General features: G+C 49.7%; 53 protein-coding genes (2 of these 53 cut by a window edge). 38 read left to right on the forward strand and 15 right to left on the reverse strand.

Annotated features, from left to right (window positions below; genetic code table 11):
• From mutL to AR333_RS11955, 6 genes are all read left to right on the forward strand, one after another.
• On the forward strand, window positions 1-1,096 hold the 3' portion of the coding sequence (gene mutL, locus AR333_RS11930) for a DNA mismatch repair endonuclease MutL (protein ID WP_068775584.1). Its footprint begins 1,337 nt before the window's first position; 1,096 of the gene's 2,433 nt are visible here — the last part of the coding sequence; its start codon lies beyond the left edge, outside the window; the stop codon is at window positions 1,094-1,096.
• A 191-nt stretch (window positions 1,097-1,287) separates the two neighbouring features.
• Window positions 1,288-2,061, forward strand: a complete 774-nt coding sequence (locus tag AR333_RS11935) for a class I SAM-dependent methyltransferase (protein WP_068775585.1) — start codon at window positions 1,288-1,290, stop codon at window positions 2,059-2,061.
• Complete coding sequence (miaA, locus tag AR333_RS11940; RefSeq protein ID WP_068775586.1) at window positions 2,055-3,029, forward strand: tRNA (adenosine(37)-N6)-dimethylallyltransferase MiaA; 975 nt, start codon at window positions 2,055-2,057, stop codon at window positions 3,027-3,029. Before AR333_RS11935 ends, miaA begins: the two co-directional genes overlap by 7 nt.
• A 58-nt stretch (window positions 3,030-3,087) precedes the next feature.
• Entirely contained in the window at window positions 3,088-3,336 is a 249-nt protein-coding gene (gene hfq / locus AR333_RS11945) for an RNA chaperone Hfq (RefSeq protein ID WP_068775587.1), read from the forward strand.
• A 155-nt stretch (window positions 3,337-3,491) separates the two neighbouring features.
• Complete coding sequence (locus tag AR333_RS11950; RefSeq protein ID WP_084783620.1) at window positions 3,492-6,140, forward strand: transglycosylase domain-containing protein; 2,649 nt, start codon at window positions 3,492-3,494, stop codon at window positions 6,138-6,140.
• 152 nt (window positions 6,141-6,292) lie between these two features.
• A complete protein-coding gene (locus tag AR333_RS11955; protein ID WP_253735814.1) occupies window positions 6,293-6,631 on the forward strand; it encodes a hypothetical protein in 339 nt (112 codons plus the stop codon).
• Between the two features lie 111 nt (window positions 6,632-6,742).
• Here AR333_RS11955 and AR333_RS11960 read toward each other — a convergent pair whose 3' ends face one another.
• The gene (locus tag AR333_RS11960) at window positions 6,743-6,958 is read right to left on the reverse strand and encodes a hypothetical protein (RefSeq protein WP_068775589.1); all 216 of its coding nucleotides are present in this window, start codon (window positions 6,956-6,958) and stop codon (window positions 6,743-6,745) included.
• A gap of 232 nt (window positions 6,959-7,190) precedes the next feature.
• Entirely contained in the window at window positions 7,191-8,060 is an 870-nt protein-coding gene (locus tag AR333_RS11965; RefSeq protein ID WP_068775590.1) for an SDR family oxidoreductase, read from the reverse strand.
• Window positions 8,061-8,472: 412 nt separating this feature from the next.
• Here AR333_RS11965 and AR333_RS11970 point away from each other — a divergent pair, with 412 nt between their 5' ends.
• The 7 genes from AR333_RS11970 to glnA all read left to right on the forward strand — a co-directional run bounded on the left by AR333_RS11970 (window position 8,473) and on the right by glnA (window position 16,525).
• Window positions 8,473-9,483, forward strand: a complete 1,011-nt coding sequence (locus AR333_RS11970; protein WP_068776083.1) for a lipoate--protein ligase — start codon at window positions 8,473-8,475, stop codon at window positions 9,481-9,483.
• Window positions 9,483-10,571 (forward strand): hypothetical protein, encoded by a 1,089-nt coding sequence (locus AR333_RS11975; protein WP_216638973.1) that lies wholly within the window; start codon window positions 9,483-9,485, stop codon window positions 10,569-10,571. The genes AR333_RS11970 and AR333_RS11975 overlap by 1 nt, the downstream gene beginning before the upstream one ends.
• A 258-nt stretch (window positions 10,572-10,829) precedes the next feature.
• Window positions 10,830-11,816 (forward strand): AAA family ATPase, encoded by a 987-nt coding sequence (locus tag AR333_RS11980; protein ID WP_068775591.1) that lies wholly within the window; start codon window positions 10,830-10,832, stop codon window positions 11,814-11,816.
• A 76-nt stretch (window positions 11,817-11,892) separates the two neighbouring features.
• A complete protein-coding gene (gene hflX / locus AR333_RS11985; RefSeq protein WP_068775592.1) occupies window positions 11,893-13,197 on the forward strand; it encodes a GTPase HflX in 1,305 nt (434 codons plus the stop codon).
• 19 nt (window positions 13,198-13,216) lie between these two features.
• A complete protein-coding gene (locus AR333_RS11990; protein ID WP_068775593.1) occupies window positions 13,217-14,467 on the forward strand; it encodes a methionine gamma-lyase family protein in 1,251 nt (416 codons plus the stop codon).
• A 276-nt stretch (window positions 14,468-14,743) separates the two neighbouring features.
• Window positions 14,744-15,157: a MerR family transcriptional regulator gene (locus tag AR333_RS11995; RefSeq protein WP_068775594.1), complete on the forward strand. Its 414-nt coding sequence runs from the start codon at window positions 14,744-14,746 to the stop codon at window positions 15,155-15,157.
• A gap of 33 nt (window positions 15,158-15,190) precedes the next feature.
• On the forward strand, window positions 15,191-16,525 hold the full coding sequence (glnA, locus tag AR333_RS12000; protein ID WP_068775595.1) for a type I glutamate--ammonia ligase: 1,335 nt from the start codon (window positions 15,191-15,193) through the stop codon (window positions 16,523-16,525).
• A 145-nt stretch (window positions 16,526-16,670) separates the two neighbouring features.
• Here the strand turns inward: glnA and lexA are convergent, their stop codons facing one another.
• Window positions 16,671-17,282 (reverse strand): transcriptional repressor LexA, encoded by a 612-nt coding sequence (gene lexA / locus AR333_RS12005; RefSeq protein WP_068775596.1) that lies wholly within the window; start codon window positions 17,280-17,282, stop codon window positions 16,671-16,673.
• A 143-nt stretch (window positions 17,283-17,425) separates the two neighbouring features.
• Between lexA and AR333_RS12010 the strand changes: the two genes are divergently transcribed.
• The 3 genes from AR333_RS12010 to AR333_RS12020 all read left to right on the forward strand — a co-directional run bounded on the left by AR333_RS12010 (window position 17,426) and on the right by AR333_RS12020 (window position 19,244).
• On the forward strand, window positions 17,426-18,004 hold the full coding sequence (locus AR333_RS12010; RefSeq protein WP_068775597.1) for a LysM peptidoglycan-binding domain-containing protein: 579 nt from the start codon (window positions 17,426-17,428) through the stop codon (window positions 18,002-18,004).
• A 223-nt stretch (window positions 18,005-18,227) separates the two neighbouring features.
• Window positions 18,228-18,410 (forward strand): DUF896 domain-containing protein, encoded by a 183-nt coding sequence (locus AR333_RS12015; RefSeq protein ID WP_068775598.1) that lies wholly within the window; start codon window positions 18,228-18,230, stop codon window positions 18,408-18,410.
• Between the two features lie 42 nt (window positions 18,411-18,452).
• A complete protein-coding gene (locus tag AR333_RS12020) occupies window positions 18,453-19,244 on the forward strand; it encodes an HAD family hydrolase (protein WP_068775599.1) in 792 nt (263 codons plus the stop codon).
• Between the two features lie 160 nt (window positions 19,245-19,404).
• Here AR333_RS12020 and AR333_RS12025 read toward each other — a convergent pair whose 3' ends face one another.
• The 6 genes from AR333_RS12025 to AR333_RS12050 all read right to left on the reverse strand — a co-directional run bounded on the left by AR333_RS12025 (window position 19,405) and on the right by AR333_RS12050 (window position 24,351).
• Window positions 19,405-19,947, reverse strand: a complete 543-nt coding sequence (locus tag AR333_RS12025) for an acireductone dioxygenase (protein ID WP_068775600.1) — start codon at window positions 19,945-19,947, stop codon at window positions 19,405-19,407.
• A 239-nt stretch (window positions 19,948-20,186) separates the two neighbouring features.
• Window positions 20,187-20,381, reverse strand: coding sequence for a twin-arginine translocase TatA/TatE family subunit (gene tatA, locus AR333_RS12030; RefSeq protein ID WP_068775601.1), 195 nt, complete (start codon window positions 20,379-20,381; stop codon window positions 20,187-20,189).
• A 45-nt stretch (window positions 20,382-20,426) separates the two neighbouring features.
• Complete coding sequence (tatC, locus tag AR333_RS12035; protein ID WP_068775602.1) at window positions 20,427-21,158, reverse strand: twin-arginine translocase subunit TatC; 732 nt, start codon at window positions 21,156-21,158, stop codon at window positions 20,427-20,429.
• Between the two features lie 61 nt (window positions 21,159-21,219).
• Window positions 21,220-22,941: a GMC family oxidoreductase gene (locus tag AR333_RS12040; protein ID WP_068775603.1), complete on the reverse strand. Its 1,722-nt coding sequence runs from the start codon at window positions 22,939-22,941 to the stop codon at window positions 21,220-21,222.
• A gap of 20 nt (window positions 22,942-22,961) precedes the next feature.
• Window positions 22,962-23,735, reverse strand: a complete 774-nt coding sequence (locus AR333_RS12045) for a gluconate 2-dehydrogenase subunit 3 family protein (protein ID WP_068775604.1) — start codon at window positions 23,733-23,735, stop codon at window positions 22,962-22,964.
• 211 nt (window positions 23,736-23,946) lie between these two features.
• Window positions 23,947-24,351, reverse strand: a complete 405-nt coding sequence (locus AR333_RS12050; RefSeq protein ID WP_068775605.1) for a cytochrome c — start codon at window positions 24,349-24,351, stop codon at window positions 23,947-23,949.
• 266 nt (window positions 24,352-24,617) lie between these two features.
• Here AR333_RS12050 and metH point away from each other — a divergent pair, with 266 nt between their 5' ends.
• Both metH and rnz read left to right on the forward strand, forming a co-directional pair.
• Complete coding sequence (metH, locus tag AR333_RS12055; RefSeq protein ID WP_068775606.1) at window positions 24,618-28,061, forward strand: methionine synthase; 3,444 nt, start codon at window positions 24,618-24,620, stop codon at window positions 28,059-28,061.
• A gap of 255 nt (window positions 28,062-28,316) precedes the next feature.
• Entirely contained in the window at window positions 28,317-29,243 is a 927-nt protein-coding gene (gene rnz, locus AR333_RS12060; RefSeq protein ID WP_068775607.1) for a ribonuclease Z, read from the forward strand.
• A 127-nt stretch (window positions 29,244-29,370) separates the two neighbouring features.
• Here rnz and AR333_RS12065 read toward each other — a convergent pair whose 3' ends face one another.
• Window positions 29,371-29,976, reverse strand: a complete 606-nt coding sequence (locus tag AR333_RS12065; RefSeq protein ID WP_068775608.1) for a nitroreductase family protein — start codon at window positions 29,974-29,976, stop codon at window positions 29,371-29,373.
• Window positions 29,977-30,247: 271 nt separating this feature from the next.
• On the opposite strand from AR333_RS12065, the gene AR333_RS12070 reads away from it, so the two are divergent.
• Entirely contained in the window at window positions 30,248-30,463 is a 216-nt protein-coding gene (locus tag AR333_RS12070; protein WP_068775609.1) for a hypothetical protein, read from the forward strand.
• Here the strand turns inward: AR333_RS12070 and AR333_RS12075 are convergent.
• From AR333_RS12075 to AR333_RS12090, 4 genes are read right to left on the reverse strand one after another with little or no spacing between them, the layout of a single operon-like run.
• Window positions 30,411-31,988, reverse strand: a complete 1,578-nt coding sequence (locus AR333_RS12075) for an NAD(P)/FAD-dependent oxidoreductase (protein WP_084783678.1) — start codon at window positions 31,986-31,988, stop codon at window positions 30,411-30,413. The two genes, AR333_RS12070 and AR333_RS12075, sit on opposite strands and share 53 nt — an antisense overlap.
• The gene (locus tag AR333_RS12080) at window positions 31,988-33,103 is read right to left on the reverse strand and encodes a glycosyltransferase family 2 protein (RefSeq protein WP_068775610.1); all 1,116 of its coding nucleotides are present in this window, start codon (window positions 33,101-33,103) and stop codon (window positions 31,988-31,990) included. The genes AR333_RS12075 and AR333_RS12080 overlap by 1 nt, the downstream gene beginning before the upstream one ends.
• An 18-nt stretch (window positions 33,104-33,121) precedes the next feature.
• Window positions 33,122-33,922, reverse strand: coding sequence for a carotenoid biosynthesis protein (locus AR333_RS12085; protein ID WP_068775611.1), 801 nt, complete (start codon window positions 33,920-33,922; stop codon window positions 33,122-33,124).
• The gene (locus AR333_RS12090; protein WP_068775612.1) at window positions 33,916-34,821 is read right to left on the reverse strand and encodes a phytoene/squalene synthase family protein; all 906 of its coding nucleotides are present in this window, start codon (window positions 34,819-34,821) and stop codon (window positions 33,916-33,918) included. Before AR333_RS12090 ends, AR333_RS12085 begins: the two co-directional genes overlap by 7 nt.
• 199 nt (window positions 34,822-35,020) lie before the next feature.
• Between AR333_RS12090 and AR333_RS12095 the strand changes: the two genes are divergently transcribed.
• The 9 genes from AR333_RS12095 (at window position 35,021) to AR333_RS12135 (ending at window position 46,391) form a co-directional block, all read left to right on the forward strand.
• Complete coding sequence (locus AR333_RS12095) at window positions 35,021-36,541, forward strand: NAD(P)/FAD-dependent oxidoreductase (protein WP_068775613.1); 1,521 nt, start codon at window positions 35,021-35,023, stop codon at window positions 36,539-36,541.
• The gene (locus tag AR333_RS12100) at window positions 36,542-38,086 is read left to right on the forward strand and encodes an NAD(P)/FAD-dependent oxidoreductase (protein ID WP_068775614.1); all 1,545 of its coding nucleotides are present in this window, start codon (window positions 36,542-36,544) and stop codon (window positions 38,084-38,086) included.
• Window positions 38,087-38,317: 231 nt separating this feature from the next.
• Window positions 38,318-40,564 carry a DEAD/DEAH box helicase gene (locus AR333_RS12105; protein WP_068775615.1) on the forward strand — a complete coding sequence of 749 codons (2,247 nt, stop codon included), beginning with the start codon at window positions 38,318-38,320 and terminating at the stop codon, window positions 40,562-40,564.
• Between the two features lie 40 nt (window positions 40,565-40,604).
• Window positions 40,605-42,203, forward strand: coding sequence for a ribonuclease H-like domain-containing protein (locus AR333_RS12110; RefSeq protein WP_084783622.1), 1,599 nt, complete (start codon window positions 40,605-40,607; stop codon window positions 42,201-42,203).
• A gap of 227 nt (window positions 42,204-42,430) precedes the next feature.
• Window positions 42,431-43,240, forward strand: a complete 810-nt coding sequence (locus AR333_RS12115; RefSeq protein ID WP_068775616.1) for an Fpg/Nei family DNA glycosylase — start codon at window positions 42,431-42,433, stop codon at window positions 43,238-43,240.
• Window positions 43,241-43,264: 24 nt separating this feature from the next.
• A complete protein-coding gene (locus tag AR333_RS12120) occupies window positions 43,265-44,137 on the forward strand; it encodes a deoxyribonuclease IV (RefSeq protein ID WP_253735815.1) in 873 nt (290 codons plus the stop codon).
• Window positions 44,134-44,466 carry a cyclic-phosphate processing receiver domain-containing protein gene (locus AR333_RS12125; RefSeq protein ID WP_068775618.1) on the forward strand — a complete coding sequence of 111 codons (333 nt, stop codon included), beginning with the start codon at window positions 44,134-44,136 and terminating at the stop codon, window positions 44,464-44,466. Before AR333_RS12120 ends, AR333_RS12125 begins: the two co-directional genes overlap by 4 nt.
• 109 nt (window positions 44,467-44,575) lie before the next feature.
• Window positions 44,576-45,340, forward strand: a complete 765-nt coding sequence (locus tag AR333_RS12130; RefSeq protein WP_068775619.1) for an ABC transporter ATP-binding protein — start codon at window positions 44,576-44,578, stop codon at window positions 45,338-45,340.
• Window positions 45,341-45,344: 4 nt separating this feature from the next.
• Window positions 45,345-46,391, forward strand: coding sequence for an SAM-dependent methyltransferase (locus AR333_RS12135; RefSeq protein ID WP_068775620.1), 1,047 nt, complete (start codon window positions 45,345-45,347; stop codon window positions 46,389-46,391).
• 40 nt (window positions 46,392-46,431) lie between these two features.
• Here AR333_RS12135 and AR333_RS12140 read toward each other — a convergent pair whose 3' ends face one another.
• Window positions 46,432-46,899 (reverse strand): TspO/MBR family protein, encoded by a 468-nt coding sequence (locus AR333_RS12140; protein ID WP_068775621.1) that lies wholly within the window; start codon window positions 46,897-46,899, stop codon window positions 46,432-46,434.
• A 336-nt stretch (window positions 46,900-47,235) separates the two neighbouring features.
• On the opposite strand from AR333_RS12140, the gene AR333_RS12145 reads away from it, so the two are divergent.
• The 10 genes in view from AR333_RS12145 to AR333_RS12190 are tightly spaced (at most 60 nt apart) and all read left to right on the forward strand, a layout consistent with a single transcriptional unit that may run on beyond the window.
• Window positions 47,236-48,333 carry an AAA family ATPase gene (locus AR333_RS12145; protein ID WP_068775622.1) on the forward strand — a complete coding sequence of 366 codons (1,098 nt, stop codon included), beginning with the start codon at window positions 47,236-47,238 and terminating at the stop codon, window positions 48,331-48,333.
• 1 nt (window position 48,334) lies between these two features.
• Window positions 48,335-49,591: a CpaF family protein gene (locus tag AR333_RS12150; protein WP_068775623.1), complete on the forward strand. Its 1,257-nt coding sequence runs from the start codon at window positions 48,335-48,337 to the stop codon at window positions 49,589-49,591.
• Entirely contained in the window at window positions 49,588-50,580 is a 993-nt protein-coding gene (locus AR333_RS12155) for a type II secretion system F family protein (RefSeq protein ID WP_068775624.1), read from the forward strand. The genes AR333_RS12150 and AR333_RS12155 overlap by 4 nt, the downstream gene beginning before the upstream one ends.
• Window positions 50,581-50,584: 4 nt before the next feature.
• On the forward strand, window positions 50,585-51,457 hold the full coding sequence (locus tag AR333_RS12160; RefSeq protein ID WP_068775625.1) for a type II secretion system F family protein: 873 nt from the start codon (window positions 50,585-50,587) through the stop codon (window positions 51,455-51,457).
• Between the two features lie 60 nt (window positions 51,458-51,517).
• A complete protein-coding gene (locus AR333_RS12165) occupies window positions 51,518-51,718 on the forward strand; it encodes a Flp1 family type IVb pilin (RefSeq protein WP_068775626.1) in 201 nt (66 codons plus the stop codon).
• Window positions 51,715-52,716, forward strand: coding sequence for a TadE/TadG family type IV pilus assembly protein (locus AR333_RS12170; protein ID WP_068775627.1), 1,002 nt, complete (start codon window positions 51,715-51,717; stop codon window positions 52,714-52,716). The genes AR333_RS12165 and AR333_RS12170 overlap by 4 nt, the downstream gene beginning before the upstream one ends.
• Before the next feature lie 50 nt (window positions 52,717-52,766).
• On the forward strand, window positions 52,767-55,037 hold the full coding sequence (locus AR333_RS12175) for a hypothetical protein (RefSeq protein WP_253735816.1): 2,271 nt from the start codon (window positions 52,767-52,769) through the stop codon (window positions 55,035-55,037).
• Between the two features lie 14 nt (window positions 55,038-55,051).
• A complete protein-coding gene (locus tag AR333_RS12180) occupies window positions 55,052-55,660 on the forward strand; it encodes a hypothetical protein (protein ID WP_253735817.1) in 609 nt (202 codons plus the stop codon).
• 15 nt (window positions 55,661-55,675) lie between these two features.
• The gene (locus AR333_RS12185) at window positions 55,676-56,191 is read left to right on the forward strand and encodes a prepilin peptidase (protein ID WP_068775628.1); all 516 of its coding nucleotides are present in this window, start codon (window positions 55,676-55,678) and stop codon (window positions 56,189-56,191) included.
• 36 nt (window positions 56,192-56,227) lie between these two features.
• Window positions 56,228-57,671, forward strand: the 5' portion of a protein-coding gene (locus AR333_RS12190) for a DUF6382 domain-containing protein (RefSeq protein WP_068775629.1). 494 nt of this gene lie beyond the right edge of the window; the window shows 1,444 of its 1,938 coding nt (coding positions 1-1,444); it begins with the start codon at window positions 56,228-56,230; the stop codon falls past the right edge of the window.

The following is a 57,671-nucleotide window of genomic DNA, read 5'->3' on the forward strand; positions in this document are numbered from 1 at the left end:
CGCGCTTGCGCGCAATGCCGGTCCGAGTGCTCCTGCAGCTGGTCATGAGTCCGCCGGCTCAGAAGCCGCCCAATCCGGAGCCGGGCAGGGGGCGCCCGCTGGAGCAGGGGGCGCCGTTGATGCCGCTGCAGGCAGTCCGCAGCAACGCCTTGGCGGCGATCCCGCACCATCGCGCGAGTATGCTCCGGGCGCGTCCGCAGACGGGCAGCCGATAACTGCGGCTGCGCAGCACGGCCTCGGCGCAGCTCCGGACGCACCAGCCGGGCAGAGCACGGATGCTTATACGGACGCGTCCGTACCATTGCCGGACGCTCCGCCACCCGAGCCGCCGGCAGAGCCCGCCGGAGCATCCGGCTATGAGCCGCAGGCTCCGCATCGCAGCGCCGAGCGCCGGACGCAGCCTCAAGAGCGCCGGACCGGACAGGAAGACCGGCCCTTCTCCCGTGAGGCTGCGGGGAACCTGATGTCCTCGCTGCATACCCGCAGCGACAAGGAAGCGCTCCGGCGGCCGGATTTTCCGTCTCTTGCGCCAATCGGACAGCTGCACGGCACGTATCTCCTTGCCCAGAATGAAGCCGGGCTGTATATGATTGACCAGCACGCAGCGCATGAGAGGATCAACTACGAGTACTATTACACGAAGTTCGGCGAACCCCAGGAAGCCAGCCAGGAACTACTCGTGCCGATTCCGCTGGAGTTTACATCTGTGGATTTTATTGCCCTCCAGGAGAAGCTTCCACTTCTCGAACAAGTGGGCGTTTATCTGGAAGCTTTTGGGGGTAATACGTACCTGGTAAGGGCGTATCCGCACTGGTTTCCGGCAGGGGATGAACAGAGCATTGTGGAAGAAATGTGCGAGTGGATTTTGACGGAACGCAAGGGCGTCGACCTCTCGAAGCTGCGGGAAAAATCTTCGACTCTTTGCTCGTGCAAAGCTTCCATTAAAGCGAATCAAAGCTTGAGTACAGCGGAGATGGAGGCATTATTGGACCGGTTGGGGAGCTGTGTGAACCCGTACACTTGTCCGCATGGAAGGCCGGTTGTGATTTCTTTTTCAACCTATGAGTTGGAAAAAATGTTTAAACGCGTCATGTGAACGTCCGCTGCATAACACCATTTTGACTCCGTTAATTGATCTTTCCAGAGATAGGATAGACGGTAACGATGTCTAGGCAGGGCATTTTGACGCGTTTTGAGCATTATGTTATGTTGTACATGTCTGTTGATCTGGCATCTTTACGTGTCGAAGATGCATATTTGGCTACTATATGAATGAGGGAATATTTCGTGCTTGTGACTACTTCTTATGATCCGTCAAATGAAGAATTGGAAGAAGCGGTGAACCTCGCTCGATCACTGGGTGCCCGTTTGGTGCGCAGGGGTCACAGCGGGCTTTCCAAACTCCGGTCCCGTTATTCCGATAACGAAATTATGCTGGTGACCCGTGACGGTCTGCGCTTTGATTACGGAGGCGATCATCCGCTTTTCTTCCATCCGAGCATGTCTCTGGTACGCTACAAAAGAATTCGCCAGAACATGCCCGATGCTCTGCTCGAGCTGTCCAAGGCTAAGCCCGGGGATGTTGTTGTTGATTGTACCGCGGGTCTGGCCTCGGACTCGATTATTTTCTCATATGCCGCCGGGCCGAAGGGTCAGGTTATTGCCTGGGAGAACAGCCCTGTACTCGCTTCTCTCTTAGAAGCGGGTCTTCGGACTTATGTGACCGGGCATGCTGATTTTGATGACGCTATGAGGCGTATCGAAGTCCGGCATGGCGATCATCTGTCGGGGCTGCGCGCGATGCCGGACCGAAGCTGTGATATCGTGTATTTCGATCCCATGTTCCGAAGTCCTATTGAGCAGTCGTCGGGGATTTCACCGCTGCGAAGTACTGCTGATGACCGTGCTCTTGAGGCTGCTGCAGTCATGGAGGCCAGGCGGGTAGCAAGACGCTGCGTCATTCTCAAGGAAAGCAGAGAGAGCAGTGAATTCACCCGGCTTGGCTTCAATGAAGTCACGAACTCCGGAGCTAAACTTGCCTACGGGGTGATTTCATGCTGAATACAATGAATGCGAAGCCGCGTCTGCTGGCGTTAATCGGACCTACTGCGGTAGGGAAAACGAAATTGAGCCTGGAAATCGCGGAGCAATTTGGCTGTGAGATTATTTCGGGTGACTCCATGCAGGTCTACCGAGGGATGGATATCGGAACCGCGAAGATTACACCCGAGGAAAGACAGCGTGCCGTGCATCACATGATCGATATTCATGAACCGGGTTATCCGTTCTCGGTTGCCGAGTTTCAGCAGCGTGTCCGCGAGCTTGTTACGGAGATAACAGCGCGCGGCAAGCTTCCTTTTCTAGTTGGAGGAACGGGGCTGTATGTAGAATCGGTCTGCTATGAGTATCAATTCCTTGAAGTGGGAGCGGATGAAGAGTTCCGTCAGAGTCAGCATTTGTTTGCGGAACAGCATGGGGATGAGGCCCTCCACAGGAAACTGCAGGAGGTAGACCCCGGTTCTGCCGCAAAATTGCACCCCAATGATAGAAGAAGGGTCATCCGCGCTCTGGAGGTTTACCATTTGACAGGCGAGCCGCTTTCCGTTCATGCAGCTTCCCAGAAAAAAGAATCTCCTTACGAACTATGTATAGTCGGTCTGACTATGGACCGCCAGCAGTTGTACAGCCGGATCGAAGAAAGAATCGACCTCATGATGGCTGAAGGGCTTGTGGATGAGGTTCAAAGGCTGCTTGAGAGCGGAGTACCCCGCGGATCAGTCGCGATGCAGGGCCTGGGCTACAAAGAGATAGTCTCTTACCTGGACGGAGAGATTACGCTGGATAGAGCCGTAGAGCTTCTCAAACGCGACACTAGACATTTTGCCAAAAGACAGTTGTCCTGGTTCCGCCATATGCGCGATATTCAATGGATCGACGTTACCGAGCCCTCAAACTTTTCTAGGCATCTCGATAAATTCCGTGATATAATAACAGGAAAGTTTGTACACGATAACGAATATAATGCATAAGCAAACGCTTGCTTTTTAAGAGCAGCTTAGTTTGAATATGTTAAGGGGGACCCTTCTGATGAAACAGTCGATTAATATTCAGGACAATTTTCTGAACCAGCTCCGCAAAGAAAGCATTCCCGTTACCGTATATTTAACAAACGGGTTTCAAATCAGAGGGTTGATTCGCGGATTTGACAATTTTACCATTATTATTGACAGCGACGGACGTCAGCAAATGGTTTATAAGCATGCCATTTCGACTTTCACGCCGCAGCGTCCCGTTTCACTGATGCCGGCAGCTACAGATCCAGCATCGGCAGAATAAGGAAGCAGAAACTTTTTGACCGCGAGATTCGTATATAACTAAAGAACCGTCCGGAACAACCTTATTCCATAGGGTTGTTCTTTTAATAGGACGGCATATTTGCAAGGCGGCCTGCCCCAGAGAGAGAGCCATTGCACAGAAAGAGAGGGAGCAAGATGGCACCAAGCAATAACAACAATAACAGCAATAACAGCAATAACAGCAAGAAACCTCCTGTAAAGAAGAAGAAGAAAAAGACGAGCGGTATGAAGGTATTACTGGGCCTTGTTATCGCCGCCCTTCTTGCGCTGATATGCGCTTTGGGTATTTATTTGGTCGTTTATATGAACGGGGTTAAAATTCTTCGCGAGAACTTCGATAAGCTCGAAGATCCGCTGAACGCTTCCGTAATCTATGACTCCGGAAATACCGAGATCGCGAAGCTCATAAAAGAAAACCGGGAGAATGTGAAATTCGAAGAATTCCCGGATATGCTGGTGAAAGCATTCGTTGCAACTGAGGACCGCAGGTTCTGGGAGCATGGCGGTGTTGATATTTGGTCGATCGGACGGGCGGTAGTCAAGGACGTGATCGCAAGAAGCGCGGTTGAAGGGGCAAGTACGATCACTCAGCAGCTTGCGAAGAACGTGTTCTTGAATTCCGATAAAACCTTTTTCCGTAAAGGTACCGAGATGTCGATTGCACTCGCCCTGGAGCAAGAGAAATCTAAGGAAGAAATTCTCGAGAAGTATTTAAATCGTATTTATTTTGGCAGTCAGGCTTACGGGGTTAAGGCTGCCTCCAAACGTTATTTTGGTATTACGGATTTGAAAAAGCTGGAGCTTTGGCAGATCGCGACACTGGCAGGATTGCCGAAGGCTCCTTCCAAGTATTCGCCAATTTCTGATCCGCAGGCTTCCAAGGAAAGAAGAGAAGTCATTCTGAGGCTGATGACCGATCAGGGAATTATTACGGAAGAGCAGCGTGCCCAGGCTGCAGCGGTAGATTATAATCCGGAGACGGCTACCTCGATCGCGCAGGTTAATTTGTTCCCGACCTTCCGGGATTACGTGATAAAAGAAGCCAATGACAAGTATGGCGTTACTGAAGAGCAGATTTCCAACGGCGGATATAAGATCTATACGACTATGAACAGTGAAGCTCAAAAGGCTATGGACAAAGCCTATACGAATGCGAAGCTGTTCCAGCCCAACGGCCCCAAGCAGCCTATGCAGAGCGCCATGGTCATTGTGGATAACAGCAACGGCGGTATTGTTGCCATGATCGGTGGCCGCGATTATAAACCGAGTACATGGAACCGCGCGATTAAACCGAGACAGCCAGGATCTGCTTTTAAACCGGTTGTCGTGTATGCGCCTGCCATTGAAAAGAAGGGCTATTTGCCTTCTTCCATATTGGACGATACGAAGCAGGAATTTAACGGATACAATCCGCGTAACTATGATGGCCGGTACCTGGGCCAGGTTGATATGACTTACGCCATCAAGAAATCCAAGAATATTCCGGCGGTCTGGCTCCTGAGTAAGATCGGTATCAGCACAGGTAAGCAGTTCGCCGAATCTTTGGGTCTGACCTTTGATGAGAAAGATAACAATTTGGCGATTGCACTGGGCGGAATGACTCGCGGGGAATCCCCGCTGCAGATGGCTCAGGCATACTCGGCTTTTGCCAATAACGGGGTTCTCAATCCATCTTTCGCTATTCTCAAAATTGAGAAGAGTGACGGTACGCTCATCGAGCATAAGCCGGAGCCTAAGAAAGTGATGAGTGAAAAGACTTCCTGGTACATGACACAAATGATGCAGGAAGTATTAGCGGACGGCGGTACAGGAGTTAAAGCTAACTTCGGACGTCCGCTGGCAGGTAAGACAGGGTCCACGCAGTTAGATTTGAAAGGGCTCGAATCGGATTACAGAGATATCTGGTTCGTGGGTTATACTCCGCAGTGGACCGGAGCCGTCTGGACAGGGTTCGACGAAACGAATACGCAGCATTACGTGCGTAAAGCCTATTCCGACCGTGCCAATATGATTTTCAGCGCTGTTATGAGCGAAGCCATGAAAGGGATGCCTGTCAAAGGATTTGAACGTCCTAGCGGCGGCAAACCGATCGAGACTCCCAAACAGGAGATCAACACGGTAACCGATTTGAGGGCCCGTTTTGAAAATAATTCGGTCCGCTTAAGTTGGTCCGCGGCGAACGGTGCTGATTCTTATCAGGTATTCCGCAAAGGGCCTGAAGGAGATTTTGTTCCGATTACTCCATCGAATACGACGGAATATATCGATCAGGCTGTACAGCCTGGAGCCTCTTACCAGTATTATGTTGTTCCTGCTAATGGAGAAGCGGCCGGTGTTCAATCCAACGTAGCCTCAGTTACAGTGCCAGGTGAAGTTGCTCCAACGCCGACACCATCGGATCCGAATGAAAACGGAAGCGGTGAAGGAAACGGAAATGGTAACAATGGCAACAACAACGGTAATGGAAATAACGGGAATAACGGAAACAATGGTAACAACGGAAACAACGGCAACAACGGGAACAATGGAAATAACGGAAATAACGGAAATAACGGAAATAACGGAAATAACGGCAACGGAAACAACAATTCCGGCAGCGGGAACAACGGAGATCAGGAGGGTAACGAGAATGGGAATCAAGGGAATACGGCTTCCCCGTCGCCAACACCATCTGCTCCCCCTGTTTCCCCTAAACCGGGCCAAGGAGGAGCCGCTACTGAAAAACCGCCTGCCTCTGGGGCGGGAAATCCTCCGGATACGAGTGTAGGTACAGATGGCGGATAACTATGAACTCTCGTCACCATGAGATCAGGTAACTATAAGACCTCTCGCTGCCAATAGGCAGCGGGAGTTTTTTTATACATTTTTTGTATTTTCCTGTTGCATTTCTTATTAAACCGAGTATAATACTTGGTAAAGGACGACAGGAGATGCTGATGATGAGATCACCCTCAAGAAACGAATTATCCCGGATATGGGTGGATGATCATCTGGATCTCTACAATATGGCCCGCTTGTCAGGTGATCGAGCGTGGCAGGAACATATTCTTGCTCTTCTGGAAGAACGGGATGTACACGTTCAACGTTATTATCTGGAAACGATCAGACGTGAATTATGGCGGAAGTTTGATGCTATCAATCAGAAGATGCTGGATTTGTTTGAAGAATTGAAAATGACCGAAGACAGTCATAAGCAGGAACAATTAAGAGAGCAAATGTGGGAGCTTAAAACGATGCGGGTTGAAATTACGAAGAAGATCAATTCGAATAGCTGAATTTGGACATAAAAAAAGACATGCGGTGGACCGCTCTGCCGGGTTAAGAATGAAGCTCCGAATTCATTGTGGGATGAATAAGGAAGCGATAATAAAAATAATAACCTATGATTACATAGACATTTGTTTCATGTTGCTCATCATTTTCATCATCATCGTCATCATTTCATCGCATTCTTGCATTTTGTTCATCATCATATCCATGTCCATCTCAGGCATCATGTTCTTTTCAGTCATGCAGCCCATCATCATTTTCATGGAGTTCATTTTGCACATCATGTCATCCATGCACATGTTCATCATCATTTGCATACACATTTTTTCCATCTCAGGTTCCTCCTTTCTGTATGGGTTATTTCTACTACTCTAGTAAAATACCCTATTTACCAAAAAAAGGCAAGTGTTTTGAATGTATTTTTAAAAGAATTCGATGTCTATTCTGTGAAACCTACCCGAAATGGCCAGTTTTACTCAGACAAGGATGCACACAATCCCAAAAAAAGCTGCCGGTTCTTTTGAACCCGGCAGCTCTTTTTGTGATTGTTATCTACGCAACAGATTAACCGTTTACGACGGTTCCCCCGTTGATATGAAGGATCTGTCCCGCCATATAGGAGGAATCATCGGAAGCGAGGAAGACATAACTCGGTGCCAGCTCTTCCGGTTGACCTGCTCTCTTCATAGGCGTGTCCGAGCCGAATTCAGAAACTTTTTGCTCATCGAATGTAGAAGGAATGAGAGGGGTCCATATCGGCCCCGGCGCGACACCGTTCACGCGAATTCCTTTGTCGATTAGAGACTGGGACAATGCTCTCGTGAATGAGACAATCGCTCCCTTGGTCGATGAATAATCAATCAGTGTAGGGTTACCTTTATAGGCGGTAATGGATGCTGTATTAATAATGGAACTTCCGCGCGATAAGTGAGGAAGTGCCGCTTTCGTCAAATAGAACATAGAGAAAATATTGGTCCGGAATGTCTTCTCTAGCTGCTCGGCCGTTATATCTTCGATGCTATTCTGCGGATGCTGCTCTGCTGCATTATTAACGAGAATATCAAGCTTACCGAGTTCCGCTATGATTTTCTCTATAGTTTGTTTACAGAAAGACTCGTCTCCGATATCGCCAGGAATCAGAAGACACTTTCTGCCTTCCTGCTCGACTAGTGAACGGGTTTTCTCCGCATCCGAATGTTCATTCAAATAGACAATGGCTACATCAGCGCCCTCTTGGGCATAGGCAACTGCTACTGCTCGTCCTATCCCGCTGTCTCCACCCGTAATCAGTGCAGTTTTGCCTTCCAGTTTACCTGCGGGGCGGTATTTACGGTCCTGATATTGCGGCTGAGGATTCATTTGAGTCTCGATACCGGGCTGGTTATTTTGATGCTGCGGCGGAAAGGTTTGCTTCTGTTGGTTGTTAGATGTCATGACAATCGTCCCCTTTCTTGTTCCCTGTAATAGAATTCCGAAATTCCGGAATATTCATACCTCATAATAATGAGCGTAGTTAGACAAAGACCCGGCACACATACGCCCGGTGAGATAAACTCTAACAAACGAGTTAGGTCTGTCCAGACGTGCAGATTAAAACCAGCTCAAGAGCATCAGTTATGATGTCATGCGCCTGTGTCTTTTTTACCACACATTCAGTTAAGTTAAACGAAACGGTTCTTTTGTAAGTACAATAAACGAAATGGATATATAGGATTGTTTTATAACTGGCATTCTCTTGCTAAAATGCAGTCTGAGTTTGGAGACAAGTTTTGTTTTTGACAGGGAATGATTTAAAATAGAAGGTAAACCAGGAAGACAATACAGGAAGACAATAATGGAGGTTACTATGCTTTTTATTGATAACGAGAATATAACTAAACCACAAATAAATTTGGCTATCGAAGAGTACGCACTGAAGTATCTGCCGGAAGACGAGACGTATCTTCTTTTCTATATCAATGAACCTTCCATCATTATTGGCAAAAATCAAAACACGGTGGAGGAAATTAATGCGGAGTATGTGGAGGAGCAAGGTATTCATGTAGTCAGGCGTCTATCGGGTGGAGGAGCCGTGTACCATGACCTCGGCAACTTGAATTTCAGCTTTATTACTAAAGATGACGGAGAATCGTTCCATAACTTCAGCAAATTTACGGAACCCGTGGTACAAGCTTTGAAAAAACTGGGTGTAGATGCTCAGCTTAGCGGGCGTAATGATATTCAAGTCGGGGAACGGAAAATATCCGGCAACGCAATGTTTGCGACGAGAGGCCGTCTTTTCAGTCATGGAACCCTGCTGTTTGATTCGGAGATCGAGCATGTAGTATCGGCATTGAAAGTGAAACCGGATAAAATTCAGTCCAAGGGCATTAAGTCGATCCGCAGCCGGGTTGCCAATATAACTGAATTTCTCGATAAGCAAATGACGATAGAGGAATTCCGGGTGGAACTGCTCCAGAATATTTTCGGTATGACCCTGGATGAAATTCCGCGTTATCAGTTGACCGAGAAGGATTGGGGCAATATTCGTGAATTATCGGCTGAACGTTATGACAATTGGGACTGGAACTATGGAAAATCTCCTAAATCGGAAATTTCCAACTCCAAGCGTTTTCCTGTTGGGAATATCGATATTCGTATGTCTATAGAGGATGGCTGTATTCGGCTTATCAAAATATATGGGGATTTCTTTGGGGTCAAAGATGTAGCTGAGATTGAGGAGCTTCTTATTGGTGTCAAATACGAAACCGAATCGGTGTCCAAAGCGCTGCAAGAGGTGGATTTGACCTCTTTCTTCGGAGCTGTGGAGCGCGAAGACTTCATCCGGCTCATTATGCTGAAAGGGGAGGAGGCGTAATGCCTCGTTTATTTGCAAAGCCTTCTCTGCCTGCTGCTTGCCCCCAGTGCAGCGGCAAACGGTATATCTCCTTTAACTGGACCCGCTTTCAGCATGGCGATGATGCGGAATCCAGGCAAGTACAGCGCGCTCTCCGAATCAGCAAACAGTTGAAACACGGATGGCAGTACACGTGTGTTTCATGCGGGAGTGAGTGGTATTTGGGACGGGACGGCAATATGATGTCCTACATTCATCCATCCAAGGCTGGCCTGGTAGAGCGCTGGAATTCCGGTTCTTACCAATTGCCGGACGCTATCTGGGAATCACTCCTGCGAATCGGAGCGATTCCTCCTGCTCTGTCGGGCAATGGTCACGGGCATGCGGAAGTTCCGTGCCAAGTTAAGACCGTACGCGGAGAAATCTTCGATATGGCGTACGTGAGCTTTCAGAGCAGGCCGCCTATTGATCTTTGGCAGGACGGCCGCCGCATCCGCTTTTGCGATGAGATTGCAGAAGTGTCGCCATCTGCCTATACGCTGCCTGCGGATGTCAGGCTTGCTACCTCTCAGGCGCAAGAGATCCGAATGGGCTATGCCCCAACGACCATTCAATCTGCGGACGGACAGCTGTTTCAACTGAACTGGGCCAACGATTTTTTCGTATCAGATGTATACCGGGGAGAAGATTTCAAGCTGGCGAATCTGACAGGTAATTGGGAGCAAGCGGATATGGCGGGGGTGCCTTCCGAACTGATAACGTATTTCGTTGCGGACTGGCGGCCAGATCTGGCATCGGTATATTTGAATCCGCGACCGGTTCAGAAGCCGCCATCAGAACCTACTCAAGAAATGGAAGGAAAGATTGAGGGTACGGAAGTTGAGAATGAGCACTATGATGCTAAAATCGATAAGAATGCAGTAATGAAGCCCCAAACGTATTCCGGAGAAGAAGATACAGAGAATCTCGAAGAGAACGACGTGGAAATCTTTGAAGGAATTCCAGAAGAATCCCCTTCCGAGTTTAACTCAGACAAGCAGCAGGAAGACGAAGATGAGCAGCTGGAGAAGTCCCTGCAATCGGCACATAGTAAAAACGAAGTCAGGTAGCCGGAAAAGTGCCAGGCCTTTATTTCTAAGACAAGCCGGGATTGAATAGAGTAATAGAGGGGCAATAGCCTCTCTTTTTTTCTTGGGCCGCTTAAGGGCGATAGGAGGGTGACGAATGGATTTTTCGTTAGGAAAGAGGTACAATCAATGTCATAAACTCCGCCGTGCAGACCGCCATCTCGCAGCAAAGTCTTTAGTGGCAAGGGATAGCCAGATCTTCGCGGGCTGCCCTTCGCCTGACCGAAGAGGTGAGGAGCATTGAACGGAAGAACCCTGTCTTCTTCAGACAGCCTCCAGGCAGCGCGGAGCGCCCGCCAGATTAATGTCGTGCTTCGCAATCCGGAGCCTCTGGCGCCGCTCGCGGCAGATCCCGTTTTTCACGGCAAACCGATCCTCGGTCAGAATCATAAGCAGTTCGGCGATGTTATGAAGGATCTTGACAAGATGATCGGCCTCGACAATATCAAAGATCTCGTATATGAAATATATGCGCTTTTGCAGGTTGGCCAATACCGCTCCGAAGCCGGATTGATGGCCAATTCTCAGGTTTATCACATGGTTTTCCGCGGCAATCCCGGTACAGGCAAGACAACGGTAGCCCGCATCATCGCGAAGCTTTTTCAGACGATGGGTGTGCTGAGTAAAGGACACTTGATCGAGGTGGAACGGGCCGATCTTGTCGGTGAATACATTGGGCATACGGCTGTGAAGACGCGGGATTTGGTCAAGAAGGCGCTTGGAGGCATCTTGTTTATCGATGAGGCTTATTCGCTTGCGCGCGGCGGCGAGAAAGATTTCGGCAAAGAGGCCATCGATTGTCTGGTGAAATCAATGGAAGACTATAAAAATCAATTTGTTCTGATACTAGCGGGGTATTCACTGGAAATGCACCAATTCTTGATGACGAATCCCGGGCTGCCTTCCCGGTTTCCCATTCAGGTCGACTTCCCGGATTATACAGTGGAGCAATTGATGCAAATTGCCGAGATGATGGTAAAAGAACGGGAGTACTTATTTTCTCCAACGGCTGTAATGAAGCTCAGACAGCATCTTGCTGCCGAAAAATTCGGGAGTGAGGTTACCTTTAGCAATGCCAGATATGTCCGCAACCTGATTGAACGATCGATGAGGCATCAGGCGGTGCGGCTTCTGCACCAGCATCCGCATCCCAGCCAGCCCTCTAAACAGGAACTTATGCTGATCCGTCCGGAAGATATGCGGCTGGACCAGAAGACATTCCCCTGAAAGTGAAACGGCAGTACATAACAGGGTCCCAACCTATCAATCCTAATGGTTGTATCTTGGCATAAGGAGACATTACATGAAACAATCGATACACGATGTCAGAACAGGCATGAAAGACCGGGCGATATTGGTCAGCCTGGTTACCGATCAAATGAAGAAACAGGAAGAAATTGCTGCGTATTCGCTGCAGGAGCTTGTGCAGCTTGCGGAGACAGCGGGCGTGGAAGTGCTTGAAACCCTGACACAGAATAAAGACCGGGCAGACACCAAATGGTTCATCGGTAAAGGCAAAGTAGAAGAATTAAGAGCATTGATCGAAGAGCATGAAGCCACCACGGCTATCTTCGATCAGGAATTGTCCGGTGCTCAGGTACGTAACCTTGAAGAATCGCTTGATGTTAAAATCATTGACCGGACCCAGCTTATTCTGGATATCTTCGCGGGACGCGCCCGGACACGCGAAGGTATTGTGCAGGTTGAGCTCGCACAACTGAGCTACCTGCTTCCCAGATTGTCCGGCCACGGTAAGAACTTATCCAGGCTGGGCGGGGGAATCGGTACAAGGGGTCCGGGCGAATCGAAGCTCGAAACAGACCGCCGACATATTCGCGGCCGGATCACGGAGCTCAAAGCCCATCTGTCGGAGATGGTGAGGCACCGGACTCTGCATCGAGAACGCCGCCGCAAAACCGGCGTGTTCCAGGTTGCGCTTGTCGGTTACACGAACTCCGGCAAGTCCACCCTGCTGCGGGAACTGACCGAAGCGGATGTTTACGTGGAGAATGAACTGTTCGCCACGCTTGACCCGACCTCGCGTACGCTGGAGCTTCCAAGCGGCAAAGAGATCGTGCTGACCGACACGGTCGGCTTCATCCAGAACCTGCCGCATGATGTTGTGGCAGCGTTCCGCGCTACGCTGGAAGAAGCCTGTGAAGCGGACTTCCTGCTGCACGTGGTTGACAGTGCAAGCCCGATGCGCGAAGAACAGATGCGCGTCGTGGGCGAGGTGCTGGGTGAGCTGGGTGCCAGCGGCAAGCCGCAGGCTGTGCTTTTCAACAAAATCGACCTATGTACGGAGCAGGATCTTCAAATGCTGACCGCACCTGTCCCTCACCTGCGTATCTCCGCATACAATGAAGCGGATCTGGACAAAGTCCGAATGCTCATTCAGGAAACACTGATGGGGGACACCCGGACTTTCCGCATCCCGGCAGACAAAGGCGATTCAATCGCGCTCGTGTACCGCATCGGGGATGTGGCCGAGAGCAGTATGGATGAGGAAGATATGCTGTTCCGCGTAAATATTAACCGTGAAGATTATGAAAAAGTAGAATACTTGTTGTCGCCATTCGAAGTAAAGGAAGACAAGCAGGGAGAATAAGGGAGAGAGACCGGACGATATGCATTTTGAATCTGACATCATGGAAATTATGGAGCAGGCTGAGGAAGCCGTCCAGGATCATTTTCGTAAGATTGAACGGACGATTGACCATAATCAATGGAAAGTGATTGCCGCTTTCCAGAAGCAGGGCATCAGTGATTATCATTTCGCATCATCGACGGGTTATGGTTACAATGACCGCGGACGCGAGCTTCTAGATCTGGTTTACGCCGATGTTTTCGGGGCGGAGGCAGCGCTTGTGCGCCCTCATTTCGTCTCCGGAACCCATACGATCGGAACCGCGCTTTTTGGCGTTCTGCGGCCGGGTGACGAACTGGTGTATATTACCGGCAAGCCGTATGACACTTTGCACAAAGTGATCGGCAAGCCGGGTGACGGTACGGGCTCTCTCCAAGACTTCGGCATCGGCTACCGGGAGGTTCCTCTGCTGGAGGACGGGGCGCTGGATGAGGAGGGCATACGCGCTGCTATAACGCCGAAGACCAAAGTCATCGGTATTCAGCGCTCCCGCGGATACGATTGGAGAGCTTCTTTTACGGTGGAGGCTATTAAGGATATGGTTGCCCTGGTTAAAAGTATCCGGTCTGATCTTATTGTCTTCGTCGACAACTGTTACGGTGAATTTACGGAGAAGCTGGAGCCGACCGATGTGGGCGTGGATCTCATTGCCGGTTCACTGATCAAGAACCCCGGAGGCGGTCTTGCAGCCTCCGGCGGCTACATTGCCGGCAAACGAGAACTCGTCGAGCTGGCTGCATACCGGTTGACGGCGCCTGGAATCGGCGGGGAAGTAGGCGCTATGCTCGGGACGACACGCTCTTTGTATCAGGGTTTGTTCCTTGCTCCGCATCTGGTGGGTCAAGCTGTCAAAGGTTCGGTAGTGGCAGCGGCCGTGTTTGAACGTCTGGGTTTCACTACACGCCCTCGTCCGGAAGATCCCCGGACCGATCTGATTCAAGCGATTGAATTTACGAGTGCGGAGCATCTGATTACTTTCGTACAAGGTGTGCAGAAGGCTTCGGCTGTCGACGCACATGTAACGCCCGAGCCATGGGATATGCCGGGTTACGAGCACCCCGTTATTATGGCGGCCGGTACGTTCATCCAAGGCGGAAGCCTGGAACTGTCGGCAGACGCTCCGATCCGTGAGCCATATATCGCTTACATGCAGGGCGGATTAACGTATTCGCACTGCAAGCTGGGAGTTTTGACCGCTCTCCAACATATGAAGAACAAAGGCCTGTTGTAGATCATTCTACACGGGCTTTATTTATTGCCGGAGTCAGAGTTTAACGGGATGTGGAACAATAATTCTGGAGAGATCCGCGGGTTCATAGTGAATGCTCTACGAAGCATGAGCCGGAACTTATTGGATAAAATAACAGATTAAAAATAGACGTGATCAAATCTCACGTCAGGTTTGTTCTCAATAAAAATAATTTGTTAATTAAGCTAACATGGATTGACATATTTCCTAGTTATCTTATACAATAAGTACAGAACTTAATGTTCAGGAGTGAAGATCATGAGTAATGATATCCGCAGAAACATGGCTCTTTTCCCTATCGGAATCGTAATGAAGCTAACGGATTTAACGGCCAGGCAGATTCGCTACTATGAACAGCATGAACTCGTGATCCCGGCCAGAACGGCTGGCAACCAACGCTTATATTCCTTTAATGACGTGGAACGATTGCTGGAGATCAAGGATCTCATTGAGAAAGGTGTCAATATTGCAGGGATTAAGCAGGTTCTGCTGCCAGTCTCTAAAGACTCCGAGGATGCAACCATTATCACGGAACAGACGGAAGTCAAGCGCAAGGAGCTTACCGACAGCCAGCTTCATAAAATGCTCAAGCAGCAGCTGCTCGGTGGAGGTAAGAGGCCCGGTCAGGTCTCGTTGATTCAAGGAGAGTTGTCCCGTTTTTTTCCTAAATAAACTAAATTATATGGGTATGAGGAGGAAATTTTCATGTCAGTTTCTTACACAAAAGAAGACATTCTGAAAATTGCCAAGGAAGAGAATGTTCGTTTTATTCGCCTACAGTTCACGGATTTGCTGGGTACGATTAAGAACGTTGAAATCCCGGTAAGTCAGCTGCAGAAAGCATTGGATAATAAAATGATGTTCGACGGTTCCTCAATTGAAGGCTATGTACGTATTGAAGAATCCGATATGTATCTTTACCCGGACCTGGACACTTGGGTTATCTTCCCATGGGTTACAGAAAGCAAAGTAGCCAGACTGATTTGTGATGTTTATCTGCCGGACGGCAATCCGTTCCCAGGAGATCCGCGCGGTATTCTGAAACGCGTACTTAAGGAAGCGGAAGCGATGGGCTACACTTCGATGAATGTCGGTCCTGAGCCGGAATTCTTCCTCTTCAAAACAGACGAGAAGGGCAACCCGACTATGGAACTGAACGACCAGGGAGGATATTTTGACCTGGCGCCGACTGACTTGGGCGAAAACTGCCGCCGTGAAATCGTTCTGAAGCTGGAAGAAATGGGATTTGAAATTGAAGCTTCCCATCACGAAGTGGCTCCAGGCCAGCACGAAATCGACTTCAAATATGCGGACGCCATTAAGGCTGCCGACCAGATCCAGACTTTTAAGCTCGTGGTTAAAACCATTGCGAGACAACATGGTCTCCATGCAACCTTTATGCCGAAGCCGCTGTTCGGTGTGAACGGTTCCGGTATGCACTGTAATCAATCGCTGTTCAAAGGGAAAGAAAATGCGTTTGTAGACGAGCAAGACAAACTTGGTTTGAGCGAGGATGCACGCCATTACATGGCAGGTATGCTGCACCACGCACGTTCGTTTGCGGCAATTACGAACCCAACGGTCAACTCATACAAGCGTCTGGTACCCGGTTATGAAGCTCCGTGTTATGTAGCATGGTCCGCCAGCAACCGCAGTCCGATGATCCGTATTCCGGCTTCACGCGGACTAAGTACCCGTGTTGAAGCACGTAACCCGGATCCTGCAGCTAATCCATACCTGGCTCTTGCTGTTATGCTCAAAGCAGGCCTGGACGGAATTCAGAACAAAATTCAGCTGCCGCCTCCGACCGACCGTAACATTTATGTGATGACTGAAGAAGAGCGTGTAGAAGAAGGGATTCCAAGTCTTCCGGGTAACCTGAAAGAAGCACTGAACGAACTGCTTCGCAGTGAAGTTATTCGTGAAGCACTGGGTGAGCATGCGTTAACTCATTTCTACGAACTGAAAGAAATCGAGTACGACATGTACCGCACACAAGTTCACGCTTGGGAACGCGATCAATATTTGACGCTGTACTAGAATTCACAATACTAGAATTCACTGTACCCGAAGAACTGGTTAACCAGAGAAGTGAGTACAACAAAGCCCCGCAGAATATTCATTCTGCGGGGCTTTCTATTAAATCCGTAATGGGAGCAAGTGTGCGCCAAGACTTATCCGCGGTTCAGTGAATGTTGCGGAATAAACCGATAACCTTGCCCAGAATGGATACATTATTAAGAATAATAGGTTCCATTGTCGCGTTCTCAGGCTGCAAACGGATGTGATCGCGTTCTTTGTAGAAACGCTTAACCGTAGCTTCATCTTCTTCTGTCATTGCGACAACGATATCTCCATTGCTTGCGGTCTGCTGCTGCCTTACGATCACCATATCACCGTTGTGAATGCCCGCTTCGATCATACTGTCTCCGACAACGTTCAGCATAAACACGTTATAATCGCTAACGATGTGAGTAGGGAGCGGGAAGTATTCTTCGATATTCTCTGTTGCAGTAATCGGCATACCTGCCGTTACTTTACCAATTAAAGGAACTTGGGATATGGACATCAGGAAGTCCGAGTCTCCGTCCGTGATCTCAATCGCTCTCGGTTTCGTCGGATCGCGGCGAATGAGGCCTTTCTTCTCCAGGCGCTCAAGATGGCCGTGTACGGTTGAACTCGATGCCAGACCGACAGCCTCTCCAATTTCTCTAACGGAAGGCGGATAGCCTTTATCTTTGACTTCGTTCTTAATAAATTCCAGTATGGCCTGCTGGCGCTGCGATACCTTTCCCATTACGAATCACTCCAGTATGTATAAATTACCTAAAGTATAACATAGAACCGGAGTTCGTACAAACATAAGTTCGAAAATGGCATTGACACAAACACTCGTTCGTGTTATTCTCTAAACAGAACAAATGTTTGGAGGTCGTTAATATGAACGGTTATTATGCTAACAATGATCTTACTTTACATAGAACGAATGCGGAAACCGGTACTCCCGCTGCACAAGCAGCTTCGGCTGCCGCAGCTGCATTGTCTGGCCGGCAAGAGCAATCCGCCGGAACTTCACAATTGACTGCACAATCAAGAAGAAGTCCTGTTTCATCAAGTGAACCTGCTGCTTGGCAATCCGTGACGGCTCCGGTGTGGACTTCCAGTACTGCTCCCAAACGACACTCGCGCCGCAGCCTGGTTCGTACGGCCGTCATTGCTCTCATCCTGTTACTTGCATTCAGCTGCGGCATTATAGTTCAAGCTTTCGCCAGCAGTGGGCAATCAGCCGAAGCTGCGGCAAGCGCAGCAAACAGCAAGAGCATAGATAAGGGAAAGAGCACGAACACGGAACAAGCAAAGACCCTGGTTGTGATGAGCGGAGATACCTTATGGAATATAGCTGCAGAATACGCTCCTGATGAAATGGATACAAGAGCCTATCTATTGAAGCTATGCAAACTCAATAAGCTCCAATCTGCATCTGTACTTCACGCAGGAGATGTACTTGAACTGCCTTGAACAAAGCTGCTGTAGGAATGCTTTTTGCTGGCTTTGCAAAAGGCTTGTGCGAATGCATGCATATTGCATCCATGGGCCGGAAAGCATACAAAAGGACACACTTTTAATCGGGTGTGTCCTTTTGTATGCTCGTTTAAGTTTCGGTCCCGGTGTCGGCTTGACAAGAAACTTTGACAATGGCAAAGTAGAAGATATTGAAAGGCTCGATAGGAGGTTTTACAGCATGAGTGACGATTTTCAGAAAAAAGTACAACGCATCAATGAGTTAGCTCGCAAAGCTAAGACAGACGGACTTTCAGAGGCCGAGCTTGAAGAGCGTAACGAATTGCGTAAAGAATATATAGCCGCTATGAAATCACAGCTAAGAGGTCAACTGGATTCAATCCACTATACAGATGAACAGTAACCTCATCAGCCGTATGTAGCAAGTAAAGGGGATATCGTTAAAATGACGGTGAAGGCGATTTTATTTGATTTGGATGACACCCTGTTGTGGGATGACCGCAGTGTGAAGGAAGCTTTCGAAGCCACTTGTCAGGAAGCTGCCAAGCATGCAGATGTAAAGCCGGAAGAATTGGAGGCCGCTGTCCGTCAGGAAGCGCGGAAGTTATATGAGTCCTTCGACACGTTTGCATTTACGAAGCATATCGGAATCAATCCCTTCGAAGGACTGTGGGCTCCCTTCCGCGAGGGTAAGCAGGAAGAATTCCGCAAGCTTGAGGCTCTGGCTCCAGGCTACCGCAAAGAAGCATGGACACGCGGACTTGCGGCACTCGGGGTGAACGATCCGGAGCTGGGAGCTCGCCTGGCCGAACAGTTTCCTGCCGAAAGAAGATCTCGTCCGATTGTATACGAAGAAACCTTCGAAGTTCTCGAAGAGCTGAAGAAATCTTACAAATTGCTGCTGCTCACGAACGGTTCACCTGATCTGCAGCGTGAAAAGCTTGCAGGCGTTCCCGAATTAGAGCCCTACTTTGATCATATTGTCATATCCGGCGATTTCGGGGACGGGAAGCCTGCGGTTACCATTTTCAATCACGCTTTGGGTCTTCTCGGGCTTGAAGTCCACGAATGTGTAATGGTTGGCGACAAGCTTACGACCGATATTCTCGGGTCCTCCCGCTGTGGTATGAAGAACATGTGGATTAACAGACACCAGATGGTCTTTGACGGCGAGGCGAAACCGACCTACGAAATCACATCCCTGCGCGACATACAAAGGCTCCTTAAAGAACAATAAGTTAAAAGGTATTCACTGGCAAGAACATAAGAACATGGTGACTCATCTATAGCTCTTGTTTCATCGGCTGTAAGAAGACAATCAAAAATCCGCTTCTCCATCCTGATTATAGAGGAGAGAGCGGATTTTTTATTTGCCGGATGGATTAAGTATCGCGGCTTTAGGCTTTCTGGAAGGCAGCATCCTCGAACGGGTGAGCAATCCAGCCCTCTGTTTCGATAAACAAACGTACAGCGACAATCTGACGGTTCTCCATCAGGGTAAAGAAATGCGGCTTGTGTTCGGGTACGGAAATTACATCGCCCGCTTCAAGCTCGACATTGAAATAGCCTACATCATCGGTTCCTTTAATAATGAAGATCCCTTTGCCGGCAGTAATTGCACGGACTTCATCTTCGGTATGAGTATGCACCTGCTCGAATTTCTTAAGCAGTTCGTCCAGATTCGGAGTCGCGTCAGAGAGGGCGATAATATCCCAGGTTTGATAACCGCGGCGCTCGGCCAGATCACGAATTTCGCTATCAAAAGTAGATAAAATTTGCGTTTTCTCTTCATCCGTAAGGATGAATTTCTCCTGAAGTTCGGCAGGTAATTGTGCTGGATTCCAGTGTTCGTAAAGAACTTCTTGTTTCTCTAGAAACGCGCGGACGTTCTCTTCACCGGAAATGCGTTCACCCGTATTGCGAATATGTATCTCAGCCATGCTCATCCCTCTTTCTGTTTGTAATAATCGCCGCCTATGCGGGGGCGGGGGATTACGTAGTAGGTTTTCTTATGATTATAGAGGATAAAGGCTTGGCTGTCGATGCTTCCCGGCAAATAATCACGACTTTTCCGATTGGAATTAGTAAGCGCATATAAAAAGCCGTTCCTTCCAATAGGAAGAAACGGCAGTAAGTCAGACAATGAAGAGGAGATCTGACCAGCTGTAACTTGATGGCATCAAGCCTTCTTATCTGGATCGGAGATGTCGATCCGGTTCTCCACGTCTTCTACCATCTCTTTGGTCGATGTGCGAAATTCACGAAGTGTGTCTCCGAAAGCCCGTCCCAATTGGGGGAGCTTGGAAGGACCGAATAAAATCAGTGCCAGCATCAAAATGATGAGCAGGCCGGAAATACCAATGTTATTTAACATGTGATTTAACCCTCGTTTCACTATTGAATGTGTTCCTAGTAGACACTAGCCGGTATCGGCGGATAGCGATATTTTGCGTGAATACCGGGTCGCTAGTACGATGCTGAATTCAAACAAAACAATTAGCGGAATGGTCACGGAGATGTGGGAAATGAAATCGGGGGGTGTAATGGACGCCCCGACGACAGCGAGTCCGATGTAAGCGTACTTGCGTGTCTTTTTTAAATTCTCAGGCGTTAATAATCCCAGCCGGGTCAGAAAAAGAACCACAAGCGGCAGCTCAAAAGCAATGCCTAACGGGAATACTACATTAAACAACAGCGCAAAGTAGCGGTCAATTCCGTACGTCTCGGCTGCACCGATATTGTTGTTAATCTGCTGCATGAATTTGATCATCATGGGAAGCACAACCGTATAGCCGAACGAAGTGCCAGACAAGAACAGAACAAAAGAAGCGGGCACATACAGGAGCGTACCTTTTGCTTCTGTGTCGGTTAAGCCAGGCCGGACGAAAGCCCACACTTGATACAGCAGCAGCGGCAAAGTAAACAGAAAGGCGCACAGGAGCGCACATTTCATGTAAATAGCCAGTCCGTCAGGCAAACCGAAGACGTTCCAGTCAAAGTTACTTGCAGCAGGCAAAGACTTTACCGTTCTCAGAATAGCAGGGGAGATATAAAGCCCTGCAATCATAGCGAGTGTAAAAAAGCACACGACTAGGATCAGTCTTTTTCTAAGTTCGGTCAGGTGCCCGATCCACTCCGCTTGCTGATCCAAGTTCAATCACCTCATTTCCATTACATGAGCTATGTTACGGCCCTGTGCGGATGCCGCCAATTCAGACGAGCGGACCGGCTTTTTTGAGATAGGTCAGAATACCTTCGGCGGCCCGGTAAGATAAAGCGCCAAGTGTCCCGGTCGGATTGTAGCCGCTGTTGTGGGGAAATGCGGAAGCGCCCAAGACGAATAAGTTGTCCATATCCCACATCTGCATATAATTATTAACTGCTGATGTGGACGGATCGCTGCCCATAATAACACCGCCCGTATTATGAGTAGATTGATACGGCACGATGTTATAGGTACTGATGCTGTTCGAGGTTTCCACTTTACTCGGTTTCATCTCTTTCATTACGGCAGTGGTCTTCTCCGATAGATATTTGACCATTTCCCTGTCCTGATCCTCAAAATCGTAGGTTAAACGAAGAAGAGGCAGGCCGTAAATGTCTTTATATGTCGGATCAAGATCAAGATAATGATGCTTCCACGGCAAATTCGCTCCTTGAGTGCTGACGCTTAAGAAACGGTTGGCGTATTTAATCGTCGTTTGTTTAAATTCTTTGCCCCATCTTGGGGTTTCTTTGGGAGCCGGATTATGCGCCGCCGGCCTTAGGCCAGCCTGTGTGAAGCGGATATTGGCACCGTGAAGGAACTTCAAATCCGTATGATCGAAGTTATCCCCGTTAAAATCATCGAAGCAGCTTCCGAGTGCTCCAGCTCCAGCGTATAGATTGAATTCTTGATCGTCATAGAAACCGAATGCATTACCGCCTGTAATCTGATAGGCATAATTGCGTCCGATTACACCGCTGCCGGTTTTAGGGTCGTAAGGTTTGCCGATGTTAGAGGTAAGCAGCAGCCTTACATTGTTAAACACGTAGCTGGTCATAATGACAATGTCCGCAGGCTGCTCAAATTCTTCGCCTGTCGGTGTATTGACATAAACAACACCCGTCGCTTTGCCGCCGCTATGGAGAATCTTGATAACGTTGGCATTTGTACGAATTTCCAGATTTCCGGTTTTCTCCGCTACAGGCAGCACGGTCACGGTCGGATCGGCCTTTGCTCCATATTCGCATCCGAACCGGTCACAGAAAGAGCAGTACTGACAGGCCGCTCGTGCAATGCCATCGGGATTCGTATAGTTCTCCGACAGATTGGCCGAAGGAATCATGTAAGGGTTGAAGCCGAGCTTCCTGGAAGCTTCCTCAAACATCGTGATGGCGGGCGTTTTTTTCATCGGCCCGGTCGGAAATGGGGCGGAACGCGTCCCAACCATTTTATTTTGTTCTTTTTCCCCGGAGATTCCGGCCATTTTCTCGTATTTATCAAAGTATGGCTCCAGTTGGTCATAGGTAATTCCCCAGTCTTGTAGAAGCATTCCCTCCGGAATCTTGTTCTTGCCATAGCGTTCGATGGTCTTCGAGCGGATTTCAAAATCGTAAGGAAGGAACCGGTAATTCTGGCCGTTCCAGTGAATGCCTGCCCCGCCTAGTCCGTCTCCCATCAAAAAAGATCCGTAAGATCTCATCGGAAGTGAGCGTACTTTCTCATTGCTTCGGAAAGTTACGGTTTCCTTGGATAAGTCCTGCATCAGCTCATAGCGCAGAGCATAGCGGAGTTCATCATGAGACATGTAGTAGTCTTCCGTTTTGCGGCTTTTGCCGCGTTCGAGCCCGACAACTTTGTGGCCGGCTTTCGTTAATTCTGCCGCGATAATACCGCCGGCCCAGCCCATTCCGACGATCACGACCGGTACTTTCGGAAGTTTAGTAGCCATTATGTTCGTAATCCTCCTTGTCAGGAATGTTTAAGATGATCGTGCAGACTGAGCGGCTCCATGGTAACAAACTCATTTTTATCGATAATCGTCATGTAGCTCATCTGGTCCCCCGGGTATTTGCGCATTTTCCAGCCGCCCATGTTTTTATTGCCGCCGTACAGCGGGTCGGAGTACACGCCCTCAATGGTTAGCGTGCGCAGCATTTCAAAGAATGTAGAGCTCGGTACTCCGTTAAGCTGCACTTCTTTTCCCTTTTCAAAAGCTGTCAGTACCTCATCCTGTTCGTTAGCAGCCAAATCGGCAAAAGCTTTCTGGTATTTTTTGCTGCTGTGGTCATTCAATACTTGGAGCCCCATCACGAATAGCTCGTTCCTCTTGTAGCTGTCCTGGTATCCCTGCGTAACTTCGGCTTTGTAGAATGGACCCATCATATAGTCCTTCGCATTAAGACCCCACTGGCCCGCCATCTGGTGATCAATATAATAAGCAACGCCGAGTTCTTTGGCCCCCGGTCCGAGTTCATCTTTGGGGAAAATCCGCTCAGCTGCCGCCTCTGTAATCCGGAGCTGTTCTTGATTAAAGAACATCGGCGCTTGATTGTAATCTTTTGCATTTCCGGCCGGCTGCGTTTCGGGAGCGGCCTGCTCGGGTTTAGTGGCGCCGTTCATGCTGCTGCCGACAATTCCCCCGATCACACCGCCTGCGACAAGGCCGCCGAGTGCTGCGCCGGAAACTTTTAGAAAATTGCGGCGGGAAGCGTCTTTTGGTGGTTTGGTCTGATTTTCTGCCATGTACGTGCCTCCTGTAACAGGGAGATCCCCAGCCGCAGCGAATTGTGAAACCTTGGATCGGGTGCGGCGCGGAGAACAACCTGGCTGGTGATATACCCAAGTATCTCCTTATTTAGGGAAATGTATGTAAGTCCATTTAAAAGCTGTGCACAATAAAAAACGGAATCTTAGAAAGACTCCGTTTTTCTTTAGAATGTAAGTCGGTTGATGTTTATTTTTTGGCTGCAAGCCAAGCTGATAAGGCCTGGATATCGGCATCACTTAAAGTCCCTTTAAATGCAGGCATGCCGCCTTTGCCGTTAAGCAGAATGTTCTTAACATCCGCTTCACTCAAATGGCTGCCCGCTTTTTGAAGATTTGGACCTATACCGCCGCCCAAATCTGTTCCGTGGCAGGCTATGCATTGTGCCTTATACAGGGACTCCGCTTGTGCTGTCTGGCTTCCGCCTTCTCCCTGGGTTGTACCGGGTGTCGCTCCCGGGCTTGCCGCAGGTGCTGTCGGCGCAGGAGTTGATTCAGCAGGTGTCGTCGGCTGTACTTCTTCTTTCTGGCCGCAAGCTGCGAGTGCTCCGGCGATGAGGAGAGTGGCCGTTAGAGCTGCAAATCGTTTATTCATATGTTTTCACCTCCAATCGAGCGTGATTCTGGCAAGTTCCTCAGGAGTAGTGTGGCGACTGAACCCGCATCGTATTCGTACCTGAGGAAGCTCGTAGGGAAGAAAAACGGCAATCCTTACAAATCAGCGGTTTTGGCTCCAAAAAAAGACAAATTCCTTTTCTTAATCTGAGGTATCTGCTAAACTATGTCTTAACTTGTGCGCTTTTCTCGGATAAAGAGCGCGTTTTTTAGCATATGTTCGTGGAAAGGAAGTAGGAGAGACGGATGAAACGCAGCTTGGAAGACCAATTACAAAGAAAAATTCTTATACTCGATGGCGCCATGGGAACGATGATCCAACAGGAGGATCTCACTGCAGATGATTTTGGCGGGGAAGAATTAGACGGATGCAATGAGATGCTGGTGCTTACGCGCCCTGACGTGATCCGTACCATACATGAGAAATACTTTGAAGCCGGTTCGGATATTGTCGAAACGAATACGTTCGGCGCAACAAGTGTCGTGCTCGCTGAATATGACATTCAAGACCGTGCCAGGGAGATTAATTTGGCTGCGGCCAAACTGGCTATCGAAGCTGCAGAGAAATATTCCACTCCGGAATGGCCGCGTTATGTGGCAGGCGCTCTCGGACCGACGACCAAGACGCTATCCGTAACAGGCGGCGTCACGTTTGAACAGCTGGAAGAAAGCTATTACGAGCAAGTAATTGCTTTAATCGAGGCGGGTGTGGATGCGCTGCTACTGGAGACCTCGCAGGATACGCTTAACGTGAAAGCAGGCGGCATAGCGATTAAGCGAGCCTTCGAGACAACCGGCGTAGAACTGCCGATCATGATTTCCGGAACGATTGAGCCTATGGGTACAACGCTCGCCGGCCAGAACATTGAATCGTTCTATATTTCACTGGAGCACTTGAAGCCGATTTCCATCGGGCTTAACTGTGCAACCGGACCGGAATTCATGCGGGATCATATCCGTACACTCTCCGGTATCGCGGACACGTCCATTTCCTGCTATCCGAATGCCGGACTTCCGGACGAGAATGGACATTATCATGAATCGCCGGAATCGCTTGCCAAGAAAATGGGCGCCTTCGCCGAGCAGGGCTGGATTAACATAGCAGGTGGCTGTTGCGGAACAACGCCTGATCATATACGTGCGCTCGCGGAAACCATGAGCAACTATCCGCCTCGTCCTCAAACCGGCACGCACCCGCCGGCAGTTTCTGGGATTGAAACCGTCTATATTGAACCGGAGAACCGTCCGATTATGGTCGGCGAGCGCACGAATGTGTCGGGCTCCCGTAAATTCAAGCGGCTCATTAAGGAAGACAAGTTCGAGGAGGCTTCCGAAGTTGCGCGCGCGCAAGTGAAGAACGGGGCTCACGTTATTGATATCAATCTTCAGGACACGGATATCGAAGAATCTGCGGCAATGGAGACTTTTCTTAAACAAGTTGTGAACAAAGTAAAAGTACCGCTGATGATTGATTCGACCTACGATCATATTATCGAACTCGGTCTAAAGCATTCTCAAGGTAAAGCCATTATCAATTCCATTAACCTGGAGGATGGCGAAACCAAGTTTGAAGCGATCCTTCCTTTAATACATAGATACGGAGCAGCGGTTGTCTGTATCTTGATTGACGAAAGAGGTCAGGCCGTATCCCGGGAAGCCAAGATTGAAGTGGCATCGCGTTCGTATGATTTACTGGTGAATAAATACGGCATGAAGCCTCATGATATTATTTTTGATCCGAATATGTTTCCGATAGGTTCTGGAGACCCTCAGTATCTGGGTTCGTCCGTTGAAACTATCGAGGGCATCCGGGCGATTAAAGAGAAATTCCCTGAATGCAAAACGATTCTCGGCCTCAGCAACATTTCTTTCGGACTACCTCCGGCGGGTCGAGAAGTTCTCAATTCCGTTTATTTGTACCACTGTACGAAAGCCGGACTTGATTACGCGATCGTCAACACCGAGACGCTTGAGCGTTATGCATCCATTCCGGAGCATGAGAGACAGCTCGCGGAAAACCTGATTTTCAATACGAATGATCAGACTCTTGCTGAATTCGTTGCTGTTTTCCGGGAAAAGAAAGTCGATAAGAAGGAAAAGATCTCGAATCTTTCGCTGGAAGAGCGTCTCAGCTCTTATGTAGTGGAAGGAACGAAGGAAGGTTTGCTTCCGGATCTGGAAGAGGCACTGAAGAAGTACGCGCCTCTGGAAGTCATTAACGGACCTCTGATGGAAGGCATGAGTGAGGTCGGGCGCTTGTTCAATAACAACGAGCTAATCGTTGCGGAGGTATTGCAGAGTGCCGAAGTAATGAAGGCTTCTGTCGCTTATCTGGAGCAATTCATGGAGAAAGAGGAGTCTGCCGTCAAAGGGAAAATTCTGCTTGCGACGGTGAAAGGCGATGTCCATGACATCGGCAAGAACCTGGTTGAGATTATTCTTTCCAATAACGGGTACAAAATTATCAATTTAGGTATTAAAGTGCCGCCTGAACAGCTCATTGAAGCTTTCCGCAGGGAAAAGCCGGATGCGATCGGTTTATCGGGACTGCTCGTCAAGTCCGCACAGCAGATGATTGTTACGGCGCAGGATTTACGCAGCGCAGGCATTGATGTTCCGATTATGGTGGGAGGCGCAGCGTTAAACCGTAAATTTACGAAGACGCGTATTTCACCTGAATATGACGGACTTGTCCTTTATGCCAAAGACGCGATGGATGGTCTGGATATCGCCAATAAGATCAGCGATCCGGTTCATCGCGAGCGCCTCATCCAGGAGCTGCGTGAGCTTAAGGAATCCGATGTCATGGAGGCGGGACGCAAGGAAGCACCTGTAATGCCGGTTCTTACGCGTGTAAAGTCGACTGCAGTCGACTTCACACTTCCGGTTTCGGTTCCGCCTGATCTGGATCGTCACGTGCTCCGTGATTATCCGATCTCGCATCTCATGCCGTATGTGAATATGCAGATGCTGCTCGGTCATCATTTAGGCCTCAAAGGTAAGGTGGAGAAACTCGTCGCCGAGAGAGATCCCAAGACTTTGCAGCTTAAAGAGACGGTGGACACGATACTGAATGAGGCTCAAAGGGAAGGGATTATCCGCGCGCAGGGGATGTACCGTTTCTTCCCGGCCCAGGGTGACGGTAACGATGTCGTGATCTATGATCCTGAGGATCAGACGAAGGAGATCAAACGGTTTACTTTCCCGCGCCAGAACACGGAGCCGTACCTCTGCCTGGCTGACTATTTGAAGCCGGTTGAGAGCGGCATCATGGATTACGTCGGTTTTATCGTTGTAACGGCAGGCCAAGGAATCAACGAATTGGCGCGTACATGGCGCGATCAGGGCGATTACCTGCGTTCGCATGCGCTTCAGTCGACTGCGCTTGAAGTTGCTGAAGCTTTCGCTGAGCGGGTGCATCACATCATGCGTGATGTGTGGGGCATCCAGGACTCTGCGACGATGACGATGCAGGAGAGGTTCGGTGCCAAGTACACCGGCCAGCGCTTCTCGTTCGGTTATCCGGCATGTCCGAATCTGGAAGACCAGGCTCCCCTATTCGAGCTCATGAAGCCGGAGGATATCGGTATTGAGCTGACCGAAGGATTCATGATGGAGCCGGAAGCTTCTGTGTCCGCCATTGTATTTGCCCATCCGCAAGCCCGTTACTTTAATGTAGACAAAGTATAACGCAGTTTAGCGGGCTCTTAACTTCAATATACTTTTAACTGAACCTGCACGGTTAGCGTTTCACTGGTCAAGGATAAGCTGGGGGAGTTAGCGGATTCAGTGTTGAGAAAAGACGGTTCTTCCATGCGGAAGAGCCGTCTTTGTGTCCTCTAATCCCCGTATAAAAGCCAGCGTTTGTTTGACTTCCGATTCGTTTTTTTATAGCATGGTTAAAAAAAGCTGCAAAACAGACAGAACAGAAACGGGGAACCAGACGTGGAACTGTATTTTCTCGGGACGGGAGCAGGAATGCCGGCCCGTCACCGCAATGTCACATCCATCGTGTTGAATTTGCTGCCGGAAAGAGGGACGATCTGGCTGTTTGACTGCGGCGAAGGAACGCAGCATCAGATTTTGCGCTCGCCGGTGAAGCTGAGCAAGTCCGAAAAAATGTTTATTACGCATCTGCATGGAGATCATCTTTTTGGACTTCCCGGACTGCTGAGCAGCCGTTCCTATCAAGGCGGGGATACGCCTTTTGTGATTTACGGACCGAAAGGCCTCAAAGCTTTTGTAGATACTTCACTCGGGCTAAGTCAGGTCCACCTGGATTATGAGCTCGTGGTACACGAGATTGAAGGGGATGGCGTGGTCTTCGAGGATGCTAACTTCCGGGTCGAAGCGGCTTCTCTCGAACACCGGATCGAATGTTTCGGTTACCGGATTATTGAGAAGGACCTTCCAGGCAAACTGCAGCTGGATAAGTTGAAAGAACTCGGTGTAACGGCCGGGCCTCTGTACGGGCGTCTGAAACAGGGGCACACCGTTCTGCTCGAAGACGGGCGTGAGCTCAAAGGTGACCAGTTCGTCGGTCCGTCTATCAAGGGACGGATTGTAACGATTCTGGGCGATACCAAGCCCTGCTCCAACTCTTCTCTGCTGGCCGCGGATGCCGATGTATTGGTGCACGAGGCAACCTTCGGGGCGGAAAGATCGGATTTGGCGGATGCCTACGATCATTCCACTACCGAGCAAGCTGCGCGGACTGCGAAGGAAGCTGGCGTGAAGACACTGATCATGACGCATATCAGTTCCCGTTATCAAGGGGATGGAGCGGATCAGCTCGTGCAGGAGGCCAGAGCCCATCACGCGGATTCCTGGCTCGCGGAAGATTTCTGGAGCTATACGGTGCCCAGAAAATAACGAAATCTAAGAACGATGTAAACTTCAGTACAATGCGTGCATCAAAGCGTATACGCAAGAAGCCCGGTTTTCTCTATTGCAGAGAAATCCGGGCTATTCTTTTTTACAGGCATAGGGAAATCAATAATTAATCCGTCCAAGCCGCGCCAAAAGTGCCTTTATACAAGGACTCTACCGTGCTGCGGCGGTTAGAAGGCTGTTCACGCTCCAAGTTGCGCTCGGACAGAGATTCGGTGTTGCCGTGGTAACCGATAGCGATGACCGCATGTACTTCATATTCCTGCGGAATGTTGAGCAAGTTACGTGCTTTGTCCCGGTCAAAGCCGGCCATGGCATGGGCGGAAAGTCCTTGACGCGTAGCTTCAAGAGCCAAGTAACCCCAAGATGTACCGGCATCGAAAGCGTGTGAGCCATTCACCCCTCCGCTAGGCGTAGGTGTGTGTGAGATCAGCAGGGCGAGGACGGAAGCATTCAGGCACCATTCCGCATTAGCAGGGAGGATGAATTCGGCGAATAGCTGCTTTTCTTCCTTCGTTTGTGCGAGGATATAACGCCATGGCTGCAGGTTACTGGCGGAAGGAGCCCAGCGGGCCGCTTCAAATAGACTGAGTAGAATCTCGTCCGAAATTTGCTTGTCGATAAAAGCCCTCGGTGACCATCGGTTAAGAAAGATAGGGTTAATATCATAAGCGGCATGACGTGTGTTCTGTACTTCATAATGTTTATCCTGCATGTCCATTCCTCCTGTCCGGCTGCGGCCAAGTACGGGCTGCATTCCGCTTTGTTTGATAGGTGGTCACATAAAAAGATTACATCTTAGTATACCACAGGTGAAAACAGGGCACGCTATTATCGCTTATTTTAAAGCCCAACTATAAACTTTTTTGCTTGAAAAAGGTTGCGGAACGCAGGATCAGTCGATTGTCGGTTTAACGAAAACAGACCACAGGTGTGGTCCTTTACGTGCAAGTCTGCTTCACCCAACTCTAACGGAGGTGTACAGCATGAATTTTACAAGCCACGATATCAGTGTTATTGAAAAATCACTTCAACATGCGATCCGTTCGGAACAAAGTGAAATGAAAGCGGCTGAATTCCGAGAAGTTCTGCAAAAGCTGCAGGTCAGCTCGATGCAGGTGCTTCAGCTTACTTCGGAGGCGGCTGAACTTAGCCGGGACGGCATTCGCTACGATTACGACGATTCGTCCGATCTGATGTAAGCGGGTCGGCTCCTCCGTCTGCGAGTGCTACAGCTTCAGCTGCGAGTATGCCGCTCAGCGCAACCATCGGAGTGCCCCCGCCGGGATGAGTCGTACCGCCCGCATAGTACAGACCTTGTACACGGCGGTCTGCAATGGACGGGCGGAAGAAGGCTGATTTCAGCCCGTGCGAGGCTTGACCATATAACGCCCCATAGACAGATCCGCTCAGATTGGCAATATCGCCAGGATGAAAGAGCTGTTCTACTTCGGTTTGCCCCGATAGTCCCGTCAAGCCTCTTTTCTCAAGCATAGCAGTGATCTGCTGACCATACTGACTTGCCATACTGTGCAGGTTCTCTGCCCCGTACCCATCCGTTCCGGGGGCGCACGCCGGTACGTTAGCCAGTACGTAAAGATTGCTTCCAGAACCGTCTCTGGCTCTACCTGGCTCCGTGTAAGCGGAGTTACATATGTATAGGGCAGGATCGCGCGGCCAGATTTTATTTGAGAAAATATCTGCGGCTTCCGATTCGTACCGGTCCGGGAAAAACAGATTATGATGCTGAAGCTGAGGGAAACGGGTGCGCACACCCAGCAGCATCAGGAAGCCTGAAGAAGACAGGGCCCTCCTCCCGGTGCCTGGCATACGGCCGGCCGGAAGGGAACGGTTCTCCTGATCCAGTAAATACAGTTGAGTCGAGAAGTAATCGTTATTGGATATGACGAAATCCGCATGCCATACTTCCTCTTCCGCTTGGACCCCTGCGGCTTTGCCGTTATGAACGATGATTCGCTGAATCGAGGTGTTGGTTTTAATGTCAACGCCTTTTTTGCGCGCCAGTCTTTCCAGTGCTTGAATTAACTTGTAATTGCCGCCTCGAATATAGTAAACCCCTCTGACAAGCTCCAAATAAGCGATCATCGCCAGGGTGGCGGGGGTTTTATAAGGAGAAGAGCCTACGTAGGTCGCATAGCGGTTCATCATGGCGAGCATGCGGGGATCATCGAAATATCGGCGGTGAAACCCGTCCATGGTAGTGAAAGGATGCACACCCAGCATGGCGATGCCAAGAGCGGGTGACAAAAAATCACTCCATCTTGTAAAGGTGCGCGAGAAAAAGTGCTGCCGGGCAGTTGTATAGATGCGCTCGACTTCGGTCAAATAGTTCATGAAGCCTTCTCTGTTCGCACGTGAAAAAACCTGCAGCTGATCCGACATCCTTTCGGGGTCCGAGGAAAGATCAATGACAGATCCATCGGGAAAAAAATTGCGCGAATTCACATCCAGCTTGATAAACTGCAGATCGGGATCCAGTGATTCTCCACTTTCTTCAAAAATACGTTCGAATACCCAGGGCATAGTTATTGTAGAAGGCCCGAAATCAAATGTATAGGGTCCGTAGCTATGGTTTTGAAGCTTACCGCCCAGTGCGGAATTCTTCTCCAGTAACGTAATCTTATATCCCCGGGCAGCCAGCCGTATGGCCGCAACAAGGCCGCCGATTCCTCCTCCGACTATAATTCCTGTTTTTTCTTTGGTCATCAGCGGTACACCCTGCCTTTCCATACATAACCTTTTTTTGTGATGCCGATCCGCCAGGAACGCAGGGCTATATAACCCAGGCACCCAAATGACAACGGAAGAAGCCAGAACCGGCGGCCGTAGACTCCAAATCTAAGATCGACCATCCGTTTTTGCAGACACCCGGTCAAGTAACAGGCCGTCCATAGAGCAGCGGTGCTGTAATCACCGTTTATTCCGGCAATAAGTGCGCCGATAGGCGGCCATACATACAAAGCTCCGTACATAACCAGCAGGGCCAGCAGAGCACTGCTCGATCGGCCTATGCCTATAAATATATTTTTGGTAAATCCCTCCACAACCTCTGCGGGGGTTTCGTACATTTCACAGGACACGACAGGGGTAATGTCTAAAAGCTCCGCTTTATAGCCGGCTTGTTTGACGGCCCGGGCCAAGGCCATATCTTCTACCATCTCGGATGGGAAGGCGGCATGACCGCCGATAGCATCGTAAGCTTCGCGGGTGAAAAGCATAAATGCGCCATGCGCAGCCATAAACCGGTCATCTTTGGAGGCCGAAACGAATTTCACGGGCAGATGAAGAGCGATAATGAAATGAAGCATAGGCAGTACAAGCCAGCCAAACAGATGAGAGGAATAGATCCGCGGGAATCCCGTTGCAAAACTGGTGTCCTTGGCTTCGGCGCATGCCATGACAGATTCAAGCATTTGAGGACCATGCATCGTATCGGCATCGACAAAGAGCAGCCACTCACCGGAAGCGGCCTGCTGCAGCTGGTGACAAGCGTGGACTTTGCCGACCCAGCCGGGAGGAAGTTCTTGTCCGGGAATGATTGTAAGCTGCGGATAACGCTCGGAGAGCATGCTGAGAAGTATGGGAGTTCGGTCATCGGAACGGTCGTCCAATATGATAATCTCATAGGCCGGATAGCTTTGCGCGGCCAGACTTTCGACACAACGCACAATGTTTCTCTCTTCATTGCGGGCTGGTATCAGCACAGAGACCCGAGGAGTCCGCTGCGGTTTGGCAGGGACTACTGCCGGCCATTGTTTCAAATTCCAGACGAGCCAGAGCGTAAAGAAAAGGCTGAAACTTCCTATAAGCCAAGCAAACATGTAGGCCTCTCCTTTCTGTCAGGTACGCGAATGGGTCGCCGTGGTTTTGGAAAGGTAAGAGACTCTGGTTCTCCAGGCGAGAAGGAGAAAGGAAAAGAAAGCGTTAAGGATGACCGCCGACCATAGTCCATAGGAAAATCCCAGTGCGAGGAAGAGCAGTTCCAGAGTTAAGAAGAGAACGAGAGGCGCCTGAAACATCCAATCCGTACGCCGGTGAGGATAAGCAGTTGTTCCGGTCGGATGACAGGAAGGAGATTCCGGCAGGGACCAGCGCATGGTTAACGCATAGATCACCGAGGCGGTTATCCACCAGCAGACGAAGTTCGTCCAGGGCACGCCGTGAAAAGAGAATGAACCGGCGGTTGACCAGTTCCAATACTGCTGCTGCACAGCAACGGGATCCAGCAAGGCATCGATCAATACCGCGATTCCTCCGGCCGCGATCGCGGCTGAGGTTCCTTGTCCGCGTACAAACCATTTGGCGATCACAAGAATCATACACCAGGCCAGCGGTATGGCCAGCGGGACGCCCAATACAAGTGGAGCAAAGCGCCCGGTATAAGCGTAGCTGCCGAACCAGAGCCCGGTATGAGATCCGAACCATTCGGAGAAGAAAGACAGTCCTCCACAGAGGACAAGGAATCTTATTGACTTACGGATACCGGCCATTCTAGCCGTCCACAGCAGAGCGGTAAGGCCGCCGAGCATCAGATAAACGCTGTTCGCCCATTCAAGCCAGGGAGGCAGAATATCCATGACGAGCAGTATAAAGCCGCACGCAAACCAGAAGCAGTAAAGGATAAGGGAGCCCTTTAACATGTCAGGCTTCCGTCAGCTTCAAGAATGCTGAGAGGTTTTCTCCATGTTTCCCGCTGTAAAAGGAGAGATAGGAGAATGGCCGTTTTACGCTTGCCGGATACCCTGATTCTCTTCGTGAATACATCTCCTCCGGCCGATTGAGCTTCTACTAGAATTTGGCGGTATATAAGTCCGGCAGCCGAGAGCGAAGCGCGGCTGTCCCGGGGGTAGTAGGGATGAGCGGATAAACCTTCTATGTAATCTTGTTCGGCAGATTCCGTTAAGTGTGCGAAAAGCGGCGTCCAGGCAGAAGAAGCCAGTCCCTTCGGGATTTCCTCGGGATTGTACCCGAATCGGTTCATTAAATCCTGAGGCAGATATACCCGTCCGCGATTATAGTCCTCTGCGACATCCCGCAGAATGTTTGTAATCTGCATAGCGCGCCCCAGCCGGATTGCTTTGTGCCTCATGACGGGGGTAACGCGATCCGCAAGAATAGGCAGCAGCATGAGTCCAACTGTACCGGCAACCAGGTAACAATAGTGATCAAGCTCAGCCGAGGTCGAATAATGAAATTGGGTTAAATCCTGCCGCTGTCCCTGGATCATGTCTCTAAAGGGCAGCGGGTCCATCGGGTAACGGCTGAACACATCCTTCAGAGCGATCCAATGCGGATGGTTCGGGGTTGTCCCGTTCAAGAAGCGGTTGAAACAATCTTCGAATGCCTGCAAGTATTCCCGGGCATGCTCAGGTGTCTCGTCTACAAGATCATCCACCGTCCGGCAGAATGCGTAAACGGCCCAGACAGCATTTCTTTTGGGTTCGGGCAGGATGGAAAAAGCGCGATAAAAACTGGAAGAATGTTTGCGGACGACAAGTTCACATGTTCGATAGGCATCTGTCAAAGCAATTGGATTCATAAATATCACCTCATAGCTGAAGTTTGGATGTAAAGGTGTACAGGTTTACAGCAGACAAGCTGATTGTTTTAACAAAGATTGTACAAAAGTATGTATTTGTTTTCAAAATACGCCCAATACCTTATACTAACATTATACATAAAAACATTTTCAGTTCCAGTCTGAATTCAAACGAGCTGCAAGAAGGAGGCGCACAGAAATGAACAGCCGATCTGTTATTGTTGTTGGAGCGGGACCGGGAGGTTTGACAGCGGCCATGCTTTTAGCAAGCCAAGGCCGCAAAGTGAGCGTTTTTGAGAAGTTGACGGAGGTAGGCGGCCGCAATTCTTCGGTTACCTTAGGAAAGTACCGTTTTGATCGCGGACCGACCTTTTTAAATATGCCGCACATTCTCGAAGAAGTTTTTCATGAAGCGGGGCGTAACGTGCATGACTACTTAACTCTGCGTTCCATTGATCCGATGTACCGCCTTGTGTTCGGGGATGTGGAATTTCAGGCGCACCGGGACCGGGACCAGATGGTGGAGCAAATCGAGAAAGTTTTTCCGGGGGATGGTCCGGGTTACGACCGGTTCATGCGTGAGGAAGGAATCAAATTCAAAGCGATGTCGCCTATTCTGCAGAATAAGCATGATTCCGTGCTCGATTACCTGCGACCGCAGTTCCTGAGGGCCCTTCCTAAAATGACGTTAACCAAAAGCTTGTACAGCTGTTTATCGTCTTATTTTAAGGATGAAAGGCTGCGGCTTGCGTTTACTTTTCAGGCGAAGTATCTGGGGATGTCCCCATGGGATTGTCCGGGTGCGTTTACAATTCTCTCTTATATGGAGCATGCCTACGGAATTTATCACCCGGTGGGGGGAGTCAGTGAAGTTTCCCGGGCAATGGCGCGGGTGATAGAAGAGTACGGGGGAGAGATTCATACAGGCTGCGGCGTCAAACGGGTCCTGATGAAATCAGGCCGAGCGGTTGGCGTCGAGCTGGACGACGGCACCAGACAGTATGCGGACGAAATTATTCTGAATGCAGATTTCGCTGGAGCTATGAACCGTTTGTTTGAGCCGGGGGTTCTCCGCAAATATACATCTGAGAAGCTCAAGAAGAAATCTTATTCTTGCTCTACTTTTATGATATACCTGGCCTTGGACAAAATTTATGAAGGTTCACATCATACTATTTTATTTGCGGATGATTACCGCCGTAACGTCGATGAGATTTCCAAAAATAAAATCTTATCCGCCGACCCTTCCATCTATGTACAAAATCCTGCCGTCACAGACCCGACCCTCGCTCCACCTGGATGTTCCGGCCTGTATGTTCTGGCCCCCGTCCCGAATAATACGAGCGGAATAGACTGGGACCGCGAGAAAGAGGGTTTTCGCGCCCTGATGCTGCGCAAGCTCAAGAAGCAAGCCGGCTTTGAGGATATCGAAAGCCATATTGTGGAGGAGAAAATCATTACGCCGCTCGACTGGGAGAGAGAGCATCATGTGTATGAAGGTGCAACGTTTAATTTGTCCCATAATCTGTCGCAAATGATGTATCTGCGTCCACATAACCGCTTCGAAGAAGCAACCGGCTGCTGGCTGGTAGGAGGCGGTACACATCCGGGAAGCGGCCTGCCTACCATTATGGAATCCGCGCGAATTACGGCGCGGGGGATTGCGGCACGTGAAGTGTGCGATTCCCGAATCGGTCATACGGCAGGGGTGAGAGGTTAAATGAATCCGACTACTATTCCCGCTCCAGGCGCTGATTTAGGCAAAACGATCATAGCTGGCGGCGGCATCGGAGGCATAATGGCCGCTTTATTTGCAGCCAAGCGGGGGCACCGCGTGCAGCTTATCGAGCAGAGTACGCAGCTTGGCGGGCGGCTTGCTTTTGAAGGGAACGGGACCTTCCATATCGATCAGGGACCTACTATTGTGCTTTTGCCAGATATGATCCGGGAGATACTGGAGGAAGCAGGTGTGCCTGCCGACAAATTGTCTATGGTTCCCTGCGATCCGCTGTACCGGATTCATTATGAGGATGGGACAGTCTACACGAAATGGCGAGATGAAGAGAAACAGCTTCAAGAAATCGAGCGCATATTTCCCGGTGAAGCGGACGGATTTCGCCTGTATATGAAAGAAATGAAAATTCGATTCGAGAAAGGCCGGGCCGCTTTCCTGGAACGATCTTTCTATCGCAAAAGAGATTTCTGGACGTGGGACAATATGGCGGAGCTTATCCGTATGCGCGCTTATTTAAGTGTAAGCCGGGATGCGGCCCGTTTCTTCAAAGATCCCCGGCTCCGTCATGCCTATTCCTTCCAGACGCTATATATTGGCGGAAATCCGCAGGATACTCCGGCGCTCTACTCGCTGGTGCCTTATTCCGAGCATGCACACGGCATCTGGTACGTTAAAGGAGGCTACGCGGGTTTAGTAAGCACACTGCATCAGGAGCTGCTTGCGAGGGGTGTGGAAGTAACGACCGGGGTCCGTGTGGATGAAGTGCTTCATCACCGGGGTGTTGTAGAAGGAGTTGTAGCGGGAGGGCGCAAAATTGCTGCCGACCGTATTGTCCTTAATGGTGAATTCCCGGGTCTCCATCAACTGAATGGAGTTCCGTCGGGTAAAAAAGCACGTAAATTTGTTCCCTCATCCGGGTGTCTGCTAATTTATCTTGGACTGAACCGGACCTATGCGGATAAAGATGTCCACCAGTTTTATTTTTCCGACGAGTTTGACGGGATGTTAAAAGATGTATTCCGTCGTAAAGTGATGCCGGACAACCGGTGCATATACGTGTTCAATCCTTCGCTGCTGGATGACACTCTTGCCCCAGAGGGTCAAAGCGTCCTCTATATGCTCGTGCCCGTACCGTCAGGGGAGCATCTTAGCTGGGAAGATGCGCAGACGCTTGCCGGCGGTATCATAGAGGATGTCGAGCGGCTGGGATTTGACGGCCTGCGAAGCGCCGTCGTGTGGCGGAGTGTTCGCACTCCGCAGGATTCGCTTGCCGGCGGCCTGTACGGAGGCGGCAGTTTCGGAATCGCGCCGACGCTGCTGCAGAGCGGGGTTTTCCGGCCGCAGGTGAAGCCCTTCGGGATCCGCGGTTTGTACGCGGTAGGTGCTTCTGTGCATCCGGGCGGCGGGATTCCGATCGTGATGCAGGGAGCCAAAATTCTCGATACCGAAATGCAGAAGGATATGGAAGCCGACTCGCGGTTTGCGGGCAGTGTGGAGCAAAGTGCTCCAAACTCTCCTCTGCAGACGTGAGATGTTAAGGAAATTGCGGATATGTGCAGAAGGATGAGTGCGGGATGCGCAAAATGCGCAAATGCGTATCAACTTTTATAACAAATATTCGAATGTGCTGTACCATGTTTACAATATCCGGATCTCTGACAAAAAGTCTCTTAAACAGGGGCTTTTTTTCTTTTGCCCATAAAGCGTATAATATGAGAACAACCGTTCTAACGAAGTTTGGTGTAAGAAGGGACGCGAATCATGAAGAAAAAGCAGCTGTCAGAATTAATTGAAACGCTAAGGACAGATGAAAATATAGTGAATTGGCATGAAATACAGCCCCAGGAAGCGATGACGAGGAACATGCCTGAAAGCGTGGATCCCCGTATAAAGTCGGCCTTGGAGAAACGGGGGATAACGCAGCTTTATACCCACCAGTACACCGCATACCAAACGGTGCGAAGCGGCGAGAATATCGTAGCCGTTACGCCGACTGCATCGGGCAAAACGTTATGTTACAACCTGCCGGTCCTGCAGGAAATCGCTGCGGATGATACGAGCCGGGCGCTTTATTTGTTCCCGACTAAAGCTTTGGCTCAGGACCAGAAAAGCGAGCTTAACGAAATCATCCAAGAGATGGGGATGGATATCAAAAGTTACACGTATGATGGGGATACGTCCCCGGCAATCCGTCAAATTGTCCGCAAAGCCGGTCATATTGTCATCACGAATCCGGATATGCTTCATTCCGCCATTCTGCCTCATCACACGAAATGGGTAAGTCTTTTTGAAAATCTGAAATATATCGTCATTGATGAACTGCATACGTACCGGGGCGTGTTCGGCAGCCATGTAGCGAATGTGATCCGGCGGCTTAGACGAATATGCAGGTTCTACGGAAGCAGCCCGAAGTTCATCTGCACCTCCGCAACCATAGCCAATCCGAAGGAGCTGGCGCAGCAGCTGACGGGAAGCCCTATGAAGTTAATAGATGATAACGGCGCGCCGAGGGGACGGAAGCATTTTGTTTTCTACAATCCTCCTATCGTAAACAAGCCTCTTAATATCCGCAGAAGCGCTACGGTCGAAGTGAACAACTTGGCGAAGGAATTTCTGAAGAATAAAATTCAAACCATTATTTTCGCGCGAAGCCGGGTACGGGTAGAAATTATTTTGAGCCACATTCAGGAACTCGTTAAGAATGAAATCGGCTCCAAATCAATAAGGGGCTACCGGGGCGGCTATCTGCCCAAGCAGCGGAGGGAAATTGAGAGGGGACTCAGAGACGGTGAAATTCTGGGTGTCGTCAGCACGAACGCATTGGAACTCGGCGTAGACATCGGCCAGCTGCAGGTTTGCGTAATGACCGGTTACCCGGGAAGCATTGCCAGCACCTGGCAGCAAGCCGGACGTGCGGGACGAAGGCACGGAGAGGCGCTTATTATAATGGTAGCGAGTTCTACACCGATCGATCAGTACGTCGTTCAGAATCCGGAGTATTTTTTCGATCGCTCTCCGGAAGCTGCACGGATTAACCCGGAGAACCTGATTATCCTGGTGGATCATCTTAAATGCGCTGCGTATGAGCTTCCTTTTAAGGAAGAAGAAGAATTCGGGCCGCTTGACGTTGTGGAAATTATGGAGTTTCTCGTAGAAGAGCGCGTTCTGCACCGGAAATCAGATACGTTCTACTGGGCGGACCAGTCTTTCCCCGCCAGCAATATCAGTCTGCGTTCGGCTTCTCAGGAGAATGTCGTGATTATCGATCAGTCGAATGTTGCCGATGTTAGAATTATCGGAGAGATGGACCGTTTTAGTGCGATGACTCTGCTGCACGACGAAGCTATCTATTTGCACGAAGGGGTTCAATTTCAAGTCGAGAAGCTGAACTGGGAGCATAAGAAAGCGTATGTCCGGGAAGTGGACGTCGAGTATTATACGGATGCGAATCTCGCTGTCCAGCTCAAGGTGCTGGAGGTCGACAAAACCCGCAGCCAGGATAAAACGGCTTTGCATTATGGGGATGTAACTGTTAATGCAATGCCGACGATTTTCAAAAAAATCAAAATGAGCACGTTCGAAAACATCGGTTCCGGACCGATCCACCTGCCCGAAGAAGAACTCCACACCAGTGCAGCGTGGGTGGAGCTCAAGGAGATCGACCCGGAACTCGGGATCAAAACGCTGGAGCAGCTGCTGCTCGGAATTGCGAATGTCATGAGGCACATCGCACCTGTACTGGTCATGTGTGACCGTAACGACCTGCATGTCGTCTCTCAAATCAAGGCGGCACACACAGGACTTCCTACTATATTTTTATATGACCATTACCCCGGAGGAATCGGTCTCGCGGATGAAGTGTTTACCCGTTTTGCGGAAGTAAAGCGAGCCGCCATGAACTTAATACAAAAATGCCCTTGTAAGGATGGATGCCCATCATGTATTGGTATGGAAATCGAAGGAATCAACGGCAAACAGAAGAGTATGCAAATATTGGAACAATTATAATGGATGTTTACCTCAGACTGCGCAAAGCGGGGGCCTTCCTATGAGCGGGCTGCGCGATAAACTGGCGCGGCACTTGAAACCATCGGCCCAAGGGCAGATGACGCAGGCGTCCGCAGGCGGCGGAAATGAACGTGAGCCGGAGGGGATTCCACAGAAGAATCCAGATGCGGGAAGGCTCTCGGATAGCCCTGCTGACAGCGGACTGAGTCTGGACGACGCTCTGCAAGGCGCGTCCGGTTCGGGAACCGCAGCTGATCAGGTGGCCCACAATCAGGCTGCCGCTGCAGTTCCGGAGTCGGCCGCCTCACAGCTGCAAGCATCTGAGTCGGCCGACGCCGGAGAATCCCGCGAGTGGGACAAGCTGGGCGCCGAGCTGTACGAGAGCCCCCATGGCTCGTTCGTGCGCCGGGTGTGTACGTATCCGCTGCACAGTTATCACGGCAAGTACAGGCTGGATGATCTCCAGGGCACAGCCCATGAGCTGAACGCCTTTCACCCGGATCAGGCACCTCCCGATGCCCGCGGTTTGCTGTTTTTTGATACGGAAACAACGGGTCTGGGAGTCGGTGCAGGGAATTTGGCTTTCATGGTTGGAATCGGTTATTACGATACGGATGTATTTGTCGTGGAACAGCTTCTGATCCGTCATCCTGCCGAGGAGCGCGCGATGCTTGCCTATTTAGGCGAGCTTATGGAGCGGTTTACTCATATTGTGTCCTACAATGGCAGAACCTTCGACTGGCCTATTCTTCAGAACCGGTATGTGATGAACCGGATGCGCCTGAACTTTGATAAATGGCTGCATCTGGATCTGCTTCATCCGTCACGGAGTTTATGGAAGCATGCCATGCCATCGTGCAGACTCGGCAAGGTGGAAGAGGCTCAGCTTGGATATGCCCGTGAAGAAGATGTGAGCGGAGCGCTGGCACCTGAATTATATTTCCTGTACTTGGCTGAAGGCAAGACGGATGTGCTTCGCGGAGTTTTTGTCCATAACGAACGAGATATCGTTTCTCTAGCCGCTCTTTCGGTGCTTATATCCCGTTACTTGAGCGAAGAAGAACCGCTCGCACTCAAAACGAGCGCTGATTTGTTCCGTCTAGGTCAATGGCTGCTCAAGATGGGACGGAATGCGCCGGGCGAATCGGTTATGGAACTCGGCTACGGCAAGCTGATAGAAGGAAGCAGCACCGAAACAAGAGCGGAAGGAAGCGAGCTGTTCTTGCACTATGCGGCCTATTATAAAAAGGCCGGGCTCCGTGAGCGTGCCGTGGACCTTTGGAATCGCCAGATCCGGCAGGCCAAGTCGACCGCTATCGTACCTGTTGAAGCTTATATCGAACTGGCTATGCATTACGAGCATAGCTGCAAAGACTACTCTGCTGCGCTGGAGATGACGCGGGAGGCTCTCGACACACTGCGAAGAAGGCGTAAACTTCTGAGGAAGAATGCGAAGGATGTTGCGGAGGAACGTCAAATTCTTCATCGTGCGGAGCGGCTGGAGCGCAAACTAGAGAATAAGCCCAAGCCGGTCCCTAACCGCAAGTCGAGAAAGATTGCAGACAAGCCGCGCTCAGACCGTCTCCCGAAATACGCAACCCCGAGCCTATTTGATCTTCCGTCTAATTTGAACGGATAACACTTAAGCCGTCCGCCCATCAAGCGGGCGGCGTTTTTTGGGATAAAGTTTCAGAACGGAATTCTCGATTCCATCCGCTCGGCAAGTGAATTTGTATGAAGAATTACCATCTTGTGCGGGCGCATTTATGCGTCCGTATCTTTGTACAGGCGGAAGGTTTTTAGGTTTAAACCATGGAATGCGCGGACATACAATTAACAAGCAGATGGAGAGGGAGTTGACAGGGAATGCCGGAATGGCCGGAGATGGAGCATTACCGCAAGCAGCTGACCCGGATGATTTTGAACATGCCGATCCGTCAAGTTATCGTAAACCGGCCTAAGTCTCTGAATGTGACCGAAGAGAACTTTCGTCAGGCCATTCTGGGTGCTGCAATCCGGCGTGTGGAAAGAAGAGCCAAGCAGCTCATCTTTGTGCTCGACACGGATAAGTATCTGCTTCTGCATCTGATGCTGGGGGGTATTCTTTTCTATGGGCCTGAGAGGGACAGACCTGATAGAAGTACACAGATTGAGCTTTCATTTGGAGATAATCGTTTATATTTCATTGGGCTTCGCCTCGGTTATTTACATTTGTTTGACAGAAGCGGGTTGGAAAAAGAACTGTCCGATCTCGGACCGGATCCCTTTGATGCTGCACTAAGTCCGGACAGGTTCTTATCGATGCTGCACGGAAAAAAAGGAACGCTCAAAACGACTTTGACGGATCAAAAATGGTTAGCGGGAATCGGGAACTGTTATTCGGATGAGATCTGTTTTGCCGCCGGGCTGCTTCCGACAAGAGGACCGGGTTCATTGAATCAGCAGGAAGGACAAAGGCTTTATACGGCCATGCACTCCGTACTTAATGAGGCGCTTGCCGCCGGGGGTTATATGGAAATGCCCTTGTTTAACGGAGACAAGCTGACAGGCAGTTATAATGATTTATGTAAAGTATATGACCGGCCCGGCGATCCTTGCGTAAGGTGCGGCCAGCCGATTGTCTTTGATAAAGTGTCTTCCCGCAAATGCTTCTATTGCACAAATTGTCAATCATGATGCAGGTGAAGGGAGAGAATGCATATGTCATACGCCAGTTTGTTTGTAGGTTCACACGTGAGTACCCGTAGAGGATTCCGGAATGCTGCAGTTACGTCGGAATCGATGGGTGCTAAGGCATTTCAGTATTTTCCGAAAAATCCGCGCAGTCTGATCCTCAAAGAAAATGTGGATTGGAACGATGCAAAGCGGTGCGCCGAATACTGCAGAGAGCAAGGGATTCTGTCGATCGGTCATGCTCCTTATCCGTTAAATCCGGCTGTTGAAGAAAGCAGACAGGATGTTATGGTCGAAGCCATGCTGAATGCTCTTGAAATTGTAAATGCCTGCGGTTCGGTAGGTCTTGTGGTGCATTTCGGGAAATATTCCGGAAAAGATCCGTTACAAGGATACAAAAATATAATACAATGTACGAATAAGACGCTGCGCCAGTGGACGGGCAGTGCTCTTCTGCTGCTTGAAAATCAGGCAGGAGGAGGATCCCAGATGGGAACGACGATGGAAGAGCTGTCCCGTATCCGGGCTTTATCGGACTACCCGGAGAAGATAGGCTTTTGTCTGGATACCTGCCATTTTTTTGCCGCCGGTATGTGGAATGGAGAGGACTGGGCCCGGGTAGAGCAGCAAGGAAATGAGCTTGGTTTCTTTGAGAATTTGAAAGCCGTACATCTCAACGATTCGCTGTACCCGTATAAATCGGGTAAAGATCGGCATGCCAATATCGGGTCCGGACATATAGGCAGTCACGGTTTCCGGGATCTGCTTGCTTCGCAGGTTGTGAGCGGGATTCCGCTTGTGCTCGAAACCGAGTCAGGACCAGACGGCACGCACAGGGCAGAGATTGCAGCTTTACATAGTCTGGCTGCGGCGCAGTCCGGGAAGGGAAGCAGGAAATGATTCATGTTTTTTTGGATGATCAGCGCAGATGTCCGGCTGGTTTCACGCTGGCCAGGACGATAGCGGAGTGCAAATTGCTGCTCGAAGAACGCGAGGTCGATATTCTTTCACTCGATTACGATCTGGGCGGGGAGGAGTCGGGCTGGGATCTTGTCGTCTGGATGATTGCGGCCCGGCGGTATCCGGGAACTATCTATCTGCATACGTCGAGTATGGAAGGGCGGAGCCGGATGTATCAAGCCTTGTATGCTTCCAAGCCTGAAGCTGTCTCCCTGCACGCGGGACCCCCTCCCGCTGAACTTCTGGAGAAGCTGGCCGCCGCCTTTTAACCATAGACAGACAAGCCCTGAACTGAACTGTAAGATACGGAAGCACGGATGCAGAGTTAAGCAGCGGGAGGGCATGTCTTCACAGCTGATCAAGAAAGGAGTTTTACGAATGATCCATATGACGGATATTCATTTTATACGCGAACAACGCCATATTTTGCATGATGTTTCCTTCCACGCTAACAAAGGTGAAAACTGGGTTCTTCTTGGTAAGAACGGCTCGGGTAAAACCACGCTGCTGGAGATGATGACGGGTTACCAGTTCCCTTCCAGAGGCAAGGTCGAAGTGCTGGGCAACCGGTATGGTCAGTGCGATGTTCGTGAAGTTCGCAAGAAGATCGGGTATAACAGCCAGTCTTTGTTCGAGAAGCTGAACTTGGCCGATACGGTCTGGGAAGTTGTAGCGACAGGGGAATACGCTTATTTGCGCTTCTATCAAGAAATTCCGGAGGAAATTAAACGGAAAGCGCACGGGATGCTGGAGAAGATCGGACTGCCGCATGTTGCCGGTCAGCCTCTCGGGACGTTATCCCAAGGTGAACGCAAAAAAGTCATGCTGGCCCGTTCCATGATGCTTCAACCGCAGCTGCTTATCTTAGACGAGCCCTGCTCAGGGCTGGATTTGTATGAACGGGAGAAGCTGCTGACTTCGATTCAAGACTTCAGCGATCAAGACATGACCATTCTGTACGTTACTCATCACATCGAAGAAATTATTCCGATTTTTACACATGTCGCTCTCATTGAACAGGGCCGTATCATTGCCGCGGGACCCAAAGAAGAAGTGCTGACGCCGGAACATTTGTATTCAGCTTTTCAGGTACCGCTCGAAGTGGAGTGGTTCCGCAATAGACCATGGATAAAGGTGCTGTAACCTGATGAATGACAACGAGAAAGAGCTTAATCGTATACAGTGGATCGGCACGGCCAACAGAGGCTTCGCCCAGCAGGCGCAGGAAGAAGTCCGGCGATTACTGCCTGGGGTTAAATTCTGCACGTTAGTGCCGACTGAAACATTCCTAGCCGAGTCTTTGGGCAGCTGGGCCGAAATTACGCACTTGATTCAAGGCAAGGAACCCATTTTCCTGCGCCATATGCAGCCGGTTGAAGCAGAGCTGAGTTTGCAGCACACCGAAGGCGATTTGGCTTCAGCTGTCGAGCTTGCAGAGCGGATTTGCCCGGTTGAGAAGCGCGGTTCCCTCGCTGTCCAGGTCCGGATTGCAGAGCGCACTGATGTGCCTTTTGGAGCATCGGAAGTTAAAACAGCCATAGAAGACAAGATTAGAGAACAGTCTGGTACGGAAGTGGTCGTAAGGCACGCGGACCGGATTATGTCCGTCTACATCGGGCCTGACGCTATTTATGCCGGCATCTCTTCCCCGGAGGATAACTTGTCTGATTGGAGCGGAGGGGCTATCCGGTTCCAAAGAGAAGAAAACCAAATTTCCAGAGCAAAGTTCAAACTGCTGGAAGCCGAGCGTAAATTCAATCTTCATTTCGGTGATTTCCGCAAAGGAGTCGATGTCGGTGCCGCGCCAGGCGGCTGGACCTCGCTGCTTCTGGAGCGGGGTTTGTACGTAACCGCTATTGATCCCGCGAAGCTTCATCCGAGTCTTCTTCAGCATCCCAGGCTGACGTATCATGCTAAAAATGCGGGTGATGTCAAGCTTGCTCACAATGAATTCGATCTGCTCGTATGCGATATGAGCTGGAGTCCGAGACAGATGAGCCGCTTGATTCTTGATCTGCTGCCTGCTCTGAAAAGCGGCGGGACAGCAATTATTACAGCCAAACTCATGCATAAAAAGCCCTTTCAGACCGTGAAAGAGCTGGAGCATGATTTTGCCAAAGAACTTGAGCTTCGTCAAGCGAAGCAGCTGTTTCATAACCGGGAAGAGCTGACTCTCTATTTCGTAAAGAAGTAGGAAAGTTTTTTTTGTGCAAGCGTGGAATGATGCCGGGAACTCAGCTGCGATTCAATTGAAGGATTACCCAGGACAGCAGAGTCGCGAAGCAGCTCCATACTAAATAAGGGACAAGCAGCCATGCGGCGAACTTGGAATAAGGTAAGGTCATAATGATCAGCCAGCAGGTCGTTGCAGCGACTGCAAAGCAGTCAAGAAAAGCGAGTTCCAAATTTTTGGCTTTAAACAGAAAAAACGGGTACGCTTGATTGAACAAATAGTTAGTGGTTACCGCAGCAATCCAGCCGATTCCGATGTCGGTAAAACCGGAAGTCCGCGTATATACAATCGCAACTGAAACGGCTATACAGGCATACAAAAATGCCCAGACCATGCCGATTAATTGGCCGGAGGGTGCCCACGAAGGTGTTTTAACCGTAGCGTACCATTGCGAATCGTTGGGAAAAAGAATGCCCGAAATTAAAAACAATCCATAAATCACAAGAACAATCGTGATAAAGGATAACAACCCTATCACCTCCGCAGATAGCTTATCCGTTATTATAGGTATATGGCCAAGTCTGAGCGGTATGCTAAAAGACAGAAAATATAAGTTGACCATATGGGATATTCTGGTATAATAAGCGTAATTAAACATGCAGGAAAGCAAGCGGAAGCACCGCTGGCGTTGGAGAGTAATCTCCCGTCAGCGGTGCTTTTTTTGTTTGCTTGCAGCGGGAGAGCGGGGTGAATCATGAAAAGACGAAGCAGAATCCTGTGGGCGTTGACTGTCTTAGCAGTTGGAGCGGTATTGATTGCGGGTGGCCTGATGCAGTTGAATGGCTAAGCGGAAGGAGAATTCGGAATGAATCGTTTATTGCTTGTTTGGGTGGATCATTATACGGAATATGGGAGTAGACTGGAGCAATTTGTGCGTACTTCTGAGTACAGGGACAAGCTTGAGATCCGCTTGTTTACCCAATTGAATTATGCCAGTCAATGCTTGAAGGAAGCAGATCCAAACCGCTGTATGCTGGTATGCTCGGAAGCGTTCAGAGAAGCTGTGCTAGCTTCCGCTGAGCAGTTTCCCTGTATGCATATCTATGTATCCGACGATAAGAATCGGAGCTCAGCCCACGCTGGAACTTTGATTTACCGGTACCAACCGCTCCGGTCTTTGCTGATGGAACTTATGCTGCGGCAGACTGAGTACGTAGGGAACCCTGTCTCGATTCCATTCGGAGGCAGATCGACTAGGATCGTATCCTTGTATTCAAGTGTCGGGGGATACGGTAAGAGTGTTACAGCGCTTAATATGGCTGCCGTCCTGTCATCGCAGCATAAAAGCGTTCTATACCTCACATTGGAGACTGTTAGCGCATCGAGCCTGCTTCTGCAAGATGGCAGGACAGATTCTTTCTCAAGGCTTCTATATTTGATGAAAAAATCCCCTGAGACAATAGCCGCCTGCGTCGACACCCTTAAAAGCCGCCACCCGGCATATGGATTCGATTACTTGATGCCCCTGCCGAATATCCATGAAGCAGATGAATTATCCGCGGACGATGTCGGAAGTTTGCTAGCCGGAATCAGGGGCAACGGCAGTTTTGACTACGTTATATTGGACCTGGACAGCTCGGTCCATCCGCGCAATGAACACGCATTGTCTATCAGCGATACTGTGATTTGGCTGGTGGCAGACGATCTGTACGGTCTGAACAAGACGAGACAGATGAAGAACATCGCAGGAGTAGAGGACAAAACTCGTTTTGTTTTAAATAAATACACAGGTTCGACAGGGAATGATATGGAGTCATTCGGGGTTTCCCTATACGGAAAACTGCCTTACATTCCAGAGTGGAAGACGATTACAGAGCCAACTGCCTGGGTCAATGAACCGGTGTTTACGGATGGTGTAAACAGACTGGTGCAGAGCCTTTTGCAAGGAGCTGAATTCAATTGACATGATGGAAGAATGGGTCCGTTCGTTCAAAGAACAAATAAATTTCCGGTTAGATCCCACACAAGCCACATCAGATGATGAATTAATGAATTTGGTAGAGGAGGTGGTGCTGGAGGGAACAAAAAACGGTGAATTGACAGCGGGGCAGAAGTGGGAGATGGTCCATCGAATCTATCACTCGTATCGAGGATTAGACGTACTTCAGCCGCTTATTGACGATCCCACCATTACAGAAATTATGATCAACAGCCACCGGGAAATTTTTATCGAACGGGACGGGCAGATAAGCCGCAATGATACGGAATTTGAAAGCCGGGAGAGGCTGGAAGACATCATCCAGTCAATTGTGGCCAAAGTGAACCGGACCGTCAATGAAATGTCTCCGATTGTGGATGCCCGGCTTCAGGACGGCTCACGTGTGAATGTCGTTTTACCGCCCGTTGCACTTAAGGGACCCACGATGACGATCCGTAAATTTTCTGCAAATCCGCTGACAATGGAGAGTCTGATCGTACGCAGGGCATTGAGCGAACAAGCTGCCGAGCTTTTGCAGGTTCTTGTTCAATCGAAATTTAATCTGTTTATCGGAGGCGGCACAGGGTCCGGCAAAACGACTTTTCTTAATGCATTGTCCCAGTGGATTCCGGAGGAGGAACGAATCATAACGATTGAAGACTCAGCCGAGCTTCAAATCCGAACTGTACCTAACCTTGTCAGTCTTGAGACGCGCAATGCCAATACGGAGGGCAAAGGTGAAATCGGAATCCGGGATCTTATCCGCTCCTCACTGCGTATGCGGCCTAACCGCATTATTGTGGGAGAGGTCCGGGGAGCAGAGGCGATTGAGATGCTGTCCGCAATGAATACTGGTCATGATGGAAGTTTATCAACCGGACATGCGAATACCAGTCAGGACATGCTCACCCGGCTTGAAACGATGGTACTGAGCGGAGCAGAGCTGCCGGTGGAGGTAATCCGTAAGCAGATCTCATCTGCAATTGACATCATGGTTCATCTGACGCGCATGCGGGACAAATCCCGCAAAGTAACCGAAATCAGCGAAGTCGCCGGACTGAGCAAGGGAGAAGTGATACTGAATCCGCTTTTCGTTTTTGATGACCGAGGAGAGGACGCAGACGGCAAAGTTATCGGTGAATTGATTTACACGGGCAATCCGCTTATCAACGACAGGAAATGCCGCATGGCAGGAGTGCGGGTGCCTGATTGGCTTCGGATCGGGGAGGGGGTGTCCTCATGAAAATCATTACGGCTGCAGCTTTAATCGGCTTTGGAATTTGGCTGATATATTGTATCGCAGACAAAAAGAAGAAGCTCAGTGAATCTGGGATCGTAGAGGAAGGAACACATGTCCGGAAGAAAGAAGCGGCTAACGAAGGGATGAGCATTTCCAATAGAAGCCGACTTATTAATTTTGGCCGCAGCAAGCGGGAACAGCTTCCAGAAGAATCATCGAAGTCTGGACGAAGCGCTGCCATAAGAAATAGTCTGACTGATTACGGTATATACCAAATGTCGCCTAAAGAACAGGCGTTCACAATTGGAATTACAGGACTCGTATTTGCAGGAGTAAGTTTTATTTTCTATAAGCAGCCGCTGTTGTCGCTGGTAGGCTTACTATTCGGATTGCTTATGCCCCGATTCCGGCGAATTCGGCTAATGCATCTGAGAAAGGAGAGGCTTAACCAACAGTTCAAGCAAGCTCTTTACTGCATGTCCACCTCACTGTCGGCAGGAAGATCAGTAGAAAGCGCTTTTCGTGAAACCTGGAAAGATTTGAAGCTGCTTTATCCCGATCCTAATTGCCCGATCGTTCTGGAGTTCGAAGTCATCGTTCGCAGACTCGATAATGGTGAACCTATTGAGAAGGCGGTTGCAGATTTTGCATATAGAGCCGGCACAGAAGATATCTCCAATTTCGCTGATGTGTTTGTGACTTGCAAGCGTACAGGAGGAAACCTTGTAGAAGTGATCAGGCGCACCGCCGCAATTATCGGAGATAAACTTGAGATTGTGCAGGATATTTCTGTACTCGTTGCCCAGAAAAAATTCGAGTCCCGCATTTTATTGGCGGCTCCCATTGCCATGGTAGCGGTTCTGAGCTTCAGTTCACCGGATTATATGGCTCCGCTATACAGCGGTATCGGTCCATTGATCATGACGGGTGGTTTGTTTGTTCTAGCCGCATGCTTTTGGCTTATTACCAAAATCATGGATATAAAGGTGTGAACATATGCTCCTGCTTGTATTACTGGCTATTGCATCAGTGCTGGCTCTCGTTGTCCTGCAGATAGCTGGACGACATAGGTATACCGCTTCTCAGGGGGAACGTTCTTATCCCCTCCGCTTTCCAAGGCTTGCCCCCGCAGGTTTGTATGCGGTAGAGAAGGGCAGGGTGATGGAGCGATTTCCGGAAGTGGCCGCTCGCATTATGCAGCGGATCTCGGCCTTGCACGGGTTTAAGGATACTCTTGTGCATGCCAAATCTGCGATTGGGGAGATGATCCTGTCCGCACTATTTGTTCTTCTGGGATGCAGTATTCTCGGTATGGCAGCCGGAGGAGACCCAGCCGTTGCTTTGCTGGGCTTACTAGGAGCATGCTTGACGCCGGTAATCTTGATTAATCAGATGGACCGGCAAGTCAAAAAACGCAAACGCGATATTATTATGGAGCTTCCGGAAGTGCTTAGCAAAATGATTCTGCTCATTAATGCCGGAGAAACCGTTCAAAAAGCACTTAGCCGCTGTGTAGACAGCAGTCGCCTTGCCACCTCTGCCTTGCAGGTGGAGCTAGTTCAAGCTGCGCGTGAACTCGAAATGAATGCATCATTGCCTAAAGTGATGGAAGATCTGAATAAACGCTGCGCCATGCAGGAAATTGCGCTTTTTACTACGACAATTCTGCTCAATTACAGACGCGGAGGGGAAGATTTTCTGGTGGCTCTGCGCTCGTTGTCCAAAGAACTGTGGGACCGACGAAAAGCTGAATCCCGGAAACTGGGAGAAGAAGCATCCTCCAAGCTTGTCATTCCGATGGTGCTCATCTTCGTAGTTGTGATGGTAGTCGTGGCGGCTCCGGCGATGTTGTCTATGAACAGCAGCTAAGGGATAAATCTTTGGTCACTGTATACCAACTTATTTTATAAATGATGGAGGAAAGTGAGTATGAAACCATGGTTATTGAAATTTTGGAACGACGAGGAAGGTCTTGGCACGCTGGAAATTTTATTGATCGTCGCAGTGCTGATTGCGATTGCGGTAATTTTCAGGAAATGGATTATCAAATGGTTTAACGACCTGATTGGCAAAGCTGGTGAAAGCTTTGATAAAACGGGAACTGATTCTGAAATCAAATCTCCGACATGATTGCTTCGTATTCAAGAAGAGCCAGATTTGATGTATTTATAAGAGAAGATCGAGGGAATTTTACGTTAGAAGCATCCCTGATCTTTCCGTTTATTCTGATTTCGACCTTAATCCTGATTGTATTCGGTCTTTATGTATACAATCAGGTTGTCATTCATCAGACGGCGGGGATTTCCTCTGAACGGGCGGCCTTTGTATGGGATAACAGCTCCAAGGACCCGCTAACAGGAGCTTTTGTGCCGGGCAGGCATGATGGACTTTACTGGCGGTTAACGCAGGATGCTGCTCTTGGTATTTTTGGCTATGGAGGCGCTGACTCCACCATTGAAGTTCCCGGAGGATCCGGGGCAAGCGGACCTGCCGGTAAATTATCCAGAACTGCATCGCTGCTGCCAGGAGGCGTTAAAGGTAATATGAATTATACTAACCGAATCTGGTCACGTATCATATCTGCCGACCTGGAAGAATCATTCAAAATCCAGTCATTTCTGCCTGGCGGAATTATTCGTGAAAAAGTCGATGGCCAGGGTGCGTCCCATGTTGTAGATCCTGTTGAGCTGATCCGGACCGTTGATCTAACCAGGACGTATGTGCCTGCTCTTAAGAATCGGATTTCAGCTGCAAGGGCTAAGGAGGTGCTTGTTGAGCCTGGGGCCGTACAGATTCCCGATCAAGGCGTACTAAGCAGCGAGGCCCAAGCCAGAGCTTACATAAAGAAGTTGGTCAGCGGTACGGAGAAGCCCATCACAACAGCAGAAGGAGATGTAAGAAATGTCGACGCGCTTGATGCAAGCGGAACGGCGCATCAAGCGTATTACACGTTCACAGATAAAGGATTGCGCGAGCAGATGAAGAAGGATATTTCACTAAAAAATACAGGGAACGAAGTTAAGGGGATTGTCTGGCATTTTTTCAAAAACAAATCGGCAAGCAAGCCTTCTAAAGCTCTTCTTCAAGAACTTGCGGCGAACGGGATCGCGGTTATTTTTCATGAATAACGCTGTGGACAGAAGTTGTTGACAAGACGTATCCAGAGGAGAGAGGGCATGTGTTTTGGAGAAAACTGTATAGGGCTGAAAGCGGCACGGTTTCCATTTACCTCATTCTTATTATTGTCCCTATTTTTTTCATTCAGGCGGTTTTGATAGATTATGCCCGTGTGAAAGCTGCCGAAAGAGAGGCAGCGACGGCTGCAAGGGCAGCGATACGCTCTGTACTGTCGGCCTACGATCAGGAATTAGCCGCCTATGGCTTGTTCGGCTTAACAGGTGAGACCAATGAATCAAGCGAATTATTTCATCATATTTTTAAGCAGAACTTGTCGGGTGCGAGTACAGGGGCTTTCTATAAGCTCCTGGACACACGGCCGGAACCAAATGGAGATACACTTGCTCCCCTATACACCTTGGCTAATCATACGGTTTTTGAAGGGCAAGTTCTAGACACGATGAAATATCAGGCTCCCATAGAATTTGCGCTCGAAATTGCAGATAAGCTTCAGAAGCCTGGTGCGGCCAAGACCATGGCAAATGGAGCGTTGTATGCGAAAGAAGCGGAGAAACTCGAGAGACTACTGAACAAAAGAGAAGAGGCCATGGATAAGGCATGGAAGGAAGTAGAAGCTCTGATAAAGAAGATTCGCTCAAGGTACAGTTCCTATCAGGCACGGATTACAGAGCTGAACCGTCTGGCTGAATTGATCGGGTTAAACACAGCGGAAGATGTAGCGGGTCGCATCAAAAATCTAGAGGTACAGATAAGTAGTTTATCCGCTTCTATGACAGATCTGAACCGTACGATTGCTGGGGCTTCAATGGCTGGACCTGAGGCGGCGGGAGCCATACAGGGTATGATGGAAAGCCTTAATTCGATGCAAATGCGGATGAATGAGCTTACTACAGACTTATCTAAGTGGAAGGAACTTCTGGACAACATCCTTAAATATGCTGCTCTGGTGGCGGTTATAAGAGCGGAGGTCGTAGATGATGACGAGTGGGCGCAAAACATGCAGAAAGATATACAGGAGCAGTTGCTCGAAGCTAAAAAAGCAAATGACGAATTAAATACAGAGCTTAAAAGGCTGTCAACCGGTCAAGCGGATGAACTCAAGGCTTTTGAGGCATTCAAAAGCATAAAAATCATCAGTGAGGATGAATTCCGGTTGTATCAGACGGGGATAGGCACAGGAGTTGCCCTGTTTAGCGGCTTCCGCAATAAGATAGAAACCATAAATGTCTACTCCAACAACCAGGCGGATGCCGCCCGGGCAGCTAACGAAGCCTACTTTGCTAAAATGGAGGAAACATACCAGCGCCAGCAGCAAATTGAAACGGAACGAAGTATACACAATGCCGGTGTCCGTCAAGAGAAGGAAAAGCAGCGGGGGAAGATACAGGCTGCCTTGGATAAAGCAAAGCAGGCGATGGGAAGCTGCAGCAAAGATCAGGAAGCGGGGCTGATCGTCGCACCTTACGAAAAGCTCGAAAGAGGCAGTAATGGTGGTTTGTATGCAAAATATATGAGTTTGAATGCTGTTGACCCTACAACCGGGACGAGCTCAACGTTTACGCTTGAGGGAAAGCCAGACGATGAAATTCAGCATTCAATGAGTCTTCTGGGTAAGCTCGGACAGCTCAGTGAAGGAATCCGTAATGAGGTTTTTATTAATGAATATGCGGTTTCACAGTTTAATTACCGAACCTTCGGAACAGAGAAAGATAACGGAGGGCAGTTAAAACCGATTCACGCCTTATCCGAACCGGCTGCACACAAACTTCCCAAACAAGAAGTGGAATATTTGCTGTACGGATTTGACTCCTGCATGAAGAATATTTCGGCTGCTTATGGCGAAATGTTTGCTTTCCGGTTTGCGGTACATATGGTTGAAGAATTAATGGACCCAAAGAAAGAAATGCTTAATGCCGGCTCTCCGCTCCTGGTATTATTAACGGCCGCTGCAGAAGCGGGTGTACAAGCCCTCGAAGATATGAATGAGCTTACGGAAGGAAAGGCGGTGCCTATCACAAGTAAGCTGACCCCGTCGTTATTTACGTTTACCTATAAAGATTATCTCAGGGTCTTTCTCCTGCTTCACAGTAATGATAAGCGGCTCATGGCCCGTATGCAAAGTTTGATCGAAATCAACACGGATAAGCCGCTGGATAAAGCCGTTACCTATGTTCAAGGCACAGCGAATTCTTCTGTCTCTTTGTGGTTTCTTCCGGGTCTTATGAAGCTTGTAAACGGGACGGGGGTTTCTTCGTGCGAAGTGTCAGGTAACCGGTGCACGTTCCGGAGCCAGGTGGACTTAGCTTATTAAAGGGGGTGGAGGGCTTGACCCTGCCGAAGAACGAAGAAGGGGGAATGGTGCTGGAAGCGGCTTTAATCCTGCCGATGTTCGTATCGTTTGTAATTGCCCTGATTGTTTGTATTCAAATTTCGATAGCGGATATGGCCTTGCGCTCCGCAGTCGGTGAGTCTACGAAAGTATTGGCAGCTAATATGTACCCCGCAGAAACGCTTTATCAGCAGGCTTCACAGAGTGGAGTCCCTCTTTTGGATCATATTAAGACAATTAGAGACCGCGCGGCTCAAGCGGATGAATTTATTGAATCTGTCGAGGCTTTTATCCCTGATCCCGTTGCAGGACTGATAGATTGGGTGCGGCAAATCGGTTCAAAGGCTGAAGGACAGGTTGATATGGCAGCAGACAGTGTACTCAAGGATGCAATGAAGCCGGTTGTTTACAGTTTTGCAGATCCGGAAATTTTGAAGAAAGATCGCTTTCATGTAACGGGAGTAACACTTCCGAGCTTTGATAGCCAGGATCAGGTTTTTATCGGATTCGAGGTCGAATATGAATTCCCTCTTGCGGTTCCATTTTTCAGCCGGACATTAACTTTAAAAAAGAGAGCGCTGGAGCGGGTATGGCTCGGTGCATGACAGGAGAGAGAACGTGTGGAGCAGATCCTTCTTTCTTTGCTTATTCTGGGAGCTTTTGTAACGGATGTTCACAGATCGGTTATTCCCAATGTTCTAACTTGCGGCGGGATAGCGGCGGGTGTACTTTATCATGCGATCAGCGGAGGCTGGCAGGGTTTTGTTTACTCCATATCGGGATTGGCGGCAGGATTTTTGCTTTTCTTAGTTTTGTATTTGATAGGTGCTCTGGGTGCGGGTGATGTGAAGCTATTCGCAGCGATAGGCGCATTAACCGGTACGGTATTTGTACTGGAGTGTACGGTTTACTCCCTTTTATTCGCAGGGGGAATTGGACTTGTTATCATGCTTGTGAAAAAAGATGCGAAGGCTAGAATATTCGGCTTATTCGGATATCTGGGAGCATTCGTGTTCATGAAGGATTTAACGGTGTGGAAAAATATCCGGACCGCAGACCAACTGAGATTCCCTTTTATGTATGCGGTTCTGCCAGGTGTTCTGACTGCTTATTTGTATGGAGAGGCGATCATATAAGCTGCTTCAGATACTGTGCAAGGTGGAGGAATGAAGATGAAACTAGAACAATTCGGGCTTCAAGCGGAGTTCAGATCTGGACAGGGACGATGGTTGACACTCGGCAGAGAAGAAGGGTTGCTTCGGCATGACCTCGCTCCCCTTCAGTTCAAAATGTTGACGGAGGAAGCGATTCCTCATGTGCTTCCTTTGGACAGTGAAGAAATCGACTTTAAAGTGAAGCTTGTTTATAATCTCCACGCTAAACTATCGTTAAGAGAAGTGATAGCGAACAGGGAACTCAGCGCGGACAAATGCTTACATTATCTGCATGCCGCAGCAGCATGCGTCAGCAACAGCCGGAACTACATGCTTAGCGAAGCTCAGTTTGTATTGGATAGCCGGTTTATATTTACGAGCAGCCTGGGGGCGGATCTTCATATGCTGTGCGTCCCGTTAATAGAAATACCGGCTGCTCCGCTGGAGTCTGCATGGGCCGATCTCATTCAGGATATGTTTATGCATCTTGCGGTCAATGAGCGGAGTCGTTTACAGCCGCTTATCGATAGATGTATGGAGCCGGGTTTTACGGCGGAGGCACTCAAAAAAGCAATCTATTCGGCGATAACAAACTCTAAAAGCAAAGACTACGGCAGTGTTAGTATAGATGCATGTATTGATCATGATGTTGATTGGGGGGAGAAAGCTGATGGTGCAGCACCACCTTGGACGGAGCACCATCTTGATAGAATACATGACTATGAAACAAATGGAAGATCAGATTCGGGTGATTTTCTAAGGGGAGCAGGGCTGAGTTTACCCAGGTTTGTCCCGAGTCGTGTAGAGGGTCCCGCAGAAATGCAAGGAATGCCCAAAGAATCGGGGGGGCCGGATGCTGGTCATTTTCAATCCCGTTGGCAAGAAGAAAGTAAACGTATGGACTTGCAGCGGCAGCACTCAGAATCGGCCGGTATCGAAGGCATGGACGTATTTAATGCTGATACAAGAAGCAGCAGCGGTATGGAAAGACGGCACGTTCCCGCCCGGGGGAGAGAACATGCAGCGACAGCGAACGGCTCTGCAAGCAGCAGTGAGCGCCTGGGGGCGGGGCCTGCGTGGGAGCAGCGCGGCGCAGCCGTGGCTTTCAGCCGGCAGCAGAGCCGCAGCCGTCCCGGCGCGCATGGCGCTGCTGCCGCAAGGCCCGCCGCAGCCGCACCCCAAGCGCCCGCGCCGCACGCGGGCGCCGCTCACCCGGCGCCTTCGCACGCGGCGCCGGATGAGTCAGCCGCAGCATTAGCTGCTGCGGACGCTCCGGGCCCGATGCTCGGGACCCGCGCAAGAACCGGCGCGCTGGGCGCCGCGTCCCTGATCATCGCGATGATCTGGAACGCGTATTTAAGCGCGCCGGCGCCGCCGCTGCTGTACATTTGCAGCGGCGCGACTTTGCTGGTGCTCGATGCGGCGTTTGCACTGCTGGCGATTGGCCTGCCCGGCAGGGCTA

Source organism: Paenibacillus sp. FJAT-26967, from assembly GCF_001541095.1.
In the GTDB taxonomy this organism is placed as follows: Bacteria; Bacillota; Bacilli; order Paenibacillales; family NBRC-103111; genus Paenibacillus_F.

Excerpts from the sequence above, each read along its gene's own strand:
- miaA (WP_068775586.1), top strand. The coding sequence starts at position 2,055 with ATGCTGAATACAATGAATGCGAAGCCGCGTCTGCTGGCGTTAATCGGA.
- hfq (WP_068775587.1), top strand. The coding sequence starts at position 3,088 with ATGAAACAGTCGATTAATATTCAGGACAATTTTCTGAACCAGCTCCGC.
- AR333_RS11950 (WP_084783620.1), top strand. The coding sequence starts at position 3,492 with ATGGCACCAAGCAATAACAACAATAACAGCAATAACAGCAATAACAGC.
- AR333_RS11955 (WP_253735814.1), top strand. The coding sequence starts at position 6,293 with ATGATGAGATCACCCTCAAGAAACGAATTATCCCGGATATGGGTGGAT.
- AR333_RS11960 (WP_068775589.1), bottom strand. The coding sequence starts at position 6,958 with ATGGAAAAAATGTGTATGCAAATGATGATGAACATGTGCATGGATGAC.
- AR333_RS11965 (WP_068775590.1), bottom strand. The coding sequence starts at position 8,060 with ATGACATCTAACAACCAACAGAAGCAAACCTTTCCGCCGCAGCATCAA.
- AR333_RS11970 (WP_068776083.1), top strand. The coding sequence starts at position 8,473 with ATGCTTTTTATTGATAACGAGAATATAACTAAACCACAAATAAATTTG.
- AR333_RS11975 (WP_216638973.1), top strand. The coding sequence starts at position 9,483 with ATGCCTCGTTTATTTGCAAAGCCTTCTCTGCCTGCTGCTTGCCCCCAG.
- hflX (WP_068775592.1), top strand. The coding sequence starts at position 11,893 with ATGAAACAATCGATACACGATGTCAGAACAGGCATGAAAGACCGGGCG.
- AR333_RS11990 (WP_068775593.1), top strand. The coding sequence starts at position 13,217 with ATGCATTTTGAATCTGACATCATGGAAATTATGGAGCAGGCTGAGGAA.
- AR333_RS11995 (WP_068775594.1), top strand. The coding sequence starts at position 14,744 with ATGAGTAATGATATCCGCAGAAACATGGCTCTTTTCCCTATCGGAATC.
- glnA (WP_068775595.1), top strand. The coding sequence starts at position 15,191 with ATGTCAGTTTCTTACACAAAAGAAGACATTCTGAAAATTGCCAAGGAA.
- lexA (WP_068775596.1), bottom strand. The coding sequence starts at position 17,282 with ATGGGAAAGGTATCGCAGCGCCAGCAGGCCATACTGGAATTTATTAAG.
- AR333_RS12010 (WP_068775597.1), top strand. The coding sequence starts at position 17,426 with ATGAACGGTTATTATGCTAACAATGATCTTACTTTACATAGAACGAAT.
- AR333_RS12015 (WP_068775598.1), top strand. The coding sequence starts at position 18,228 with ATGAGTGACGATTTTCAGAAAAAAGTACAACGCATCAATGAGTTAGCT.
- AR333_RS12020 (WP_068775599.1), top strand. The coding sequence starts at position 18,453 with ATGACGGTGAAGGCGATTTTATTTGATTTGGATGACACCCTGTTGTGG.
- AR333_RS12025 (WP_068775600.1), bottom strand. The coding sequence starts at position 19,947 with ATGGCTGAGATACATATTCGCAATACGGGTGAACGCATTTCCGGTGAA.
- tatA (WP_068775601.1), bottom strand. The coding sequence starts at position 20,381 with ATGTTAAATAACATTGGTATTTCCGGCCTGCTCATCATTTTGATGCTG.
- AR333_RS12040 (WP_068775603.1), bottom strand. The coding sequence starts at position 22,941 with ATGGCTACTAAACTTCCGAAAGTACCGGTCGTGATCGTCGGAATGGGC.
- AR333_RS12045 (WP_068775604.1), bottom strand. The coding sequence starts at position 23,735 with ATGGCAGAAAATCAGACCAAACCACCAAAAGACGCTTCCCGCCGCAAT.
- AR333_RS12050 (WP_068775605.1), bottom strand. The coding sequence starts at position 24,351 with ATGAATAAACGATTTGCAGCTCTAACGGCCACTCTCCTCATCGCCGGA.
- metH (WP_068775606.1), top strand. The coding sequence starts at position 24,618 with ATGAAACGCAGCTTGGAAGACCAATTACAAAGAAAAATTCTTATACTC.
- AR333_RS12065 (WP_068775608.1), bottom strand. The coding sequence starts at position 29,976 with ATGCAGGATAAACATTATGAAGTACAGAACACACGTCATGCCGCTTAT.
- AR333_RS12070 (WP_068775609.1), top strand. The coding sequence starts at position 30,248 with ATGAATTTTACAAGCCACGATATCAGTGTTATTGAAAAATCACTTCAA.
- AR333_RS12075 (WP_084783678.1), bottom strand. The coding sequence starts at position 31,988 with ATGACCAAAGAAAAAACAGGAATTATAGTCGGAGGAGGAATCGGCGGC.
- AR333_RS12080 (WP_068775610.1), bottom strand. The coding sequence starts at position 33,103 with ATGTTTGCTTGGCTTATAGGAAGTTTCAGCCTTTTCTTTACGCTCTGG.
- AR333_RS12085 (WP_068775611.1), bottom strand. The coding sequence starts at position 33,922 with ATGTTAAAGGGCTCCCTTATCCTTTACTGCTTCTGGTTTGCGTGCGGC.
- AR333_RS12090 (WP_068775612.1), bottom strand. The coding sequence starts at position 34,821 with ATGAATCCAATTGCTTTGACAGATGCCTATCGAACATGTGAACTTGTC.
- AR333_RS12095 (WP_068775613.1), top strand. The coding sequence starts at position 35,021 with ATGAACAGCCGATCTGTTATTGTTGTTGGAGCGGGACCGGGAGGTTTG.
- AR333_RS12100 (WP_068775614.1), top strand. The coding sequence starts at position 36,542 with ATGAATCCGACTACTATTCCCGCTCCAGGCGCTGATTTAGGCAAAACG.
- AR333_RS12105 (WP_068775615.1), top strand. The coding sequence starts at position 38,318 with ATGAAGAAAAAGCAGCTGTCAGAATTAATTGAAACGCTAAGGACAGAT.
- AR333_RS12110 (WP_084783622.1), top strand. The coding sequence starts at position 40,605 with ATGAGCGGGCTGCGCGATAAACTGGCGCGGCACTTGAAACCATCGGCC.
- AR333_RS12115 (WP_068775616.1), top strand. The coding sequence starts at position 42,431 with ATGCCGGAATGGCCGGAGATGGAGCATTACCGCAAGCAGCTGACCCGG.
- AR333_RS12120 (WP_253735815.1), top strand. The coding sequence starts at position 43,265 with ATGTCATACGCCAGTTTGTTTGTAGGTTCACACGTGAGTACCCGTAGA.
- AR333_RS12125 (WP_068775618.1), top strand. The coding sequence starts at position 44,134 with ATGATTCATGTTTTTTTGGATGATCAGCGCAGATGTCCGGCTGGTTTC.
- AR333_RS12130 (WP_068775619.1), top strand. The coding sequence starts at position 44,576 with ATGATCCATATGACGGATATTCATTTTATACGCGAACAACGCCATATT.
- AR333_RS12135 (WP_068775620.1), top strand. The coding sequence starts at position 45,345 with ATGAATGACAACGAGAAAGAGCTTAATCGTATACAGTGGATCGGCACG.
- AR333_RS12145 (WP_068775622.1), top strand. The coding sequence starts at position 47,236 with ATGAATCGTTTATTGCTTGTTTGGGTGGATCATTATACGGAATATGGG.
- AR333_RS12150 (WP_068775623.1), top strand. The coding sequence starts at position 48,335 with ATGATGGAAGAATGGGTCCGTTCGTTCAAAGAACAAATAAATTTCCGG.
- AR333_RS12155 (WP_068775624.1), top strand. The coding sequence starts at position 49,588 with ATGAAAATCATTACGGCTGCAGCTTTAATCGGCTTTGGAATTTGGCTG.
- AR333_RS12160 (WP_068775625.1), top strand. The coding sequence starts at position 50,585 with ATGCTCCTGCTTGTATTACTGGCTATTGCATCAGTGCTGGCTCTCGTT.
- AR333_RS12165 (WP_068775626.1), top strand. The coding sequence starts at position 51,518 with ATGAAACCATGGTTATTGAAATTTTGGAACGACGAGGAAGGTCTTGGC.
- AR333_RS12170 (WP_068775627.1), top strand. The coding sequence starts at position 51,715 with ATGATTGCTTCGTATTCAAGAAGAGCCAGATTTGATGTATTTATAAGA.